The organism is Faecalibacterium sp. Marseille-Q4164, assembly GCF_017377545.1.
Lineage (GTDB): Bacteria > Bacillota > Clostridia > Oscillospirales > Ruminococcaceae > Faecalibacterium > Faecalibacterium duncaniae.
Genome location: NZ_JAFREJ010000005.1, coordinates 57,672 through 112,444 on the forward strand (window position 1 = coordinate 57,672; position 54,773 = coordinate 112,444).

General features: G+C 60.1%; 56 protein-coding genes and 2 tRNA genes (2 of these 58 cut by a window edge). 37 read left to right on the top strand and 21 right to left on the bottom strand.

Annotated features, from left to right (window positions below; genetic code table 11):
* Positions 1-1,244 carry the 3' portion of a DEAD/DEAH box helicase gene (locus J3352_RS07260; protein WP_156066707.1) on the top strand. It extends 691 nt beyond the left edge of the window, so 1,244 of the gene's 1,935 nt are visible here — the last part of the coding sequence; the start codon falls outside the window, past its left edge; its stop codon occupies positions 1,242-1,244.
* The gene (locus J3352_RS07265; RefSeq protein WP_156066705.1) at positions 1,234-2,079 is read left to right on the top strand and encodes a putative RNA methyltransferase; all 846 of its coding nucleotides are present in this window, start codon (positions 1,234-1,236) and stop codon (positions 2,077-2,079) included. Before J3352_RS07260 ends, J3352_RS07265 begins: the two co-directional genes overlap by 11 nt.
* 61 nt (positions 2,080-2,140) lie before the next feature.
* Here J3352_RS07265 and J3352_RS07270 read toward each other — a convergent pair whose 3' ends face one another.
* The 3 genes from J3352_RS07270 to J3352_RS07280 form a co-directional block, all read right to left on the bottom strand.
* Entirely contained in the window at positions 2,141-3,511 is a 1,371-nt protein-coding gene (locus J3352_RS07270; protein ID WP_156066703.1) for a sodium-dependent transporter, read from the bottom strand.
* A gap of 119 nt (positions 3,512-3,630) precedes the next feature.
* A complete protein-coding gene (locus J3352_RS07275; RefSeq protein WP_156066701.1) occupies positions 3,631-5,178 on the bottom strand; it encodes a lipase in 1,548 nt (515 codons plus the stop codon).
* A 135-nt stretch (positions 5,179-5,313) separates the two neighbouring features.
* A complete protein-coding gene (locus J3352_RS07280; protein ID WP_097773180.1) occupies positions 5,314-6,189 on the bottom strand; it encodes a LysR family transcriptional regulator in 876 nt (291 codons plus the stop codon).
* Positions 6,190-6,438: 249 nt separating this feature from the next.
* Here J3352_RS07280 and J3352_RS07285 point away from each other — a divergent pair, with 249 nt between their 5' ends.
* Positions 6,439-7,185: a TraX family protein gene (locus J3352_RS07285; RefSeq protein ID WP_156066697.1), complete on the top strand. Its 747-nt coding sequence runs from the start codon at positions 6,439-6,441 to the stop codon at positions 7,183-7,185.
* Between the two features lie 101 nt (positions 7,186-7,286).
* Here J3352_RS07285 and J3352_RS07290 read toward each other — a convergent pair.
* Together J3352_RS07290 and J3352_RS07295 are read right to left on the bottom strand one after the other, a co-directional pair.
* Positions 7,287-7,380 (bottom strand) — tRNA-Ser (locus J3352_RS07290).
* A 33-nt stretch (positions 7,381-7,413) separates the two neighbouring features.
* Positions 7,414-7,501: transfer RNA gene (locus J3352_RS07295), tRNA-Ser, on the bottom strand.
* Between the two features lie 230 nt (positions 7,502-7,731).
* Here J3352_RS07295 and J3352_RS07300 point away from each other — a divergent pair.
* The 5 genes from J3352_RS07300 (at position 7,732) to J3352_RS07320 (ending at position 12,272) form a co-directional block, all read left to right on the top strand.
* Positions 7,732-8,361, top strand: a complete 630-nt coding sequence (locus J3352_RS07300) for a LexA family transcriptional regulator (RefSeq protein WP_005934683.1) — start codon at positions 7,732-7,734, stop codon at positions 8,359-8,361.
* Between the two features lie 79 nt (positions 8,362-8,440).
* On the top strand, positions 8,441-9,799 hold the full coding sequence (locus tag J3352_RS07305) for a putative DNA modification/repair radical SAM protein (protein WP_156066695.1): 1,359 nt from the start codon (positions 8,441-8,443) through the stop codon (positions 9,797-9,799).
* Positions 9,778-10,572 (top strand): TIGR03915 family putative DNA repair protein, encoded by a 795-nt coding sequence (locus J3352_RS07310; protein ID WP_156066693.1) that lies wholly within the window; start codon positions 9,778-9,780, stop codon positions 10,570-10,572. The genes J3352_RS07305 and J3352_RS07310 overlap by 22 nt, the downstream gene beginning before the upstream one ends.
* Positions 10,569-11,633: a hypothetical protein gene (locus tag J3352_RS07315; protein ID WP_156066691.1), complete on the top strand. Its 1,065-nt coding sequence runs from the start codon at positions 10,569-10,571 to the stop codon at positions 11,631-11,633. Before J3352_RS07310 ends, J3352_RS07315 begins: the two co-directional genes overlap by 4 nt.
* Positions 11,634-11,795: 162 nt before the next feature.
* A complete protein-coding gene (locus J3352_RS07320) occupies positions 11,796-12,272 on the top strand; it encodes a peptidylprolyl isomerase (protein WP_156066689.1) in 477 nt (158 codons plus the stop codon).
* Between the two features lie 344 nt (positions 12,273-12,616).
* Here J3352_RS07320 and J3352_RS07325 read toward each other — a convergent pair whose 3' ends face one another.
* Positions 12,617-13,270 (bottom strand): ECF transporter S component, encoded by a 654-nt coding sequence (locus J3352_RS07325; RefSeq protein WP_156066687.1) that lies wholly within the window; start codon positions 13,268-13,270, stop codon positions 12,617-12,619.
* A gap of 218 nt (positions 13,271-13,488) precedes the next feature.
* On the opposite strand from J3352_RS07325, the gene J3352_RS07330 reads away from it, so the two are divergent.
* Positions 13,489-14,925: a PLP-dependent aminotransferase family protein gene (locus tag J3352_RS07330; protein ID WP_156066685.1), complete on the top strand. Its 1,437-nt coding sequence runs from the start codon at positions 13,489-13,491 to the stop codon at positions 14,923-14,925.
* On the opposite strand, the gene J3352_RS07335 is transcribed toward J3352_RS07330, so the two are convergent.
* Positions 14,832-15,743, bottom strand: a complete 912-nt coding sequence (locus J3352_RS07335; RefSeq protein WP_156068760.1) for a hypothetical protein — start codon at positions 15,741-15,743, stop codon at positions 14,832-14,834. The genes J3352_RS07330 and J3352_RS07335 overlap by 94 nt on opposite strands.
* A 124-nt stretch (positions 15,744-15,867) precedes the next feature.
* Between J3352_RS07335 and J3352_RS07340 the strand changes: the two genes are divergently transcribed.
* On the top strand, positions 15,868-17,253 hold the full coding sequence (locus J3352_RS07340) for a sodium:alanine symporter family protein (RefSeq protein ID WP_156066681.1): 1,386 nt from the start codon (positions 15,868-15,870) through the stop codon (positions 17,251-17,253).
* Positions 17,254-17,307: 54 nt separating this feature from the next.
* Here the strand turns inward: J3352_RS07340 and J3352_RS07345 are convergent, their stop codons facing one another.
* Positions 17,308-18,591: an aminoacetone oxidase family FAD-binding enzyme gene (locus tag J3352_RS07345; RefSeq protein WP_156066679.1), complete on the bottom strand. Its 1,284-nt coding sequence runs from the start codon at positions 18,589-18,591 to the stop codon at positions 17,308-17,310.
* Between the two features lie 223 nt (positions 18,592-18,814).
* Between J3352_RS07345 and J3352_RS07350 the strand changes: the two genes are divergently transcribed.
* The 6 genes from J3352_RS07350 (at position 18,815) to dnaJ (ending at position 26,024) form a co-directional block, all read left to right on the top strand.
* Positions 18,815-20,290 carry a diguanylate cyclase domain-containing protein gene (locus J3352_RS07350; RefSeq protein WP_197036538.1) on the top strand — a complete coding sequence of 492 codons (1,476 nt, stop codon included), beginning with the start codon at positions 18,815-18,817 and terminating at the stop codon, positions 20,288-20,290.
* 89 nt (positions 20,291-20,379) lie between these two features.
* A complete protein-coding gene (locus tag J3352_RS07355) occupies positions 20,380-20,922 on the top strand; it encodes a stage V sporulation T C-terminal domain-containing protein (RefSeq protein WP_005934668.1) in 543 nt (180 codons plus the stop codon).
* Between the two features lie 184 nt (positions 20,923-21,106).
* The gene (hrcA, locus tag J3352_RS07360) at positions 21,107-22,180 is read left to right on the top strand and encodes a heat-inducible transcriptional repressor HrcA (RefSeq protein ID WP_097771359.1); all 1,074 of its coding nucleotides are present in this window, start codon (positions 21,107-21,109) and stop codon (positions 22,178-22,180) included.
* Positions 22,177-22,806: a nucleotide exchange factor GrpE gene (grpE, locus tag J3352_RS07365; protein ID WP_117477060.1), complete on the top strand. Its 630-nt coding sequence runs from the start codon at positions 22,177-22,179 to the stop codon at positions 22,804-22,806. The genes hrcA and grpE overlap by 4 nt, the downstream gene beginning before the upstream one ends.
* Before the next feature lie 102 nt (positions 22,807-22,908).
* Positions 22,909-24,738, top strand: coding sequence for a molecular chaperone DnaK (dnaK, locus tag J3352_RS07370; RefSeq protein WP_005934665.1), 1,830 nt, complete (start codon positions 22,909-22,911; stop codon positions 24,736-24,738).
* Positions 24,739-24,854: 116 nt separating this feature from the next.
* A complete protein-coding gene (gene dnaJ / locus J3352_RS07375; protein ID WP_035394621.1) occupies positions 24,855-26,024 on the top strand; it encodes a molecular chaperone DnaJ in 1,170 nt (389 codons plus the stop codon).
* Between the two features lie 68 nt (positions 26,025-26,092).
* On the opposite strand, the gene J3352_RS07380 is transcribed toward dnaJ, so the two are convergent.
* Positions 26,093-27,592: a glycoside hydrolase family 25 protein gene (locus J3352_RS07380; protein ID WP_242699910.1), complete on the bottom strand. Its 1,500-nt coding sequence runs from the start codon at positions 27,590-27,592 to the stop codon at positions 26,093-26,095.
* 363 nt (positions 27,593-27,955) lie between these two features.
* Between J3352_RS07380 and J3352_RS07385 the strand changes: the two genes are divergently transcribed.
* Entirely contained in the window at positions 27,956-29,014 is a 1,059-nt protein-coding gene (locus J3352_RS07385) for a PTS transporter subunit IIC (RefSeq protein WP_156066675.1), read from the top strand.
* 103 nt (positions 29,015-29,117) lie between these two features.
* Here the strand turns inward: J3352_RS07385 and J3352_RS07390 are convergent, their stop codons facing one another.
* From J3352_RS07390 to J3352_RS07400, 3 genes are all read right to left on the bottom strand, one after another.
* Positions 29,118-29,606, bottom strand: a complete 489-nt coding sequence (locus tag J3352_RS07390) for an 8-oxo-dGTP diphosphatase (RefSeq protein WP_156066673.1) — start codon at positions 29,604-29,606, stop codon at positions 29,118-29,120.
* 76 nt (positions 29,607-29,682) lie between these two features.
* Positions 29,683-30,270 carry an RICIN domain-containing protein gene (locus J3352_RS07395; protein WP_035394617.1) on the bottom strand — a complete coding sequence of 196 codons (588 nt, stop codon included), beginning with the start codon at positions 30,268-30,270 and terminating at the stop codon, positions 29,683-29,685.
* Between the two features lie 100 nt (positions 30,271-30,370).
* Positions 30,371-31,318 carry a hypothetical protein gene (locus J3352_RS07400; RefSeq protein ID WP_156066671.1) on the bottom strand — a complete coding sequence of 316 codons (948 nt, stop codon included), beginning with the start codon at positions 31,316-31,318 and terminating at the stop codon, positions 30,371-30,373.
* 434 nt (positions 31,319-31,752) lie between these two features.
* Here J3352_RS07400 and J3352_RS07405 point away from each other — a divergent pair, with 434 nt between their 5' ends.
* From J3352_RS07405 to J3352_RS07480, 16 genes are all read left to right on the top strand, one after another.
* Positions 31,753-31,935 carry a hypothetical protein gene (locus J3352_RS07405; protein ID WP_005934654.1) on the top strand — a complete coding sequence of 61 codons (183 nt, stop codon included), beginning with the start codon at positions 31,753-31,755 and terminating at the stop codon, positions 31,933-31,935.
* 137 nt (positions 31,936-32,072) lie between these two features.
* Positions 32,073-32,594 carry a nitroreductase gene (locus J3352_RS07410; protein ID WP_005934653.1) on the top strand — a complete coding sequence of 174 codons (522 nt, stop codon included), beginning with the start codon at positions 32,073-32,075 and terminating at the stop codon, positions 32,592-32,594.
* Between the two features lie 8 nt (positions 32,595-32,602).
* Positions 32,603-33,094, top strand: coding sequence for a GNAT family N-acetyltransferase (locus J3352_RS07415; protein WP_097773195.1), 492 nt, complete (start codon positions 32,603-32,605; stop codon positions 33,092-33,094).
* A gap of 103 nt (positions 33,095-33,197) precedes the next feature.
* Positions 33,198-33,497 (top strand): YerC/YecD family TrpR-related protein, encoded by a 300-nt coding sequence (locus J3352_RS07420; protein ID WP_005934651.1) that lies wholly within the window; start codon positions 33,198-33,200, stop codon positions 33,495-33,497.
* 72 nt (positions 33,498-33,569) lie between these two features.
* Entirely contained in the window at positions 33,570-34,121 is a 552-nt protein-coding gene (locus J3352_RS07425) for a DJ-1 family glyoxalase III (RefSeq protein ID WP_005934650.1), read from the top strand.
* A 15-nt stretch (positions 34,122-34,136) separates the two neighbouring features.
* Positions 34,137-35,021 (top strand): fumarylacetoacetate hydrolase family protein, encoded by an 885-nt coding sequence (locus J3352_RS07430; RefSeq protein WP_156068758.1) that lies wholly within the window; start codon positions 34,137-34,139, stop codon positions 35,019-35,021.
* A gap of 223 nt (positions 35,022-35,244) precedes the next feature.
* Positions 35,245-35,775: a twin-arginine translocase TatA/TatE family subunit gene (locus J3352_RS07435; protein WP_156066667.1), complete on the top strand. Its 531-nt coding sequence runs from the start codon at positions 35,245-35,247 to the stop codon at positions 35,773-35,775.
* A 94-nt stretch (positions 35,776-35,869) separates the two neighbouring features.
* Positions 35,870-36,076 carry a twin-arginine translocase TatA/TatE family subunit gene (tatA, locus tag J3352_RS07440; RefSeq protein WP_005934643.1) on the top strand — a complete coding sequence of 69 codons (207 nt, stop codon included), beginning with the start codon at positions 35,870-35,872 and terminating at the stop codon, positions 36,074-36,076.
* A 3-nt stretch (positions 36,077-36,079) separates the two neighbouring features.
* Positions 36,080-36,889 (top strand): twin-arginine translocase subunit TatC, encoded by an 810-nt coding sequence (gene tatC, locus J3352_RS07445; RefSeq protein ID WP_156066665.1) that lies wholly within the window; start codon positions 36,080-36,082, stop codon positions 36,887-36,889.
* A 185-nt stretch (positions 36,890-37,074) separates the two neighbouring features.
* Entirely contained in the window at positions 37,075-38,025 is a 951-nt protein-coding gene (locus tag J3352_RS07450; protein ID WP_156066663.1) for an ROK family glucokinase, read from the top strand.
* A gap of 1 nt (position 38,026) precedes the next feature.
* Positions 38,027-38,554, top strand: a complete 528-nt coding sequence (locus J3352_RS07455; protein WP_097773199.1) for a hypothetical protein — start codon at positions 38,027-38,029, stop codon at positions 38,552-38,554.
* The gene (locus tag J3352_RS07460; RefSeq protein WP_154277129.1) at positions 38,547-38,732 is read left to right on the top strand and encodes a hypothetical protein; all 186 of its coding nucleotides are present in this window, start codon (positions 38,547-38,549) and stop codon (positions 38,730-38,732) included. Before J3352_RS07455 ends, J3352_RS07460 begins: the two co-directional genes overlap by 8 nt.
* Positions 38,733-38,813: 81 nt before the next feature.
* Entirely contained in the window at positions 38,814-39,251 is a 438-nt protein-coding gene (locus tag J3352_RS07465; protein WP_154277130.1) for a GNAT family N-acetyltransferase, read from the top strand.
* Positions 39,252-39,431: 180 nt separating this feature from the next.
* On the top strand, positions 39,432-39,677 hold the full coding sequence (locus J3352_RS07470; RefSeq protein WP_005934633.1) for a hypothetical protein: 246 nt from the start codon (positions 39,432-39,434) through the stop codon (positions 39,675-39,677).
* 224 nt (positions 39,678-39,901) lie between these two features.
* Entirely contained in the window at positions 39,902-40,099 is a 198-nt protein-coding gene (locus J3352_RS07475) for a helix-turn-helix transcriptional regulator (protein ID WP_005934630.1), read from the top strand.
* A gap of 3 nt (positions 40,100-40,102) precedes the next feature.
* Positions 40,103-40,546, top strand: coding sequence for a DUF6773 family protein (locus J3352_RS07480; protein ID WP_156066661.1), 444 nt, complete (start codon positions 40,103-40,105; stop codon positions 40,544-40,546).
* Positions 40,547-40,614: 68 nt separating this feature from the next.
* Here the strand turns inward: J3352_RS07480 and J3352_RS07485 are convergent, their stop codons facing one another.
* The 5 genes from J3352_RS07485 to J3352_RS07505 all read right to left on the bottom strand — a co-directional run bounded on the left by J3352_RS07485 (position 40,615) and on the right by J3352_RS07505 (position 45,799).
* Positions 40,615-41,199 (bottom strand): sugar O-acetyltransferase, encoded by a 585-nt coding sequence (locus J3352_RS07485; protein ID WP_098924203.1) that lies wholly within the window; start codon positions 41,197-41,199, stop codon positions 40,615-40,617.
* 13 nt (positions 41,200-41,212) lie between these two features.
* Positions 41,213-43,003: an ABC transporter ATP-binding protein gene (locus tag J3352_RS07490; protein ID WP_005934623.1), complete on the bottom strand. Its 1,791-nt coding sequence runs from the start codon at positions 43,001-43,003 to the stop codon at positions 41,213-41,215.
* 54 nt (positions 43,004-43,057) lie between these two features.
* Complete coding sequence (locus tag J3352_RS07495; RefSeq protein WP_156066659.1) at positions 43,058-43,777, bottom strand: YggS family pyridoxal phosphate-dependent enzyme; 720 nt, start codon at positions 43,775-43,777, stop codon at positions 43,058-43,060.
* A gap of 6 nt (positions 43,778-43,783) precedes the next feature.
* Entirely contained in the window at positions 43,784-44,344 is a 561-nt protein-coding gene (locus J3352_RS07500; RefSeq protein ID WP_156066657.1) for a TIGR01440 family protein, read from the bottom strand.
* 141 nt (positions 44,345-44,485) lie between these two features.
* On the bottom strand, positions 44,486-45,799 hold the full coding sequence (locus J3352_RS07505) for an SMP-30/gluconolactonase/LRE family protein (protein ID WP_156066655.1): 1,314 nt from the start codon (positions 45,797-45,799) through the stop codon (positions 44,486-44,488).
* A 239-nt stretch (positions 45,800-46,038) separates the two neighbouring features.
* On the opposite strand from J3352_RS07505, the gene J3352_RS07510 reads away from it, so the two are divergent.
* Complete coding sequence (locus J3352_RS07510) at positions 46,039-46,725, top strand: response regulator transcription factor (RefSeq protein ID WP_035394613.1); 687 nt, start codon at positions 46,039-46,041, stop codon at positions 46,723-46,725.
* An 18-nt stretch (positions 46,726-46,743) separates the two neighbouring features.
* Positions 46,744-48,255 carry a cell wall metabolism sensor histidine kinase WalK gene (locus J3352_RS07515; protein WP_005934608.1) on the top strand — a complete coding sequence of 504 codons (1,512 nt, stop codon included), beginning with the start codon at positions 46,744-46,746 and terminating at the stop codon, positions 48,253-48,255.
* A gap of 49 nt (positions 48,256-48,304) precedes the next feature.
* Here the strand turns inward: J3352_RS07515 and J3352_RS07520 are convergent, their stop codons facing one another.
* The 4 genes from J3352_RS07520 to gltX form a co-directional block, all read right to left on the bottom strand.
* Entirely contained in the window at positions 48,305-48,460 is a 156-nt protein-coding gene (locus J3352_RS07520) for a hypothetical protein (protein ID WP_166444380.1), read from the bottom strand.
* A 24-nt stretch (positions 48,461-48,484) separates the two neighbouring features.
* Positions 48,485-49,426 (bottom strand): pectinesterase family protein, encoded by a 942-nt coding sequence (locus J3352_RS07525; protein WP_156062233.1) that lies wholly within the window; start codon positions 49,424-49,426, stop codon positions 48,485-48,487.
* A 55-nt stretch (positions 49,427-49,481) separates the two neighbouring features.
* The gene (locus J3352_RS07530; protein WP_156066634.1) at positions 49,482-51,764 is read right to left on the bottom strand and encodes a SpoIIE family protein phosphatase; all 2,283 of its coding nucleotides are present in this window, start codon (positions 51,762-51,764) and stop codon (positions 49,482-49,484) included.
* A gap of 120 nt (positions 51,765-51,884) precedes the next feature.
* On the bottom strand, positions 51,885-53,354 hold the full coding sequence (gene gltX, locus J3352_RS07535) for a glutamate--tRNA ligase (RefSeq protein WP_097773209.1): 1,470 nt from the start codon (positions 53,352-53,354) through the stop codon (positions 51,885-51,887).
* A gap of 302 nt (positions 53,355-53,656) precedes the next feature.
* On the opposite strand from gltX, the gene J3352_RS07540 reads away from it, so the two are divergent.
* Both J3352_RS07540 and J3352_RS07545 read left to right on the top strand, forming a co-directional pair.
* A complete protein-coding gene (locus J3352_RS07540; RefSeq protein ID WP_005934583.1) occupies positions 53,657-53,914 on the top strand; it encodes an AbrB/MazE/SpoVT family DNA-binding domain-containing protein in 258 nt (85 codons plus the stop codon).
* 21 nt (positions 53,915-53,935) lie between these two features.
* Positions 53,936-54,773, top strand: the 5' portion of a protein-coding gene (locus J3352_RS07545) for an alpha/beta fold hydrolase (RefSeq protein ID WP_156066631.1). Its footprint extends 89 nt past the window's final position; only the first 838 of its 927 coding nucleotides appear in the window; it begins with the start codon at positions 53,936-53,938; the stop codon falls past the right edge of the window.

Below are 54,773 nucleotides of genomic sequence, written 5' to 3' on the forward strand. Positions count from 1 at the left end.
AGTTCCTGCTGCCCTGGCTCATCAAAAACCTGAAGCCTGAGGTGGTGAACGCGCTGGTGTTCAGCCGCACCAAGCACGGAGCCGATAAAATTGCAAAAGATCTGAACAAACAGGGCATCCCCGCTGCCGCCATCCACGGCAACAAGAGCCAGACCGCCCGCGTGACGGCGCTGGAGGATTTCAAGGCGGGCAAGACCCGGGTGCTGGTGGCGACCGATATCGCCGCCCGCGGCATTGACATCAGCGAGCTGTCTCATGTGTTCAACTACGACTTGCCCGAGGTGCCCGAGACCTACGTCCACCGCATTGGCCGCACGGCCCGTGCCGGTGCCGACGGCACTGCCGTCAGCTTCTGCGCCCCGGAGGAAAAGGAATATCTGGCCGGGATCGAAAAGCTGAACCGCCGCCAGATCCCGGTTATCTCCGGCCATCCCTGGGACGGTGTGCCTGCCCCTGTCAAGGCTGCGCCCCCGGTGCGGGGCAAAAAGCCCAAGGCAGAAGCAGAGCAGCCGGAAAAGCCTGTGAAGGCAGAGAAGCCTGCCAAAGCAGAAAAGGCAGCCAAGGCCGAAAAGCCCGCTGCCCCCAAGAAGGAAAAAGCGGCTGCAAAACAGCCCAGTCCCAAGAATACCGAACCGAAAGAAGGAACATCCATGGAGGAAAACCAGAAGCGCACTTCCGGCGGTCGCAATGAGAACCGCCGCTCCAATAACAGCCGCCCCCGCCGCGAGGGCAATGCCCCGCAGCCGGCCAACCGCGGCAGCAACGCCCAGCCCAAATTCGACCCCCACTTTGTGAGCGCCCCGGAGGCTACCCCCCTGCGCCCGGTCAAAAAGGCTCCGGCTGCGCAGCCTGCCGCAAAGCAGCCTGCTCCGGCCCAGAACGGCCAGCGTCAGCGCGGCGGTCAGCCTGCCCGTGCCGAGCAGCGCACCGACCGCAATGATCCGCGCACCGAGCAGCGGGCAGAGCGGAATGCGCGCAATGCCCGCCCGGCCCAGAACGGCCAGAGCCAGCAGGGCAGCCGCAATAATCGCAATGCAGTGCAGAGCAGCCGCCCGGACCGCCCCGCCAAGAGCGAGGCACCCCGCGGCCGCAGCCGGAACACCGCCCCCGCACGGGACGAGGACCCGGGCCTGATGCTGATCAGCCGCCGCCCGCCCCAGCAGAAGTTCACCAACTTTGAAGAGTATATGACCGCCCACGGCGGTGCCACCGCACCCATTGAGGATCACACCGATGAAACCTGAGCCGTTTGCCCCCTGGCAGTGCCCGCTCTGCGGCGAACCCCTGACCGGGGACACTGCCCTGAAATGCGGCAGGAACCACTGCTTTGACCGGGCGAAAGAGGGGTACTGGCACTTGCTGCCGGTGCAGAGTATGCGCACCAAGGCCCCGGGTGACAGCAAAGAGATGGTCGCCGCCCGCCGTGCTTTCCTGAACGCCGGGTATTACGGCATCTTCGGCCGGGCGCTGGGGGAACTGTGCCTTGCGTATGGTGTTCCCACCGGGGCAGATGCACCGCTCCACCTGCTGGATGCGGGCTGCGGCGAGGGCTGGTACGACCGCTGCATTGCACAGGCCTTTGCGCAGGCGGGCCGGCCGGTGCAGCTGGCGGGCTTTGATATCGCAAAGCCTGCGGTGCGTCTGGCCGCAAAGGCACTGCCTGCCGCAAAATACGCGGTGGCATCCAGCTTTGCCCAGCCTGTCCGCACCGGATGGGCCGACCTGCTGCTCAACTGCTTCTCGCCCTTTGCGCAGGAAGAGTTCCGGCGTGTGCTGCGCCCGGGCGGACGGATGATCTATGTTGTGCCCGGTGCAGAGCACCTCTACCAGATGAAGGCTGTCCTCTACGACACGCCTTATAAAAATCCGGTGCAGGAGGTGGCCTATGAGGGCTTCCGTCCCATCGGGGAGCGGGAAGTCTCGGGCAGCATCACGGTGCCTGCCGGGCAGCTGGAGGCGCTGTTCGCCATGACCCCCTATTACTGGAAAACGCCGCGGGATGGCGCGGCCCGCCTGGCCGCCCTGCCCGAGCTGACCACGGACATCGCGTTCCGCTTCCTCGTGTTTGAAAAAGAATGATCGAAAAGCCCCCGGCCTGTGAGGATACAGGCCGGGGGCTTTTTGCGCGCAGAAAACAGGGTCACATCGCGATCCAGCCCAGTGCGTTGGCGACCGAGCTGGCCAGGATGATAGCCGCGAAGATGGGGCAGAGATACCGGAGCATAAAGTTGAACACCGGTTTGCGGCGGAAGGGCTGACCTTCCTGCGTGACCTCTTCCTCGATCTTTTCCACACCGACGATCCGGGAGACCAGCAGGCAGGTGGCAATGGCCGCAATGGGCATCATCACCGAGTTGGTCAGGAAGTCGAAGAAATCGAGGAACTGCATCCCGAACACGGTCACACTGGCAAGGGGGCCGTAGCCCAGCGCGGAAAGGCTGCCCAGTGTGATCATAATGCAGCCGATGAGGATGGTGGAACGGGTGCGGTCCCAGCCCAGCTCGTCCTCAAAGGTAGAAACGGCACTCTCGGTCAGGGCAATGGAGCTGGTGAGGGCCGCAAACAGCACCAGCACAAAGAAGAGCACGCCTACGGCAGTGCCCATGCCCATGCTGGCAAAGACCTTGGGGATGGTAATGAACATCAGGGCCGGGCCCGCCTGCAGGGTGTCAGGGTCGCCGCCCGAAAAAGCGAACACGGCGGGAATGATCATCAGGCCCGCCATGATGGCAATGGCGGTGTCGAAGATCTCCACGTTTTCCGTGGACTGCTCAATGGATACGTTCTTTTTCATGTAGGAGCCAAAGGTCACCAGGATGCCCATGGCAATGGAGAGGGAGTAGAACATCTGCCCCATGGCGGAAACCACGGTCATCCACGAGAAGTTGGCTGGGTTGGGTACCAGAAAATACTTTACGCCTGCCAGTGCGCCGGGCCGTGTGACCGAGTAGACGGCAATGACTACCGAGAGCACCACCAGCACCGGCATCATCACCTTGGAAACGCGCTCCACGCCGTTGCGCACACCCGCAAAGATGATGCCCAGCGTGATAAAGGTGAACAGCAGGAACGCGATCTCGGCCAGCAGACCGTTGGAGATGAAGCCGGAGAAATACCCGTCCGATGCCAGCGCGCTGCCGTGGCCGGTGAGATACTGGGCCAGATAGTGGATGACCCATCCGCCGATGACCGAATAATAGGGAACGATCAGGATGGGGATGACGGCGTTGATCCAGCCGCCGAACGCCAGCCCCTTCCCCTTGCCAAAATGGCTGTAAGCGCCCACCGGGCTTTTGCGGGTCATCCGGCCCAGCGCCGTTTCGGCAATGATCATGGTGTAGCCAAAGGTGACAGCCAGCAGGATGTAGATGAGCAGAAAAATGCCGCCGCCGTATTTTGCGGCCAGATACGGGAAGCGCCAGATGTTTCCCAACCCGACCGACGCACCGGCGGCGGACAGCACGAATCCGAGTTTGCCGGAAAACGCACTGCGCTTGTGTTGAGTTTCCATGTTTTTTTCCTCTTTTCCAGTTGATAAAATCAAGTGTAACATAGAGAAAACGGGATTTCAACGAATCGCAGGCGTTTCACCGTTGGAGAGATTTCAGGTGGAAGGTGAAGAAAAGTGAATCACTTTCGGGTAAAGGGCTCCATACCGTGCTCCTCGGGGGTGTAGTATTCCATCAGGGAAATGTAGTTTTCCGGGTGGTGGCAGAACGCCGCGCGCAAAACGCTGTCCAGCTCGCCCCGGGCGGTGAGCAGGCGGATGATGTACTGGGCCACCATCTGCACCACATCGGTCTCGATGCCGTAGCACAGGCCGACCGCCAGCACCGGGATCAGGATCTGCCGGGCCAGCAGGGGCACGTTCTGGCCGTACCGCTCAAGGATGGGGCGGCTCATGGTGGAGGCGGCCCAGACGCTGCCCACGATCTGCCAGTAATCGATCTCTTTCATGTGGGAAAGGGTCTGCAGCCGCTCCACGATCTCACCGTCGCTGAGGATGTAGCCATCGACCACCTCTTTTTCGGAGCGGAGAAAGGCACACTGGATCATGTCCATGATGGCGGCTTCGTATTTCTGGTGGAAATTTTCCCGGGAAACGCAGAACTTGGCCACGATGTCGATGAGGGCACTGGTGTCCTCGGCGGTGGCAAGACTGCTGATCACCAGCGGCGTTGGGCCGAATTCCGCCCCCAGTGCATCCAAATCAGCCAGCTCTTCGGCATTCCGGGTGGCGGGCAGAAAGCGGTCACAGCCGTTGCGGTGGTAGCCCCAGGCAGCGGGCAGCACCCGGGCCACCGCGTCGCCGCTGGAAATGATGCTGAAGATGTTGCTCTCGGGCCAGCTTTCCAGCAGGGTGCCGTCCGGGGCGTGATTGGCATCGAAATCCTGCTGCAGGTCAGGCCGGTCGGCGGCAGTCAGGGCTGCAGGCACCGCAAAGCCGTAGGCATAGATGTTCTCCCGCCCCAGCTGGGGGAGCTCCCGGGCGATCTTTGCCGCCAACAGATTTGCAATGATGGAACCGCGGCTGTAGCCGCCCAGCCAGAGCTTGAAGGCACCGCTCTGCCCTGCCCGGGCCAGATAGGCCTTGAGGGACGCAAACACCGCCGCCACAGGTGTGACAAAGCCGGTGTGCGCGCTGGTATCACCTATGTGGAAGTTGCTGGCCCACTCGCCGCCATAGCCGCCGCCCCGCAGGACAAGCGCCACAAGGGTGGTACGCTGGCCGTTCAGGGTCAGGGTCTTGCGGGCCAGCGAGTAGCCCACAAAGTCCCCGGCCCGGCCGGTGTCGAGGTCGTAATTGTAGAACAGCGCGTCCTCAAAGCCCAGGGTCTCGTAGGCGGCGGCAATGTGGGCTTCCCGCCCCACAGAGCCGTTGACCCAGTATTCCGCATCGCTGGCCACGGTGTTGGCCGCAGCGCAGACCAGACCCAGCGTTGCCAGCGCCAGCTGGTGGTCATATTGGGTGGCCGGGTGGGTGAAAAAGCTGTCGGAGTAATAGAACGCGTGGGTCAGGTCACAGCCGCTCAGGTCGCTGCGGATGCCGATGGTGTAGCGGCCATCCGGCACTGCATGGCCCACGGAGCCCTGCCCGGCGGCCTGGACCATCAGCCCGGGCAGCAGAGTGCTGCCGGCCGCAAACCCCAGCACCTTGCAAAAACTTCTTCGATCCATAATTTTCCCCTCAAAAACCAGAATGGATTTTTTCTTAGTATACCGTATCCCGGGTGGGGATACAATCCAAAGTTTTCCGGGCGGCAAAAAACGGGCCGGTGTTGCGCACACCGGCCCGTTATGTTACACTGTTGTTCAGTCCAGATCCTTGCAGCACTCCACGATGTGGTGGAACATCTGCTCCACGGCGGGAGCCATGGCGGTGGGACGCTGGACGGCCAGACCCACCACGCGGTCCTCTTCGGGCTCGATGGGGTAGATCTTGACCGCTGCCGTGCAGTTGCGCAGCAGCATCCGGGGCATGATGGAAATACCCAGGCCTGCCTCGACCATGGCAATGTTGGACTGGTCGTCGATGACATGGCAGCGGCGCTCTGTTGAGAGGGAATACTTCTTGAGGAACTGACGCATCTCCGCGTCGGTGGCATCCCACTGCACCACAAAGTTCTGCCCGTTCATCAGGGCGGGGGTCATCACGCCGTTGGGCGGCTCGGGCCAGTCCATGGGGGTGATGCAGAGCAGCGGCTCGTGGAACAGCTCGGTCAGAACAAACTCCTCCCGGCAGTTGTTGGAGAGGAAGGCAATGTCCACCTGACCGGTGCGCAGCCACTCCTTGACATCGTCGTAGGTGCCCTGATAGACCTCGACTTCGATCTGGGGGTAGTGGGCCATAAAGCCCTTGAGGATGCTGGGCAGCAGCCCGGAGCAGATCGAGTTGAAGGCACCCAGCTTGACCTTGCCCTTTTCCAGGCCGTTCAGGCGGGCAATGCTCTGCTGCAGGGCCTCGTCGCTGTTCAGCACCGCACGGATGGAGGGGTACAGCGAAGCGCCGTAGCTGGTCATGGTAACGCCGTTTTTGCCGCGATTGAATAAGGTAAAGCCCAGCTCAGCCTCCATCACGGCGATGGCGTGGCTGATGGCCGAGGGGGTCAGATGCAACTGCTGAGCCGCTTTGTTAAAGCTGCCCTGCCGTGCAACTGCGTCGAAAATCTCATAAGAAAACAGCGTCATTCCCAATGCCTCCTTCCGGTCTGATCTGGTTCGGAGACGCTCGATCCTCTGTGAATCTTTTTCATCTTTGGTTTGAGATAGTTCAATTATCTTCTTGATTTTACTATCCTGCGCCCGTCCTGTCAAGCATTTTGGGCGGATTTGTGCACGCTCTGTGTAGATTTTGCCGCAGCAGACGCAGGAAATGCCACCTTTCCTCCGTTATAGTTCTTATAACGATTTTTTACAAACTGACCGAGGTGTTTTTTTATGACCGCACTTTCCCCGCGCTGCAGTTTCAGTGGCACCGCTCTTAAAACCATTGCCTGCATCACCATGCTGGTGGACCACATCGGCGCGTCCTGCATCGAGGCAGGGATCCTTACGCCCGGGCTGGACATCGGCACCCTCTCGCGGGACACCCTTTCCACCTATCCGCTGTACCGGCTGGACATGGTGCTGCGCTTCACCGGGCGGCTGGCCTTTCCTATCTTCTGCTTCCTGCTGGTGGAGGGCTTTGTACATACCCGCGATGTGAAAAAATACGTCCGTAGGCTGTTCCTGTTTGCCCTCATCAGTGAGGTGCCCTTTGACCTTGCGTTTTTCCGCACCCCCTTTGACCCCAGTGCACAGAACGTTTACTGGACGCTGGCGCTGGGCGTGCTGGCCATGGCAGGGCTCAAGCATTTTGAAAAGCCGGACGGCTCTGCCAGCTGGAAAGGACTCTTGTGTGCGGCAGGCTGCACGCTTGCGGCGCTTCTGGCTTGTACGGACTACAACGGCATCGGTGTGTTCATCATCTGTGCGCTGTACCTAACCCGTGGCGACCGCAAGCGGCAGTGCATCGTGGGCGCGCTGCTGTTTTTGTTCGAGCTCACCGCCCCGCTGGCCTTTGTGCTGGTCTGGTTCTATAACGGGCAGCGGGGCGCGTGCAGTCCGCTGCATAAGAAGGCCTTTTACTGGTTCTACCCGGTGCACCTGAGCGTGCTGGCTGTGGTGACGAATCTGATCTTGTAACAGAAAGGCCGCTTTCACGGAACGAATTCCGAGGAGGCGGCCTTTTGGTTTCTGAAAATGGAAAAAGCCCGGTGATTTCAAAGAATCATCGAGCTTTTTCTTGGCGGAGTAGGAGGGATTTGAACCCTCGCGCCGTTGTTTAGACGACCTACGCCCTTAGCAGGGGCGCCTCTTCGGCCTCTTGAGTACTACTCCAGAGCAAAGTGTGTTGCACTTATTCAATAAAAATGGCGGAGAGAGTGGGATTCGAACCCACGGTACGTTGCCGTACGGCAGTTTTCAAGACTGCTTCCTTAAACCACTCGGACATCTCTCCTCGTGGGCACCCGCACACGCCGTACCGAATGCCTATTTAATTTACCAGATTTCAGCGGCGCTGTCAAGCCCAAAATCAAAATTTCCGCTCGTTGTGCGCATTTTTGTGCGGAGCGACAACTTTTCTTCGAGAAAAAGCGGGATTTCCTCTTTACTGAAACATCTTTTTGTTGTATAATAAATACAGATAAAACCTTACCGGACCCGGTACAAGCAGAGGAGTGTTGAACAATGTCGTTTCCGGAGCTGTTACGGCAATGCCGAAAGCAAAAGCACATGAGCCAGGCGGAGCTTGCTTCCCTGTTGGGCGTGACTCAGCAGGCCGTGGGCAAATGGGAGAGCGGAAAGAGCTCCCCGGACCCCACCACCGTGGCAAAGCTGGCGGAGATCCTGGACACGACCGCGGACTATCTGTTGGGTTTGTTCGATCCCACCGCGGAGGGGCAGACCGAAGAGCGCTTCTTCGGCAGCTATGTGTACAGCCTGATCCCTGTCATCGGCACGGTCAAGGCGGGCTACGGCGCGCTGGCCTATGAGGAAGACTACGGCAAGGAGTATGCCCGGGTCAAGGACCCTTCCAGCTACTTCTATCTCGTTGTGCGCGGCGACAGCATGGAACCCCGCATCCACGATGGTGACCTTGCCCTGGTGCACCGTCAGGACACGCTGGAAAACGGCGACTTGGGCGTGCTGATCTACGGTGACGAGGGCGAGGGTACCCTCAAGCGCTACCTCCAGCGCGGCAACTGCGTGGTGCTGCAGCCCTTCAACCCGGCCTATAAGGAAATGGTCATCAAGGGCGAGGAGCTCAACCACCTGCACATTGCAGGCCGTGTGGTGGAGACCAAGGCAAAGTGGTAAAAACGCCCCACCAGCGCCTGAAAAAGAAAAGCCATCCAGTATGGCTTTCTTTTTTATACCCATTTTTCGGAGGTGTCCCATGGAACAGAGCCTGATGGATAAGCTGACGATCCTGGCGGACAGCGCAAAATATGATGTTGCCTGTACCTCCAGCGGCGCTTCCCGGGCAGCAGGAGCGGGCGGGGTCGGCAGCTGTTACGCCCCGGGCTGCTGCCACGCCTTTACTGCCGATGGCCGCTGTGTCAGCCTGCTGAAGGTGCTGATGACCAACTGCTGCTCCTTCGATTGCAGCTACTGCGTCAACCGCAAGTCCAACGATGTGCCCCGGGCCACCTTCACCCCCCGGGAGCTGGCAGAGCTGACCATTGAATTCTACCGCCGCAACTACATCGAGGGGCTGTTCCTTTCCAGTGCTGTGCTGGTGAGCCCGGATTATACCACCGAGCGGATGCTGGCGGTTCTGCGCCTGCTGCGGGGGGAGTACCGTTTCGGCGGCTACATCCACGCCAAGGCCATTCCCGGCACCAGCCCGGAGCTGCTGGAACAGCTGGGCTTTCTGGCCGACCGCCTGAGCGTGAACATCGAGCTGCCCAGTGAGCGTAGCCTGAACCTGCTGGCTCCGGACAAAGGGCGGCACTCCATTTTCCGGCCCATGAAGCAGATCGCGGTGGAGGGAGCCGCCAACCGGGAAGAGGTGGCGCTCTACCGCAAGGCCCCCAGATTTGCCCCGGCGGGCCAGAGCACCCAGATGATCGTGGGTGCTTCCCCGGAAACGGATTATCACATCCTGCAATTAACGGAAGGATTATACAATAAGTATCACCTGAAACGGGTGTTTTACTCCGCCTACATCCCTGTGACCGAGGACACCCGCCTGCCCGCGCTGGATACCAAGCCGCCGCTGCTGCGGGAGCATCGGCTCTATCAGGCAGACTGGCTGCTCCGCTTTTACGAGTTCAAGGCAGAGGAACTTCTGGACAGGGACAACCCCAACTTCAACCCCTATCTGGACCCCAAGTGCAACTGGGCGGTGCAGCATTACGGGCTGTTCCCGGTGGACGTGAACCACGCCCCTTTTGAGATGCTGCTGCGGGTGCCGGGCATCGGCCCCAAGAGCGCCCGGCGCATCTGGCACGCCCGCAAACAGGCCGCGCTGGGGCTGGACGAGCTCAAGCGGATGGGCGTGGTGCTCAAGCGGGCGCAGTATTTCATCACCTGCCGGGGCTTTGCGGGGGCGCACCCGGGCCGCGGCAGCGTCGGGCGGGAGCGCATCACCCGGGCGCTCATCGACCCCAACGTATTCAGCGGCGGGGTGGAGCAGCTGAGCATGTTCAGCCCGCCCGCCGTGGATCGGCTGGTGGAGCAGGGTGTGCCGCCCCGCACAGCCCAGAAAATGGTGCGGGAGGAGGCAGTGCAATGTCTGGCCAGAGCCCTGTAAGCCCTGCCCGGAAGCTCCACGATGCCGATGTGGTCTACCTCTATGATGGCAGCTTCGAGGGCTTTCTCTGCTGTGTGTTTGAGAGCTTTGCCCAGCATGAGCTGCCCTTCGCGGTCTGGACCCCGGAGCGGGAGACGGCTACCCTCTACCCTGTGAAGGAGATCCCCACTGACCACGCAAAGGCCCGGCGGGTCTTTGCCAGCTTCCGCGCCAAGCTGGGCGAAGAGACGGAATCCCTTGTCACCCGGGATTTCCTCTCGGGCTGGGAGGATAAGGAGCTGCGGCTCATCCGATTTCTGCATCTGGCCTTTGCGCTGGGGCCAGGCACCGTCAAGCGGCGGGGCCACCCGGAGGTGGCTCCGCTCTACCAGATGAAGCAGAGCCTGGACTGGGAAGTGGACAAGTTTCAGGGCTTTGTCCGTTTTCAGGAGCACGATGGGATGCTGGGTGCAGTCATCCACCCCAAAAACTATATTCTGCCCCTCCTGCGCGGGCATTTCTGTGCCCGCTTCCCGGAGGAGAACTTCCTGATCTATGATGCTGTCCATCAGGCGGTGCTGCTGTACCAGAACCACAAGGCTCAGCTCATGGAGCTGGCCGAACCCCTCACCCTGCCCCCACCTGATGAAAAGGAGCAGCAGTTTCAGGAGCTCTGGCGGCAGTTCTACAAAACGCTGGAGATCAAGGCCCGCCACAACGAAAAGGGCCGTATGACCCACTGCCCCAAGCGATTCTGGGCAGATATGACCGAAATGAAAGAGGAATTGAAATGAAAACGGAAACAAAGACCGGACGCTGGAAATATGCGGCCATCGTGCTAATTGTGACCCTGCTGGTGGGGCTGTTCTGGAGTTATGTAAAAAATGGGCCGAAGGGCGAAATCTATCTTTACGGAGAAGAACACAGCAAGCAGAGCATTCTCGACAAGGAACTTTCCATCTGGGGCGAGTATTACGAAAAAGGAATGCGGGATCTGTTTGTGGAATTCCCGTATACGGATGCACAATTTCTGAACCTGTGGATGCAGGCCGACGATGATGAATTGCTGGATCTGCAGTTCAAGGACTGGGAAGGTACAGCAGGCGGCACCGAGGTCGAGAAGAATTTTCTGAAACAGATCAAGGAGCAGTATCCTGAGACCGTGTTCCACGGCACCGACGTGGGCCATACCTGGGAAAGCACCGGGCCGCGGTATCTGGCCTATCTGGAAGCCAATGGGCAGAAGGACAGCGAAGAGTACCGGCGTGCGCAGGAAAACATGGAACAGGGCAAACGGTACTATGAGATCAAGGCGACGGATGAAGCTTCTTCGGTCCGATACCGGGAGGATCGGATGGTGGAGAACTTCCGGCGCAGCTATCAGGAGCTGGAAGCGGTACGCCGCACCGATATCATGGGTATCTATGGAAGTACACATATTGTGGAGTCGGAGTATCGGAACTCGGATTTTCGCATGGCAAAACAGTTGAGCGAGAACTATGGGAAACATCTCCATACCAAAGATCTGACGCAGGAACCGGAACGGATCGACGCGCTGGAAGTCAACGGAAAGACCTACACAGCATCCTATTTCGGTGAGCAGGATATTTCGATGGTAAAGGGCTACAAGACCCGAAAGTTCTGGCGGTTGGAAGACGCATACGAGGACTTCAAGGAGCTGCCGACACCCCGTGAGATTCTGCCAGCCGACAACTACCCTGTAAAAATCCAGGCTGGGCAGGTGTTTGCTGTGGAGTACCTGATGTCGGATGGATCGACCGAGTGGAAGTATTATATCTCGGACGGCACAGTACAGAACGGCCAACTCATCACAAAGCGGATGAAGATGGAATAAGCAGGCTCCCGGCCCCGGAACTTTGACGAATTTACAAAAAGGTTGCATCTGCGTGGTTGAAACCCGCAAAACCTATGGTATACTATAAGAGATATCCGGGCAGGCATTTCTGCCCCACACACCCCCGCTGCGGGGTCAACACAAAAGGAGTATTGTAGCGTTATGGTTCGCATTACTATGGAAGACGGCGGCATCATCGACATTGAGCTGAATGAGGAAGTCGCCCCCATCACCTGTGAGAATTTCAAGAAGCTGGTCAGCGAGGGCTTCTATAACGGCCTGACCTTCCACCGTGTCATCCCCGGTTTTATGATCCAGGGCGGCTGCCCGCTGGGCAACGGCACCGGCGGCCCGGGCTGGAACATCAAGGGCGAGTTCGCTGCAAACGGTGTGAACAACCCCATCAAGCACACCCGCGGCGTGATCAGCATGGCCCGCAGCATGAACCCCAACAGCGCCGGCAGCCAGTTCTTCATCATGCACAAGGACGCTCCCCATCTGGACGGCCAGTATGCCGCTTTCGGCAAGGTCGTTTCCGGAATGGAGGTCGTGGATAAGATCGCTTCCGTCCGCACCGACTGGAACGATAAGCCCACCACCCCCGTCAAGATGAAGACCGTTGAGCTCATCGAGGGCTGATCTTCTGCGCTTCTGTCCCGCCTGCCCGTGAAGTGCCCCGTCAGGTAGACAAAAAAATAATATAAGATTTTTGTTCGCCGTTTCCACAAGGGAACGGCGAATTTTTTGTGCAAATCGGTGTTAGGCCGCTCGATTCACGGCACGGACGTGAGCTTGCAGCGTCCAACACGGGACATTTTTTGATATTTTGCTTCCGCTGTATCGTGATTGTTTTTGCTTGACATGAAAATACCCCCAGAGTACGCAGAGTTTTCTTTTTACTCTGTCTACTCTAGGGGCAGCATATCATGTTGAGGATACAGGCCGGGGGCTTTCCACCTATGCGTCAGAAAGAGATGAGAGGCTTACTTTTTTTCGCCCTTGGGCAGCAGACCGGCGCGCTCCAGAGCCGGGCGCAGGGCCAGATACAGGATGACCACGCAGATGGTGGAGGCTGCGCTGTTGACAAAGGTGACACCACCGGCAATCTTGGACAGGGCCTGTGCCACGGTGTACTCCTGGCCAAAGATGTAAATGTTGCGGAAATAGCCCAGGAACGGGTCGGTGATGACGTTCAGCAGCAGGCCGGAGCCGCCTGCCACGATGACCTTGAGCAGGTAGCCCTTGCTGTGGCGGTCAAGATCGCGCAGCTTGAACACCTTGTGGGCCACGGCACCGCAGGTGATGCCGATGATGAACTTCAGCACAAAGGTGGTCACGGCATAGCCCGGGTCACCGGCCAGGATATCGGCCAGAGCCAGACCGATCGCACCGGCCAGGCCGCCGGAAACGCCGTCCAGCAGCAGGGCGGTCAGGGCGGTGAAGGTGTTGCCCAGATGGAACGAGGAGCCGCCGTAGAACGGCACGCGGAAGAACAGGTATGCCACCAGGCTCAGCGCGGCCATAACGCCGGTCAGGGCCAGCTCCTTGGTGGTAAAGGTGCGTTTGTACAGCACACTGCCGAACAGGATGACGACGATCACCACAGCCAGCAGCAGCCACATTGCAGTTGTAGACATGATTTTTCCCTCCAAATTTTTCGGGGCGAACCCCCCTCCATCCTGTTTTGCAGGATCGTTCGCCCGTTTCAAAGCCACTTACCCATAAAACTACTTGACATTTGGGTGTGTGGTTGGTATGCTCCTATTATACGCGAAACTGGCACCATGAAAATACCCAGAATAAAGTTTTTTTATGGGGTCAGTTTGGCAAAGCATCCAAAAAGGGGAGAGGTCTTATGTTTCATCTGACAACAGCACTGGATGCTGCCAGCGGGGTGCCGCTGTACGAGCAGCTCTACGAGAGCCTTGCCGCCGAGATGCGCAGCGGGGCCATTCCGGCGGGCACCCGGATGCCCGGCAAGCGGCGGCTGGCGGCAGAGCTGTCGGTGTCTGTCAACACGGTGGACGCGGCATATCAGATCCTGGCGACCGAGGGCTACATGGAGCCGCGGGAGCGCAGCGGCTTTTATGTACAGGAATATCTTGCCCTGCCCACCCGGCCCGAGGAAGTGCCGCCCCCGGTGTCTGCCGCTCCGCCGGAAGCAGCCGAGCCGCCCATCCGGTTCGATCTGTCCACCCGGGGCGTGGACCCGGGGCTGTTCCCGTTCCGCACCTGGGCCCGACTGCAGAAAGAGCTGCTCTATTCCTCGCCCCAGCTGCTGACCCATGGCGATGCGCAGGGGGATGTGGAGCTGCGGCAGGCGCTGGCGGACTATCTGGAGGAATACCGGGGCGTGCGGTGCACCGCCGAGCAGGTGGTGGTGGGTGCCGGTATGGAGTATCTGCTGAGCCTGCTGGCCCCGCTCCTGCCCGGCAAAACGGCGGTGGAGAATCCCGGCTACCAGCGCGCGAAGCAGGTGCTGGAAAACAACGGCGTGGCGTGCTGCTGCCTGCCTGTGGATGCGGACGGCCTTTCTGTTGAGGCATTGTCCGGCTCGGGCGCGGCGGTGTGCTATGTCACGCCCAGCCACCAGTTCCCCACGGGCGTGACCATGCCGGCGGGCCGCCGCACGGAACTGCTCCACTGGGCCTCCCGCTGCCCGGGCCAGCGGTATATCATAGAGGACGATTACGATTCGGAGTTCCGCTTTGATACCCGCCCCCTGCCCAGTCTGCAGGGCATGGCCGGGGCCGACGGCCCGGTGGTCTACCTCTCCACCTGCTCCCGCAGTCTGGCCCCCGGCATCCGCATCGCTTACATGGTGCTGCCCCGGCAGCTGCTGCCCGCCTGGCGGGCAAAGTACCGGATCTATTCCTGCACCGTCAGCCGGTTTGAGCAGCAGACCCTGGCCCGCTTCATCCGCGAGGGCTACTTCACCCGGCATCTTGCCCGGGAGCGCGTGGCCTACAAGGCCCGGCGGGATGCGCTGGCTGCCTCTCTGCGCACTGCTTTTGCGCCGGACAAGCTGACCCTGACCGGCCTGCACACCGGCCTGCATCTGTTGGCAAGGCTGAAAAATGCCCCGCCGGATGCCGCCCTTCACGCCGCCGCAAAGGCGCAGGGCGTGGCCCTGAGCCTGCTGAGCGATTATGACCTGACCGGCGGGGAACAGGATTTTTCCGGAACGTTTGTGCTGGGCTATGGCTCCCTGAGCGAGGCATCGTTCCCCGAGGCGGGCGAAACGCTGAGGAAGGTCTGCACCGCCGCCCGGGAAGCGTCTGTGACCGTGTAAGTGCCCGCTTTTGCATCCCACGCCCCGGGCAGGGCCTCGGCGTGGGGGAGGGCGCTGTTGTTGGCCAGAAACTCCAGGACCGTGCCCAGCAGGGTATAATCCTGCGCCGCAAAGTCGGTGAGCAGGGCCGCGCTGCTGGCCCGCAGGGCATCCGGCAGGGTGGCGGGCAGCAGGGCGAGGTCCTGCCGGAAAAAGGATTCCCACACTGCCGCCCGGGCAGCGGCCCGGCGGGCAGGCGGCAGGGTGCCGTCCGCATCCCAGCCGGAGAGCAGAGCGTGGGCCTCCTTGGCCGAAATGCTCTGCACAGCGGCGGAAAGCCCGGTTTCGGCCAGCTCATCGGCAGTCAGTGCCCCCGAAAACCCCACCCGCACCGGCCCGTAACGGGAAGCAGTCTTTTCCAGCACGGCGGGGGACAGCGCCAGATAAAGCATATCCTCCGGCAGGCCCAGCACCTCCAGAAGCGCCTGACGGCACCGGGCGGGCCCCGCCGCTCCGTAGCAGTGGGCAAGGCTGGCAGTCTCTCCGTTGAAGGGAACCGTCAGCTCCTCCGGCACGGCCAGCAGGTTCAGACTGTTCTGAGCGGCGTTCAGGTAGACCAGCAAAAAGCCCGGCTGCTCCCCGGCGGTGCAGAGAAGCAGGGTCATCCGGTGCTCGGCCCGGGGCAGCTGGATGGGCACCCCGCTCTGGGGCTGGGCGGTCTGGATGCGGGTGCGCACCATCTGCCGGGTGAGCAGGACTGTGCCGCCCACCAGCGGCAGCAGCACCAGAAGTGCCGCCCCCAAAGCAGCCCAGAAGGGCCTCCAACCGTTCTTGTGCATCCCGTGTTCCTCCGTTCTGTTTTGGAACAGGGTGGGCCGGGATGCGCTTTTTTATACAGAAACCGCTGCCCGGGCATGAAAACGCCCCCTGTGCCATACAGTAGAGCACAGGGGGCGTTTGTGTATGTGGGAGAGCTTGGCGCGGGTGAATGCGGTGGTCGGCGGTGTGGTATGGGGGCCGGTGGGGCTGGCACTGCTGTTTGGCACCGGCTGCCTGCTGACAGTGCGCACCGGTTTTTTCCAGCTGCGGTATTTCGGGTACTGGATGCGGCACACCATCGGGGCCATCTTCCTGGACCGGAATGTGACCGCCCACACGGACGATGAAGCCATCAGCCAGTTTCAGAGCCTTTGCACAGCGCTGGCGGCGACCATCGGCACCGGCAACATCGTGGGTGTGGCGGCAGCCATTCTGGCAGGCGGGCCGGGGGCTGTGTTCTGGATGTGGGTCATGGCCCTGCTGGGGATGATGACCAGCTATGCCGAGAACGTGCTGGGCATCTGCTACCGCCGCCGGGATGCCGCCGGAAGATGGTGCGGCGGGCCCATGTACTATCTGGCCGAGGGGCTGGGCGGCGGCTTTGGCCGGGCACTGGCGGTGCTGTTTGCCTGCTTTTGCGTGCTGGCCAGCTTCGGCATGGGGAACATGAGCCAGATCAACTCCATTGCGGGCAATCTGCAGGCGGTGTTCCGGGTGCCGCCGGTGGCAACGGGCATTGTACTGGCCCTGCTCACCGGGCGGGTCATACTGGGCGGGCTGAAGCGGGTGGCCGCAGTCACGGAGGCCATCGTCCCGCTCATGGCCCTGTTCTACCTGTTCGGGGCGCTGACCGTGGTCTGTGTCCATTGGGCGGCTGTCCCAGCGGCATTCGCGGCCATCTTCCGGGGGGCGTTTGGCTTGCAGGCCGCCGGGGGCGGGGTGCTGGGTTACGGCATGGCCCGGGCCATCAGCTGGGGATTCAAGCGGGGAGCCTTTTCCAACGAAGCAGGACTGGGCGCGTCGGTGCTGGTGCACTGCGCGGCCAACGTGGAGGAGCCTGTCCAGCAGGGAATGTGGGGCATGTTCGAGGTGTTTGCAGATACCATGGTGGTCTGCACCCTCACGGCCCTTGTGGTACTCACCAGCGGCCTTGTGGATCTGGACACCGGTGCGGCCCTGACCGGCGTGGAAGGCTCCGCACTGGTGGGGCAGGCCTTTTCCACGGTGTTTGGGGCGTTCGGGCCGCAGTTCATCGCGGTGTCGGTCCTGTTGTTCGCCTATTCCACTACGCTGGGGTGGAGCCATTACGGCACCCGGGCAGTGGTGTATTTGCTGGGGGAGTGTGCCGCCGCAGGATATAAACTGGTGTTTGCGGCTATGGTGCTGGTGGGTGCTGTGATGAAGCTGGATCTGGCCTGGGCGCTCTCCGATACCTTCAACGGCCTGATGATGCTGCCCAATCTTGTGGGCGTGGTGGGGCTTTCGGGAGTGGTGGTCCGGGAGACACAAGCGTACCTGAAACGAAAATGACCCTCTCCGTCCCTGCAGTCTGTCTGTCAGATGCGGGATGGAGAGGGTCATTCTTTATCGCTTCTTTTTATTCGGCTTCGGGGCAGGCCGCTTCAGGCTCCGCACCGCGTCACGCCCGGCGGCGATGCCGCTGCCAAAGGCCCAGTGCAGGTTGAAGCCGCCGCAGCTGCCGGCGCAGTCCAGCGTTTCACCCACAAAGTAAAGGCCGGGGCAGCCCTTGAACTGGAAGCTGGGGGTCACTTCGGTCAGGCTCAGGCCGCCGCCGGTGGTCTGGGCCTGCTTCCAGCCGCAGGGGGTCAGGCCCTCGAACAGCCAGTGCTTGGCCGCGTTGGCCAGCACCTGCCAGGCGGCATCCGGCAGGGTGTCCACCGGTTTTTCAGGCAGCTTTGCCGCTGCCCACAGGGCGCGGCCCAGCTTGGGATTGAGCAGACCTGTCCAGAAATCCGCAGGTGCCTTGCCCGGCAGCAGGGGCACCCGGGCCGCAAACAGGGCGGTCAGGGCAGTCTCGTCCAGCATGGGGAAGAGGTCCAGCTCCACAGCCGGGCGCTTTGGCCCCCGCCCCGGGGCCAGATGGCCGGACAGCTGCATGATGCAGATGCCCGAAAGCCCGTAGTCCGTGAACTGCACCTCGCCGTTTTCCACAGCCACGGTGCAGTGGCGGTCGAGGTCCAGCAGGGTGGCAGCGGCCTTGGCCCGGATGCCGGCCAGAGATCGGTTGGGCTTTGCTGTCTGCAGGGCGGTCAGGCAGGGGTACAGCGGCTCCAGCTTTCCGCCGCACTGGGCGGCGAATCGGGTGCCGAAGCCGTCGGTGCCGAACTGCGGCCCGGCATTGCCGCCCATGGCGCAGATGACGGCATCGGCCCGCAGGGTCTGGTCCTGACCCTCGGCATTCTCACACAGGATGGTATAGCCGCTGCGGTTCTGGCTCAGGGTCTGCACAGTGCAGCCGGTGCGCACCTCCACGCCCAGCCGGGCAAGGTGGCCTTCCAGCAGGGCCAGCACGTCTGCGGCCTGGTTGGAGTAGGGGTACACCCGCCCGGCCTCATCGGTGCGGGTGTACAGGCCCAGCGCCGCGAACCATTCCAGCGGTGCGGCGGCATCCACCGCGGCCAGCAGGGGCCGCAGGGCGGCGGGGTCAGCGGTGAAATACTGCTCCGGTGCAATGCCGGTGTTGTCCAAATTGCAGCGGCCGTTGCCGGTGGCCAACAGCTTTTTGCCGCACCTGGGGTTGCGGTCCAGCACCGTCACCCGCACTGCCCCTGCCGGGGCAGACTGGGCGGCGGCCAATGCGGCGGCAAGGCCCGCTGCACCGCCGCCCAATATCACGATCTGCTGCATAAGAGCACCCCCTCAGAAATCCATACATTTTATTATAACATACACAGCAGCAAAAGGATAGAAGAATGCCCCAAATTTGCAGCGAATAATCTTTGGCGAAAGCCTTGACAGAAAAAGCAGAATTTGGTAGTGTTGATTCGACGGAATTGCGTGGTTTCGCAGGCTGTGGAAATGCAGCCGGAAAAGGGCAGAGAGTTGGGACTCTGCTGAGGAGAAGCTGAATATGTGGAAGAAAAAAGAAAGATGGACGGCAGCTGCGCTGCTGCTGGCGATGGTCGTGGTGACAGGTCTGTGCTGGTACATCCTGTACATCCGGCAGCAGTTCTATGACGAAGGCACCCGCAACCTGCTGGAGACCTATGAGCAGGTGGATAAGGCGTTTACCATCTTCAGCCGGAGCAACTGGAACATGCTGAACGAGTGGGGCAAGAGCCTGCAGGCTGCCAATGAGGAGGGCCTGGCGGAGGAACGCCTGCGCAGCTATGAGGCCGAGCGGGAGATCTGGCGGTACAGCAGCGTGTATCTGTTCAATGAAAACTGCGAATATTGGAGCATCCGGGGCAAGCATGAAAAAGTGGATCACCTCTGGACGGCCTTTGAGGAGATGTACCGCACCGGCAAGCCTACGGTGTCCAGCTACATCATGCGGAGCGGGGAGCGCCGGGTGGTATACTCTGCGCCCATTGCGCCGGTGGAGATCGACGGCACCACCTACACCAGCCTTGCCGTGAGCTATCGGAATAAGACCATAGAGGAATTGATCGGCGGCAGTGCTTACGGCGGCCAGAGCGACTGCTACATCATCCATCCCGATGGCGATGTGATGCTCTCGGAGGAGCCCAAGAGCGAGATCGAGGACTGGATGGACAACCTGTTCGACTACCTGCAGAAGCATGCGCAGGTGGATGCGGGCACACTGACCCGGGCCCGGCAGGACGTGGCAGAGGGCCGCAGCGGCAGCCTTTCCTACTGGCTTGAGGGCAAGAGCTATTATCTGGTCTACCAGCCTGTGGGCTTTCAGGATCTGTCTATTGTGGGCATCGTCGGCCGTGACGTGGTGGACAGTGGAATGCGGAAGATCCAGAACGCCACCATCCTGCTGCTGGCTGGGCTGTTCTTCTGCGCAGGCATCGTGCTGGTGCACGGTGTCCGCATCGATGCCCGCCTGCGCGTGGAGGAAAAGGAGCGCGCCCTCCGGCAGGAAGGGGAGGCCCGCCAGCAGATGGAGGACCTGGCCAACACCGACGGCCTGACCGGACTGTATAATGAACGCTATTTTGACGCATTGTTGAAAGAAAACGAGCTGAACAGGACACCGTTTGTCCTGTTCTACCTCGACCTTGACCGTTTCAAGCCTGTGAACGACCGTTACGGCCACGATGTGGGCGACCAGCTGCTCAAGGAGGTGGCCAGCCGCCTGCGGGGCTGCGTGCGGGAGAGCGATGCGGTGTTCCGCATCGGCGGGGATGAGTTCGCCCTCATCGTCAACGGAGCCGTAACGGAGGGGTTCTGCAAGAGCCGGGTGGAAAAGATCAAGGCAGCCATCCGGGAGCCTTACCGCCTGAAGGATGCAGAGGTGCAGGTCGGCACCAGCTGCGGCTGTGCGGTCTACCCCTGCGACAGCGACGATGTGCGTGCCATCCGCATCCTGGCCGACCACCGGATGTATGAGGATAAGCAGCGCTCCGGCCGGAGCTGAATGAATAATTCCCTTCCTGTTTCCACAGAATAACCATACTTCACAGAAATCTGGAAGCAAAACCGGAACATGGAAAGGAAGGGAACCTTATGAAAGCAACCGGCATCGTGCGCCGCATCGACGAGCTGGGGCGGGTGGTCATCCCCAAGGAGATCCGCCGCACCCAGCGCATCCGCAGGGGAGACCCGCTGGAGATCTTCACAACAGGGGATGGCGAGGTCATCTTCAAAAAGTATTCGCCCATGGGGGAACTGAGCGGGGTGACGGCCCAGTATGTGGATGTGCTGAGCAAGTGCTTTGCCCTGACGGCCTTTGTCTCAGACCGGGACCGCATTCTGGCGGCATCCGGTGCGGGCAGGCGGGATCTGGCAGACCGCAGCGTGAGCCAGCCGCTGGAAAAGCTGATGGACAGCCGCAAGCCCTACCAGAGCGATGGCAGCCCCGAAAAGGCATTGCTGCCCTGTGAGGGCTCACCCCGGGCGCTGCTGTGCGCTGTGCCCATCATTGCGGCGGGGGATGTCACCGGCAGTGTGGGCCTGCTTACGGAGGACCGCACTGCCCAGCCCGATGCCGCCCAGCTCAAGGCGGTGAACGTGGCGGCGGCATTTCTGGCAAAGCAGATGGAGGAATGATCTATTATATAGGAGAGCCGCCGCAGGGCGGCTCTTTTTTGTGCGGCCTTTATGACAGAATTATGAATCTTTCAAAACTTTTCTGAGAAGCTATTGACAGCGCCGCAAAATTGGATATAATGGTCTTAGCACTCAGGAAGAAGGAGTGCTAAAGAACAAAAAGCGAACGAAGGAGGCAGGCGCTATGACGATGGATGCACGCAAACAGCGTGTCTTGCAGGCGATCGTTGCGCTGTATGGCCTCGAGGGCGAGCCCGTGGGCAGCAGTGTGCTGGCAAACTACTTTGATATGGCAGTTTCCAGTGCCACGCTGCGCAACGAGATGGCCGCGCTGACCAAGCTGGGTCTGCTGGAGCAGCCCCACACCAGCGCAGGCCGTGTCCCCAGTGCCAAGGGCTACCGTTATTATCTGGATCATCTTCTCACCGATGACCAGCCGCTGGACCGTGTGACCCGCGCCCGTGTGGACGCGGTGTTCGCAAGCCTTGACCACGAGCCGGAAAAGCTGGCACAGGGTGCCGCCAAGGCGCTGGCCGCCATCAGCGGCTGCACCGCCGCCGTCAGCACCCCCTGTGCTGAGGATCTCTGCATCGCCCACTACGAGGTGGTGCAGGTGGGCCGCAGCGCCGCAGCGGTGCTGGCTGTGACCACTGCCGGTTATGTCCGCACCCGTGTGGCGCGGGTCCGCACCGGTCTTTCCCGGGAAAATGCAGCGGCGCTTGCCGCCCTGCTCAACCGGAACCTGACCTTTGTGGCTCCTGTTGATCTGTCGCCCCGGCTCCTTGCAGAGCTGTGCAGCCAGATCAGCCCGGAGCTGGTGCCGGTGATCAGCGCCGCCGCCGCCATCCTGCAGGATTCCACCCAGCCCCATGTGTATCTGGGTGGTGAGCAGTACCTGCTGGACTGGCCCCAGCTGGACGGCAAGGTGGGCAGCATCCTGAGCCTGCTGAACGACGAAGAGCAGGCCGCCGCCCTCATTGCACCCCCGGCAGAGCAGAGCGAAAGCATCCTGCTGGGCGAGGATCTGGAACCTCAGATCCCCGGCCTGTGCATCGTGAGTGACCGGTATCTGGTGGGCGGAGGCCTCTGGGGCTCCGTGGCCCTCATCGGCCCCACCCGGATGCCCTTCCAGAAGCTGATGCCGCTGCTCCACACCTTTGCCGATCAGCTTGGCGAAGGAATGAGCGGCAAACGAAAAGATACCCCGCAGGCAGCCGCACCCCGGCGGACTGTGATCTATAAGGAGGACCTGGAATGAGCGAAGAAACAAAAAAGACCCCGCAGGCAGAAGAACCTGCCGTGGAGCCCAACACCGCCGAGCAGGCCGCCCCGGAAACTGCACCTGAGCAGGCAGCGGCTCCCGAGACGAACGCTGAAGCGGCAGACCCCAAGAAAAAGGATGGCTTCTTCAACAAGAAGGCCCGGGAGCTGGAGGCTGTGAAGGCAAAGCTGGACGCGGCTGAGAAGAATGCCAATCAGGCCAAGGATCAGCTGCTGCGGATGGCCGCTGAGTATGAGAACTACCGCAAGCGCTCCACCCGTGAGGCTGACCAGAAGTTCAACGACGGCGTGTCCTTTGCCGTGAACCAGATCATCCCCATTCTGGATACGCTGGAGATGGCGGCCAACGCCCCCACCACCGACGAGAATTACAAGAAGGGCGTGACCATGACGCTGGACAAAGCCGCCAAGGCGCTGAATGCTCTCCATGTGGAGGAGATCGAGGCGCTGGGCAAGCCCTTTGATCCCAACTTTATGAATGCCGTGCAGCAGATCCCCGCCCCCGATGGGCAGGAGAGCGGCACCGTGATCACGGTTTACCAGAAGGGCTACAAGCTGGGCGATAAGATCGTCCGCCATGCCACCGTTGTTGTGGCAGAGTGATTTTGCAAGACCCCGCAAGGGTTTTCAAATATAACATCCGCTTGGTAACATTTGAGCATCATATAAACAAAAAACGTTCTGAATTTGAGAGGAGCTTTCATTATGAGTAAGATCATTGGTATCGACCTTGGTACTACCAACAGCTGCGTGGCTGTTATGGAGGGCGGCGAGCCCGTTGTTATCGCAAACTCTGAGGGTGCACGCACCACCCCGTCTGTTGTCGGCTTCACCAAGACCGGCGACCGTCTGGTGGGTCAGGTCGCAAAGCGCCAGGCCATCACCAACCCTGAGAACACGGTGGCTTCCATCAAGCGTTATATGGGCACCGACCACAAGGTGACCCTGAACGGCAAGGAGTACACTCCCCAGCAGGTCAGCGCTATGATCCTGCAGAAGCTGAAGGCAGATGCTGAGGCTTATCTGGGCGAGACTGTCACCGATGCAGTCATCACCGTTCCTGCATACTTCAACGACAGCCAGCGTCAGGCAACCAAGGACGCAGGCACCATTGCCGGCCTGAACGTCAAGCGTATCATCAACGAGCCCACTGCCGCATCTCTGGCATACGGCATCGATAAGGAAGAGGACCAGAAGATCATGGTCTACGACCTGGGCGGCGGCACCTTTGATGTCTCCATCATCGAGATGGGCGACGGCGTGACCGAGGTTCTGGCCACCAACGGTGATACCCACCTGGGCGGCGATGACTTCGACCAGCGCATCATCGACTGGATGGCAGATGCGTTCCAGAACGAGAACGGCATCGACCTGCGCAAGGATAAGATGGCCGCACAGCGCTTGAAGGAAGCTGCTGAAAAGGCAAAGATCGAGCTGTCCAGCGCAATGAGCAGCCAGATCAACCTGCCCTTCATCACTGCCGACGCTACCGGCCCCAAGCATCTGGATATGACCCTGACCCGCGCAAAGTTCAATGAGCTGACCGCTGATCTGGTTGACCGCACCATGACCCCTGTCCGCAAGGCTCTGCAGGATGCAGGCCTGCGTCCCTCTGACCTGAAGAAGGTCCTGATGGTCGGTGGTTCCACCCGTATCCCCGCTGTCTACGATGCAGTCAAGAAGGAACTGAACTGCGAGCCCTTCAAGGGCATCAACCCCGATGAGTGCGTGGCTGTGGGCGCTGCCATCCAGGGCGGCGTTCTGCAGGGCGATGTCAAGGGCCTGCTGCTGCTGGATGTCACCCCGCTGAGCTTGGGCATTGAGACCCTGGGCGGCGTGTGCACCAAGATCATCGACCGCAACACCACCATCCCCACTCACAAGAGCCAGGTGTTCTCCACTGCCGCTGATAACCAGCCCTCTGTTGAGATCAACGTTCTGCAGGGCGAGCGTGAGTTTGCCCGCGACAACAAGAGCCTGGGTGTGTTCCACCTGGATGGCATTGCTCCGGCTCCCCGTGGTGTGCCTCAGATCGAAGTCACCTTCGATATCGATGCAAACGGCATCGTGAAGGTCAGCGCGAAGGATCTGGGCACCGGCAAGGAGCAGAACATCACCATCACCGCTTCCACCAATATGTCCAAGGAAGATATCGACAAGGCTGTGAAGGAAGCTGAGCAGTTTGCTGCCGATGATAAGAAGAAGCGTGAAGAGGTCGATATCCGCAACGGCGCTGATCAGATGGTGTTCCAGACTGAGAAGATGCTGAAGGAGAACGGCGACAAGATGCCCGCTGACGTGAAGAGCGAAGCTGAGGCAAAGCTGGCCGACCTCAAGACCGCTGTTCAGTCTGGCTCCATCGATGAGATCAAGGCAAAGCAGGATGAGCTGAGCCATGTCTTTGAGAAGATGTATCAGGCTGCCGCTGCTGCCCAGCAGGCTGCAGGCGCACAGCCCGGCCCCGATGCTGGCGCAAACAACCAGCAGAAGCCCAACGATGACGGCGTTGTGGACGCTGACTTCAAGGAAGTCTAAGTTCTGACACAAACGGCAGATGCCCGGCCAAACCGGCGGGCAGGCGTGCCGGATAAAAGCAAAAGCCGCTCCGGTTTTGCCGGGGCGGCCTTTGCTGGTTTTATAGAGGTATGGTTATGGCACAGGAAAAGCGCGATTACTACGAAGTGCTGGGAGTATCCAAAACGGCCACCGATGCGGAGATCAAAAAGGCTTACCGCAAGCTGGCCATGAAGTACCACCCGGACTACAACCCCGGCGATAAGGATGCCGAGGAAAAGTTCAAGGAAGTCAATGAAGCCAACGAGGTGCTTTCGGACCCGAAGAAGCGCCAGCTGTACGATCAGTACGGCTTTGCCGGTGTTGATCCCAGCTATGCAGCCCAGAATGGCGGCGGCGCGGGCGGCTTCAGCGGCTTTGGCGGCGATGGGGTCGATCTGGGCGATATCTTCGGTGATATCTTTGGCGGCGGTTTCGGCGGCTTTGGCGGCTCTGCCCGTCAGGCAAACCCCAACGCCCCCCGCAAGGGTCAGGATATCCGTGTGCGGATCACCCTGAGCTTTGATGAGGCCGTGCATGGCTGCAAGAAGAACATCACCATCACCCGCCAGCAGGAGTGCACGGAGTGCCATGGCAGCGGCTGCGCCGCCGGCAGCAGCCCCGAGACCTGCCCGGACTGCGGCGGCCGCGGCTATGTCATCCGGCAGCAGCGCACCCCCTTTGGCGTGATGCAGACCCAGCAGCCCTGCTCCCGCTGCGGCGGCAAGGGCAAGCTGGTCAAGAACCCCTGCAAGGTCTGCCACGGCAGCGGAAAAACTGCCGCCAGGAAGACGCTGGAGGTGTCCATCCCCATGGGCATCGACGACGATCAGAGCTTTGCACTGCGCGGCATGGGCGATGCCGGTGCCAACGGCGGCCCTGCCGGTGATGTGATCGTGATGGTCACGGTCCGGCCCAGCGAGGTGTTCCAGCGTGACGGCTATGATGTCTGGGTCACGGTGCCCATTACCTACAGCCAGGCGGTTCTGGGCGACAGCATCACCGTGCCTTCCATTGACGGCAAGGTGGAGTACACCGTGCCCGAAGGCACCCAGAGCGGCACCACCTTCCGTCTGCGCGGCAAGGGCATCCAGTATCTGAACGGCCGCGGCCGGGGCGATATGTACGTCAAGTGCGAGGTGGAGATCCCCAAGAAGCTGAACAAGGCCCAGCGGGATGCCCTGAAGAAGTTTGAGGGCACCCTGAAAGAGGAGAACTACGAAAAGCGCAAGGGCTTCTTCAAGAAGCTGAAGGATATGTTTGCTTAAAAACATAAGTCGCATCAAAAAAGAGCGAAGATTCGGTTGAATCTTCGCTCTTTTTGTTTGCCGTCAGATCAGCCCATATAGCTGATGTTGACATCCAGCTGGCCGCCGTAGCCGGGGATGCGGGCGGTGCAGGTGCCCTGCCACATGTTGCAGGCAATGGGGCTGGAGGCCACGTTGTAGTGGGCGTTCCAGATGTAGTAGTTGGACAGCTGGCTCATATCCAGCCGCTTGCGGAACCAGGTGGTGGAGGCGTACACGCCGGGTTTGTAGCCCAGTGCCTTGACCTCTTCGCAGAAAGCTACAGCACACTTGGTACGGTCTTCCACGCCCAGACCATCGGCACGGCCATTGCCTGCACCGGAAGCCTCGGTATCAAAGTAGATGGGGTAATCGAGCTGGCGGCCATTCAGCACATAGACGCAGGCCTGTGCCTCCTCGCGGGCCTCGTTCTCGTTGACAGCCTGGCTGAAGCAGTAGATGCCTACCCGCAGCCCGGCGTTGCGGGCGTTGGTGAAGTGCTCCTCAAACTTGGGGTCCTGCACCAGCGCACCGGAGCCGTAGCCGCGGTAGCCGATACGGATGATGGCAAACTCCACACCTGCCGTTTTCACCTTGTCCCAATCGATGCTGCTCTGGTACTTGGAAACATCGATGCCGAAGGTGGCAGGCTGCTGCACGCCGGAGGCATCAAAATAATAGAGCTTGTTGTCGATGCTCTGGATGCCGGTGACGGGCTGGTGGGTGTTCTGATCGTAATAATAGGTCTTGCCGTTTTCGGTGCGCCAACCGGAATACTGGGGCGTTTCTTCCTCATCCTTGCCGAAGAAGAATTCCCACAGCCACTGCAGCAGGCCGTTTTCACCGGTCAGGCAGGTGGGGTCGATGCTCTCTTCGTCCAGCGTGCCGCTGTCCAGTGCCTCCCGGATCTCCTCGGGGGTCAGCAGAACGGTGCCGTTGATATCCTTGATCTGGGCCTCGGCCAGCACATCCGCGCCGTTCTCGGAAGCGGCAGGCGCTTCCTCGGCTACAGGGGCGGTCTCCTCCGTTTCGGGCAGGATGGCGGTCTCTTCAGGAGCGGCCATCGGGTCCTCGGCGGCCAGCGCCTCGGTCTCTGTCAGGAAGTGGGGGAAGGAGTTTTCGTTCTCGATCTCTGAAGCATCCCCGGCCATGGGGTCGGCGGGGACAGCCTCCGGCTGCACAGCGGGCTCCGCAGCGGGGGCGGTGCTCTCTGCCGGGGCGGCGGCGGTGTTCTCCGCCTTGGTCACGGGTGCTGCAGGGGTGCTGGCTGCGGCCTGCTCCTGAGAAGAAGCGCTCTCCTCCGGCTGGGTGCTCTCGGCCTTTGTCTCGCTCCTGTCACTCTTATGATCGAATTTGGGCAGGGTGACTCTGCCCTCAGTCTGCAGGGCGGCGGGCTCGACCGTCAGGCCCGCAGGCTGGGATGCCAGCAGGAAGGTGGTGCCCGCACCGCCAATGGTGATGGCTGCCGCCATCACAAGGCACGCAACAGCCTGGCCGATGCTGCGGCCGGTGCCGTTCTTGCTTGATTTTTTGAAAGATGTTGGTTTCATGCCGCTTGCTCTGCCTCCAAGCTGGACCGGGCAGGATACACGAACTGCACCGGCCCGCCAATATAGTCTCGCATAATTGCGGATAAAGCTATTTTTACTCTCCCAGTATACACCCAAACCCGTGTCGCCGTCAATCAGTTCGCTGTGCTCCGGCATCGCGTCAGGCAGAAAAAACGGAAAGAAAAACACGCTCCACAGTAAAAACGAGCAGGAAGGCAGAATCATTGCATCCAAAGCTGTGAAATTTGTCGCTTTGGACGAAAAACGCGGCCTCCTCTTGCTGTCTTGACAGGTGTATGGTATGATACTTGACACGGAAAGCTCCCGCGCAATGGGCCGGGAGAGAAAGGTTAGGAAGAGTCTATGTCAAGTGTAAAGGACTTTTTGAAGCGGAAGGATATCGTTATCACTCCGCAGCGTTATCTCATCGAGGCTCTGGGCGCCATGGCACAGGGCCTGTTCGCCAGCCTGCTGATCGGCACCATCATCAAAACGCTGGGCCAGCAGACCGGGCTGGAGGTGCTGGTCGATCTGGGCGGCTATGCCTCGGCCATGAGCGGTCCGGCCATGGCCTGCGCCATCGGCTGGGCACTGCACTGCCCCCCGCTGGTGCTGTTCAGCCTGATCACCGTGGGCTACTCGGCCAATGCGCTGGGCGGTGCAGGCGGCCCGCTGGCTGTCCTGATCATTGCCATTGTGGCTGCTGAGATGGGCAAGGCCGTGAGCAAAGAGACCAAGATCGATATCCTTGTCACCCCGCTGGTGACCATTTTTGTGGGCGTGGGCCTTTCCATGCTCATCGCGGCTCCCATCGGTGCTGCCGCCAGCCAGGTGGGCACCCTGATCATGTGGGCCACTGAGCAGGCCCCGCTGGTCATGGGCATTCTGGTGTCTGTCATCGTGGGTGTGGCGCTGACTCTGCCCATCTCCTCTGCCGCCATCTGCGCGGCTCTGGGCCTGACTGGTCTGGCGGGCGGCGCTGCTGTGGCAGGCTGCTGCGCCCAGATGGTCGGCTTTGCCGTGATGAGCTATAAGGAGAACGGTGTGGGCGGCCTGGTCAGCCAGGGCCTGGGCACCAGTATGCTCCAGATGGGCAATATCATCAGGAACCCACGCATCTGGATCGCCCCCACGCTGGCCTCGGCCATCACCGGCCCGCTGGCGACCTGCCTGTTCCACTTTGAGATGAACGGCGCGGCGGTCTCCTCCGGCATGGGCACCTGCGGTCTGGTGGGCCAGATCGGCGTGTACACCGGCTGGGTGAACGATATCGCCGCCGGCACCAAGGCCGCCATCACCCCCATGGACTGGGCTGCCATGGCCCTGATCTGCTTTGTTCTGCCCGCTGTCCTGAGCGTTCTCTTCTGCGAGATCGAGCGCAAGCTGGGCTGGATCAAAGACGGCGATCTGAAGCTGAATTAAACTCCCTCCGTCATCGCTTACGCGATGCCACCTCCCTCAATGAGGGAGGCTAAAAGGCTCCCTCTCCGAGGGAGCTGGCACGGCAAAGCCGTGACTGAGGGAGTTATAAAGGTTTCCCGTCCAACACGGCTTCAGCCAGCGTATCATCTTCATATCGGAGTTTGAGCGAGAAAAAGGGTCTGTCCTCCTCGAGCAGGCGGAAGAAGATCTTGTCGCCCTCCCAGATGGGAAGCTGCTCCACCTGCTCCTTGGGCACCCATTCCAGAATGCCCTCGTTCCGGGCGGCATCCTTTACCAGTGTGCCCGTCCAGGCATCGGCGGTGTAAAGGAACATGTATTCGGTCAGCTCGCCCAGAAGAAAGGTCACTACGCCCCGGCAGCGGTAGGAGGTCAGGGTGAGGCCGGTCTCCTCCTGCACTTCCCGCAGCAGGCAGTCCTCCGGGCTTTCAAACGGCTCAAACTTGCCGCCCACACCGATCCATTTGTCGTGGTTCAGGTCGTTGTTCTTGGTCACGCGGTGGAGCATCAGGTAGGCATTATCCTGTTCCAGATAGCACAGGGTGGTGTTGCGCATGGGAAATTTGGGATCCATCAGCAATTCTCCGTTTCTGTCAGCATTACAAAAAGCGTCCCACAGGGAGCCCCCTGTGGGACGCTTTTATCGTTTCTTATTTCCGTGCGGCCCGGCCTTTTCCGGCGTTGTTCAGCTTCCGCACCAGATCATTCTGGTGCTTGCGCTGGGAGGGCGTGGGCTCCGGGTCCCGCTTTTCCTCGGCACGGGCGTTGGTCTGCGCGGTGTCGGGGTCAACGCGCACCAGATTCCATTCCTGATTGCCGCCCGAGACGTAATTCCAGATCTGGGCCTGTGCACCGTTGGAGGTGTTCATGCCCACAAGGTCGATGTACTTGTCGGCCAGCACGTTGCGGATGCGGGTGCGGCCGTTCCGGGTGGACTCCAGCTCCCAGCACTGGCTCAGCCCGCTGGTGCGGCCCCACTGGTGCAGCCAGGTGCCCTCGACCACACCACCCAGGGCCAGATCGATGAACTTGCCTGTAAAGCGGTTCCTGATCCGCCAGCGTCCCTCGCCAGCGTCCACGAACTGCCACTGCTGCCACGGATGCCCGGCGTAGTCCCACAGACGGATGGCCGCGCCGTTCTCCGTGTTGAAGTTCTTGATCTCCAACACCTTCCCATTGGGTGCCTTGATGAGGTAAAACTCATTTTCCAGTAAAACGACCTGAGATGCTTTTGCCATACGTCCGTGTCTCCTTTCCGGTAAAATCTGGTTTGACGCTTCTATTATAGCGGATTTCCCGGTGCGCAACAAGATTGATTCTTGACGAATATTTTTCTTTTTATTGTGCATTTTGCACTTTCTGCAGCTTTCGACAGAGCCACGGCCCGGCGTACCACAGCACCAGACAGACAAGCCCGATCAGCCGGATCTGCGTGTTGGTGCAGTGGGTGTTCAATTCCAGCCCGATGCCGAAGGAAAGGAGATTGGCGGTCAGCGCATAGAGGATGGGGTGAGGCTTTTTGCCCTCCGGCCAGGGCAGATACCGGTTGTAGACAAAGGCTTCCACGGAGAACACCAGCACCTCCAGTGCAAAATAAAGGAAATTGCCCCACATCGGCCCGAGATAGAGCGTGCCATAGCACAGCCCGAGGTTCAGGATGATCTGCGTGGCAAGGTTGACCTTGCCGATGAGAGTGCGCTGGGCAGGGCCGCGCAGCCCGAAAAGCAGGATGCCCCACGTCAGCTCTAAAATCAGGGTGATGAGCACCCGGGCGGCAAAGGAGGAAAGGATGTCGGAATCGTTGCGGTTGTGGTAGACCCGCAGGCCGTCTTGGGAATCGAGAAGCACCTGCCACTCGCTGGAAAAGGCATAGCGCTCCACCGGCTCCTCGCTGCGGTAGAATGTACAGGTCTCTATATTATAGAGCAGAACATAGAACTTGTTGGGCGGGTAGTAGCTCCAGACGAACTCTGCATCGGCATCGCCGGGGTATTCCTGAAAATAGCCCAGAAAGTAGTAGCCCTCCGGAGCGGGGTAGTTCCGGAAGGCCTCCCAGGCCTCGCGGGAACCCATCCGCTCCCGGTAGTCTGCCGGGGCGGTCCAGGGGCCGTTGAGGGCCGTATTGCCCAGCAGGGTGACCGCATAGCGCTGGCCCGGTGTGTAATAGAGCTTGAGCGTGACCGAGGGCTTGGGGCCCATGTCCGCAAAAACGGGCAGGGAAAGGGCCAGCACCAGCAGGGCCGAGAGGAAAAAAGCAAAAATTTTTTTGCGAAAAATTTTCTTCATGGCGGTGTCCTCACTTCAAAAAACAAAAAATTCTGACACGTCTTTCCTTAACCTGTAAACGTATGAAAAACAGCTGTTATTGCAGGGCGCTCTGCACAAAATTGCAGATGGAGCTTTGTGCACCATTTCCTGTTTTTCTTACAAGTACAAAACGACCGTTTTCGGCCTCTTTCAGGGCAGAATATGAATAATTTGTTTCCGGCTCACGGCCAATTCAGGACACTGACTTTACATTTATAAAGCAAAGCGAACTTCACCACTTTATTTACATGAGCAAAACACCTTTCAAAAGAAGCTTTAATTTGTTTCACGTTTTTGGATATTGACTTTATATCAAAACTGCGGTATAGTAAGAATGCGGAGAGCGGAAAGCGCCCCGCCGACACTTGAGCTTCAGGCGTAAGCCTGTGAGAAAAATATAGGAGGTTTGACTTATGTACTATTACATTCTGGGTTGCGGCATTGCTTGTCTGGTTCTGTTCGGCATCAACAGCATGGATACGGTGGATGTCAAGCCGGCCGAGATCCTGGGTAAGGTCATTCTGTGGCCCGTTGCCCTGATGGAAGCAGTTGTTCGTTACAGCTCCACGCATCACAACATCAAGACCGCGCTGTAAAACATCTCGTTCCAAACCAACGAAGAGCAATCAGGCGGCTGCGCTTTCAAAAAGGAAGGCGCAGCCGCCTTTTTGTTTTGCACTTTACGGCGTTGTATGGTACAATAACACCAGAACTTTTAGGGAGGGAAATTGCTATGACCAATGAGACCTTACATACCCTTGAGACCCGCCGCAGCTGCCGCGCCTACAAGCCGGAGCAGATCACGAAAGAGGAGCTGGAAGCCGTTCTGCGTGCAGGCACCTTTGCCCCCAGCGCTATGAACCGCCAGAGCGCAAAGATCGTGGTGGTGCAGGATGCTGAGACCCGCGCCCAGCTCACCCGGATGAATGCTGCCGTGATGGGCAACACGGGCGACCCCATGTACGGTGCCCCCACCATTCTGGTGGTGCTGGCCGATGCCAACGCCCGCTGTGGCGTGCAGGACGGCAGCCTTGTGATGGGCAACCTGATGAACGCTGCTGCCGCCATCGGGCTGGGCAGCTGCTGGATCAACCGCGCAAAGGAAGAGTTCGAGACCGAAGAGGGCAAGGCCCTGCTGAAAAAGTGGGGCATTGAGGGGGACTATATCGGCGTGGGCCACTGCATTCTGGGCTACCCGGCAGAGGAACCCCGCCCAGCCGCCCCCCGCAAGCCGGATTATATCGTATACGCATAAGGAGCACTATGAAACCCGATTACAAGCTGGTCGCAAAGGCCAAATACATTCACGCCAACGCTGACCTTGCCAGTGAGATCTGGCACGAGGTCTACAAGCGCTATTACCCTGCAAAGCAGCTGGACACGCTGGTGGAAACGCTGCAGAGCGCCGATGCCATTGAGGCGGATATCGACAACGATGTGAACTATTTCCTCGTGGTGCTGGGCGGCAAGACCATCGGCTACTTTGCCTGGAAGATGGAGAACACGGCCCTGCACCTGCTCCACCTCTACCTCAAGCCCGAGTACCGGGGCAAGGCACTGGGCCGGGATATCCTGGCTACCTGCGAGCGTCTGGCCCGGGGTGAGGGCCGGGGCCGCCTGTACTGCGAGGTGCACACCAAGTGCCTGCCGGTGCTGCAGTTCTTCAAGACCAAGGGCTACCGCGTGCTGGGCCCCGCCGAGGCAGAAGCTGCGGGCATTTCCATGCAGCTGACCACGCTGGAAAAAATGCTGTAAATTTCCCGTTGATTTTTTGCCGCGTTTGCACTACAATAAAGTAGTGTATTGAAGTGCCCCGCGCGGGCCAGACCCAACCTGAACGATAGGGGAGGAACAAGCCATGGCAAAAGATCATCCCACCGGAGAGTCCGGCCTGTATTCTGCATTGCTGGAGCTGAAAACGCCTGAGGAGTGCTACCGCTTTTTACAGGATGTGTGCAGCTACGCCGAGCTCAGTGCAATGGAGCAGCGGTATAACATCGCGGAAAAGCTGGTCAACAAGCAGAGCTATACCAGCATCATGGGCAACATTGGTGCGTCCAGCGCCATCATCAGCCGGGTGAGCCGGGTCATCAGCAAGGATGACAGTGTGCTGCGCCGCCTGCTGGAAGAAAAGGCGGAACAGCCCGCCGAAGAATAACACGGACCGCGCGCCGCGGGGCAGGGGAGCACCCGCCCTGCGGTGCGCTTTTTTAGAAGGGAGTCTGTAAAGATGAGTAAGGCAGTTGTATTTTTTGCCGATGGCACCGAGGAGTGTGAAGCCCTGCTGGTGGTAGACCTGCTGCGCCGCGCCAAGGTGGAGGTCATCGTGGCCTCTGCCATGGGCCGCAGGGAGCTGGTGAGCAGCCATAAGATCCACCTGACCGCCGATGCGCTGGCCGAGGAAGTGGATTATTCCGATGTGGACATGGTCGTTTTGCCCGGCGGGATCCCGGGCACACCCAACCTTGCCGCCAACAAGACGGTCACCGAGACCTGTGCCGCCTTTGCCAAGGCGGGCCGGAAGGTGGCCGCCATCTGTGCCGCCCCCAGCATCCTGGCCTCTCTTGGCCTGCTGGAGGGCAGGAACGCCACCGCCCACGCTGGCTTCCAGGATCAGCTGGCCGGTGCCATCGTCCACGATGAAGAGGTCGTGGTGGATGGCAACATCACCACCAGCTATGGGCTGGGCGGTGCCATCCCCTTTGCACTGGAACTGGTGCGCCAGCTGGCCGGTCAGGCAGAGGCGGAGCGTATCCGGAACGCCATTGCGTATCGGCACTGAGAAAGGGGATGCGGTATGCGCTTTATTACCTGTCGTTTGCCGGACGGCGTGGAAGACCCGGCGATTTTATCGGAGGATGGGCGGCAGGTCTGGCCGCTGAGCTGGCTGGGCCTGAGTTATGAGACCCTGAGCGAGGCCATCCCGTTTCTGACCCCGCAGGTGCGGTATGGGCTGTCGCTGGCCATTGCGGGCATTCCCGCTCTGCCTGTGGAGGCCGTCACGCTGGAAAGCCCCATCCCGGCCCCGGCGCAGGATATTATCTGCCTGGGCATCAATTATATGGCCCACTCCGATGAGGCGGAGAAATACTCTGCCGCTGCCTTTGCCACCAAGCACGAGGATGCCATCTACTTTTCCAAGCGCGTGACCCGCGCCGTGCCGGACGGCGGCCCCATCGAGGCCCACACCGATCTGGTGAAAAAGCTGGATTATGAGTGTGAGCTGGCTGTGGTGCTGGGCAGGGATGCCAGGGATGTGCCCGCCGGTCAGACCCGGGACTACATCTTCGGCTATACCATCCTGAACGATGTCTCGGCCCGGGATGTGCAGACGGCGCATAAACAGTGGTACTTTGGCAAGAGTCTGGACGGCTTTACCCCAATCGGGCCCTGCATCGTCACGGCAGATGCCTTTGCCGACTACCCGCCCAGGCTGGGCATTCGCAGCTTTGTCAACGGCGAAAAGCGGCAGGATTCCAATACGGCCCTGCAGATCTTTGACATCGACCATGTCATTGCCGGGCTTTCGCAGGGCATGACCCTGAAAGCGGGCACCATCATTGCCACCGGTACCCCGGCGGGTGTGGGCATGGGCATGGACCCGCCGCAGTTCCTCAAGCCCGGAGATGTGGTGCGGTGCGAGATCGAGGGTATTGGTACGCTGACCAATCCGGTCAAGTGATTCCAAAATGTAATATCTTTGGAAGAGTATATGAACTGTTATATAAATGAACATGAAATTGCTCTTGTTCATATACTGTTCAAAATAAGTTCATTTGAAGTTCACACACTTCCGGTATACATAGGGCAACAAAGGCGCACACCGCGCCGCATCCCCTGTGCAGTAACAGCACGGCAGGCCGCAAAGGATGCCTGTTGTGTGAGAGGAAAGGAATTGGAACACTATGAAAATTGGTTTTACAGAGCTGATCCTGGTGGCCATCGTGGCCTTCGTGGTCATCGGCCCCGATAAGCTGCCCGAGTACGCCCGCAAGCTCGGCAAGATGCTGCGGGAGCTGAAGAAGTACACCGGTGCCGCTTCCGAGGAGATCCAGAAGAATGTGGTGGAGCCCCTGAACGAGATCCAGGCCCCCATCAAGGAAGCCGTTGCTCCCCTGACCGACATCAAGAAGGACATCGACGACAGCATGAAGGATGTCACCAAGAGCTTTACCAACATTGGTAAGACCAGCAAGGAAGAAGCCAAGAAGGCCGAAGAGGTCGAGGAAGTGGCCGAGCTGGAGGAACCCGTGGAGGAGCTGCCCGAAGAGCCCGTCAAGGCTGAGGAGCCTGCCGCTGAGCCTGTGAAGGCAGAGGAAAAGGCAGAAGAGCCTGCTGCAGAGGAAAAGCCCGAGGAGGCCCCCGCTGCAAACGAAGCCCCTGCCGAGGCTGTTCCCGCTGAGGAAGCTGCCCCTGCCGAAGAGGCAAAGGTCTAAGTACATGGATACACCCGCGCCCGCGGTTGTAGGATAAAAACTGGAATCCAGCCCGCCAGAGCGGCGCGGCAAGAGTAAAAAGGAGATTATTATTATGAGAATCGGACCTCAGGAGCTTATCATTGTTCTGATCATCGTTCTGGTCATCTTTGGACCCAAGAACCTGCCGAAGCTGGGCAAGATGTTCGGCAAGACCATGAAGAACTTTAAGGAAGGTATGGAAGACGTGGATGAGAACGGCGACGCCAAGCCTGCCGAGACCAAGACCGAGGAAAAGGCTGAGAAGAAGGACGAGGAGTAATTTGTGGCTACCAACGTGAAGCGCAAAAAGAAAGCCGAAGTCATGTCGGACGACGGCAGCATGACGCTGACCGGACATCTGAAAGAGCTGCGGAACCGGCTGATCATCTGCGCGGCGGTGTTTGTAGTGGGCGTGATCGGCTTCCTGGCAATTTCGGATAAGCTGATCGACCTGCTGACGGCCATGGCAATGAATGCGAACTACACCTTCGTGTTCCTGGCCCCGCAGGAAAAGCTGATGCAGTATTTCCGGGTGTCCCTGATCGCTGCGGTGATCGTGACCATTCCGGTGGCGCTGTATCAGGTCTACGCCTTTGCAAAACCCGGCCTGAAACGGAGCGAGAGATTCTTCTTCCGGCTGGTGCTGCTGTTCGGTCTGGCTCTGTTCTGCGTAGGTGTGCTGTTCGCCTACAAGGTCACCCTGCCGTTCATGCTGAACTTCCTCGTCACGCTGGAGGGTACCGATTACATCACGGCATCCATCAGCATCGAGAGCTACATCAACCTCTGCCTGACCATGTTCATCATCTTCGGCTGTGTGTTTGAAATGCCTCTGGTCACCATCATTCTGGCCAAGATGGGCATTGCAAACCCCGAGATCATGAAGAAGGGCCGCGGCGTTGCCATTGTCCTGATCTTCCTGGTCGCAGCCATCATCACCCCGCCCGATATCGTGTCGCAGTGCTTCGTGGCAGTTCCCATGTGCCTGCTGTACTTTATCAGCATCTTCCTCAGCGGCATTTTCTATAAGCCCAAGACGGATGATGACGACGAGGATGAGGATGACGAAGAGGAATCCTCTGACGAGGAGTAAGTTCTCCCAAGGCTTTCCGGCCCTCCCACTGCGGGAGGGCCTTTTGCTTTGCCAAAAATCGAAACGAATTTTCGGCTTTTTGCATAAATCCTGTTTCAGCCTCTGTCTTTTGCAAATGGATATGTTATAATGATAACGATGAGAAAACCGGCGGTCTGACCGCCGCAAAGAAGGGGTAAATGAATATGAAAGAGTACGCATTCGGCATCGACCTGGGCGGCACCACGGCCAAGGTGGGCCTGTTCACCACGGCGGGCGCTCTGCTGGAAAAGTGGGAGGTGCCCACCGACACCTCCAATGCAGGTGAACACATCCTTGGAAACCTGGCCAAGGCTGTGAAGGACAAGATGCAGGAAAACGGCATCACTGCCGAGCAGGTGGAGGGCGTGGGTGTCGGTGTGCCCGGCCCTGTGCTGGACAGCCGTATCGTGCCCATTGTCTGCGCCAACCTCGGCGGCTGGGGTGAGCGGAACGTCTCCATCCAGCTGTCCGGCCTGCTGGACGGCATCAAGGTGCTGGTGGGCAACGATGCCGATGTGGCCGCGCTGGGCGAGATCTGGATGGGCTGTGCCAAGGGCTGCCGCAGCACGGTGATGGTCACGCTGGGCACCGGTGTCGGCGGCGGTGTCATCGTCAACGGCAGGATCATCGAAGGTGCACACGGTGCAGGCGGCGAGATCGGCCACATCACCGTCAACCCCCACGAGACGGCGGTCTGCGGCTGCGGCAAACACGGCTGTCTGGAGCAGTATTCCAGCGCCACCGGCGTGGTCCGCTGCATGAAGAAGCTGCTGGACGAGAACCCGGACACCCCCTGCACCCTGCGCGGCACCGACTTTGCCGCCAAGGATGTCTTTGATGCCGCCCGTGCAGGCGATGCACTGGCCGCCCGTGAGGTGGATGAGATGACCGACATCCTGGGCATGGCGCTGGCCTCCATTGCCTCCACCACCGACCCCGAGATGTTCATGGTGGGCGGCGGTGTCGCCCGTGCCGGAGATGTCCTCTTCAACCCCCTGCGGGAGCATTTCAAGACCTATGCCTTCAGCTCCTGCCGCGAGACCCCCATCGTTGCCGCTACCCTCGGCAATGATGCCGGCATCTATGGTGCCGTGCGGCTCATCGTGGGAGAATAAGATGAAGCTGAATCTGCAAGTTACCCGGTTGCAGGATGGTGCAAAAGTGCCAGTACATGTTGTGGCGGCGGGAAAGCTGGATTTTCAGCAGACTGCCAGCATGGGATGGCAGACGAATTGGAAAACGATGGACACTGCATATTTCCCGAATCGTGTTGCACTGAAAACAGAAGAACAGGAATTGCTGGGTTTGATGTCTTACTTCTGCGATGATCGATTTCTGGCAGTAGAACTTGTCTATCTGGAAAGTCAGCCGGAAAGCAATGCAAATCTTCTGCATCAGAATGGACAGGAAAAGAAGTATCAGGGAATTGCAAAGGCATTATTTGCATATGCAGTACAGGAATCTATCAATCATGGCTATGATGGCGTGGTACTGTTCAAAGCAAAAACGGATACTCTTCTGGAATACTATCTTCACGAATTTGGAGCACGTCCGGTAGGGAGATATGACCCATTCCGGTTAGTACTCTGGGAAGATGCTGCACAAAGATTGATTGCAGAATACGAGGTGAATGCAGATGAATGAACCGATGGAAAGAAGCTGGGTCACACCGCTGAATGAGGAAGATCGGGAATATTTTTCCTATTTCCGCACAGTTTGTAAGAGGTACAATATCAATCCATCCAGAGCGACCCGTCTGGAATACGACTTTGTGACCCGTGTGGCAGAAAGTGAGTTTTACTTGCAGAAAACTGCGACCTGATGAAATGGTTGAGCCCCATGCCCGCATCTCAATCGTGTGGGCATGGGGATTTTTATTTTATAAGAAGAAGGTGCTGAATCAATGAATTATACCCCTATTACAGAGGAAAATGTTGAAAAAGCAGCAACGCTTTATATGAACCACTACAACCAGCATTCTGGCGGGTGCTGGACCTATGAAAAGGCATATAAGCGAATCCATCAAATGGTAACGATGGAGGATTCCCTCTGCCTGATGCAAGAAGATGACAACGATATTCCAACAGGGCTTGTTATCGGTTTTTTGGAAAGCTACGATGAATTTACATTCTATTATCTCGACGAGATCCTGATTTTTGGGGAGTATCAGAACAAGGGGTATGGCAGACAGCTTCTCCAAGAAGTGGAACAGCGTGTGTGGGAACGTGGTGCACAGATGATTGAACTGGTCTGTCCGGATGATGCGCACCACATGCACTTTTACGGCGGCTTCGGGATGGCGGAAGCAACGAACCTGAAGCTGATGAAAAAACGATTGTAAATCTGCCGTGGTTATTTTTGAGGCAAAAACGGACGAACTGGAACAGCACTATCTCCGGGATTTTGGAGCGCGTCCGGTTGCATCCTTACATCCTGGCGGGCCGAGAACATTTATGATTGCAGATCAGGCAGCCAAGGATATATTTTCATCGTATCTTTTTGAAGAATAGGGGGAAAGCAAATGAAACCATATGATAAGGATATCGACATTGTTTTTTCTCCAATGTCTGATGAAACCATGTCGTGGTTGGATGAACTGCTTACAACCTGTAAGCGGTTCGGTGTGGATTACTACAATGCCTCTGAAAAAGACCGTGCATTTGTGGAAGCAGTGGCGCGGAAAAATTATGGAATAAAGCAGGCGAAAATGAATGGAGTATCTGTCTCCACAGTAGAGCCCTTCTTTGGGATTCATCGAGCAGTATAAAAAGAGAACAAAGGAAGCGTGACCTCTTCAGGCCGGGAACGTTTTTCTGAAATCATTGCAAAGCCCCGTGCCGGTGCGATATGCCGGACACGGGGCTTTTTCTATTTTTGAAATATAAAATACAAGACAAAAAGTAAATTATACTTGACATAATGTCTGATGAGTGCTATTCTGTATCCAGAGGGAATGAGCTTACCCTCACAGGAAAGAGACGAGGTGACAGGATGCCGAAGAATCTGAAACTGAAAGCTGCCCGCGCGGAAAAAGATATGACGCAGGGGGCATTGGCAGAAGCGGCTGGGGTCTCGCGCCAGACCATCAACGCGATCGAAAAGGGCGAGTACAACCCCACCATCAATCTCTGCCGCAGCATCTGCAAAATTCTGGGAAAAACACTGGATGAACTGTTCTGGGAGGAATGAGAAATGAAATTTTCACTGTACAGCAAGAAAAATGTTCTGGATGAGATGCAGGAGCAGACCATGTCCAAAATTGAGAGGCGTGGCTTCTGGCTGATGTGGGGCGGTCTGCTGGCCGCAATGGTGATTCAGCAGCTGACGGGCAATGCAGATAAAGCGACCGGAGAAGGGGTCGTTTTTATGGCCGGATGTGTTTACACCGTTGCAGAGTGCGTCCGGAATGGCCTGTGGGACCGCCATCTTTCTTCCAGTATGGGTGCCAATGCGGTTTGTTCTCTGCTGGCGGCTGTGGCGGTTACGGTACTTCATGGCCTGACCTATGGCTATTGGATGGGCGCTGCGTTTACTGGTGTTTCGACAGGTCTGCTCTGCTTTGCGCTGCTCCAATTCTGTGCACATCTGACGCAGAAGAATCGGAAAAAGCTGGATGATGAGCCAGAAGAAAAATAACACCTGATTTTCCACAACAAAAAGCGGAACCGTTGAAAATTCAGCGGTTCCGCTTTTTGTTGTTGCAATTATTTCTGATACCGGATGCTGTCTTTTTCGGTGATAGGCCGCAGCACCTTACAGGGGTTGCCCACGGCCACCACGCCGGAGGGAATATCCTTTGTGACCACGCTGCCTGCACCGATGACCGTGTTGGAGCCGATGGTGACCCCGGGCAGGATGGTGACATCACCGCCCAGCCAGACGTTGTCCCCCAGTGTGATGGGGGCTGTGGTCTCAAGGCCGCTGTTGCGCTCTTCCGGCAGCATGGGGTGGATGGCAGTGTACATGCCGCAGTTGGGGCCGATGAAGCAGTGCCTGCCCAGTGTGATTTTTGCGCAGTCCATCAGGTAAGCACCGTGGTTGATGTAGGTGCCCGCACCGATGAAGCAGTGATAGCCGTAATCCACATACAGGTGCGGCAGAATGACCACATGTTCTTCCATGTGGGGCAGCAGCTGACGCAGAAGCTCTGCCCGCTTTGCTTTTTCAGAGGGGCGGGTCTGGTTGAACTCGGTGTAGAGCTCCTCGGCTTTCTCTCGTTCGGCACAGAGCTCCGGGGTGTAGTTTGCGTCGTACCAGAGACCTGCTTCCCATTTTTCACGTTCTGTCATAAACGTTCTCCTGTTATAAGGTGTCCTCGCCGGGCAGCTGGTTCCACAGGCGGTAGTACACGCCCTGCTTTGCCAGCAGCTCTTCGTGAGTGCCGGATTCCACAATGCCCTCGGAGCCAAGCACCAGAATACGGTCGTAGTTCTTGATGGTGGTCAGGCGGTGGGCGATGGTCAGGGTGGTGCGGCCATGGGCCAGCTTTTCCAGGCTCTGCCCCACAAGGATCTCGCTCTCGTTGTCCAGTGCACTGGTGGCTTCGTCCAGGATCAGGATGGGCGGGTTCTTCAGGAACACCCGGGCAATGGCGATGCGCTGCTTCTGGCCGCCCGAGAGCTTGACACCGCGCTCGCCGACATAAGTGTCGAAGCCGTCCTTCAGGGCCATGATAAAGCGCTCTGCACCGGCCAGACGGGCAGCTTCGATGATCTCCTCCCGGGTGGCATCGGGCTTGCCGTAGGCGATGTTATCCGCCACAGAGCCGCTGAACAGATACACGTCCTGCTGGACGATGCCGATGTCCTCGCGCAGGCTCTTGAGGGTGACCTGCTGGATGTCCTGCCCATCGATGTAGATGTGGCCGCTGGTCACATCGTAGAAGCGGGGGATGAGGTTGCACAGGGTGGTCTTGCCGCCGCCGGAGGGTCCGACCAGAGCCAGCCGCTCGCCTGCCTTGATGTCCAGACTGACATGGTGGAGCACCTTGTTGTGGTCGTCCGGGTACTCAAAGCTGACATCGTCAAAGCGGATGGCACCGGGGCCGGGCTGCAGGGGCCGGGCATCTGGAGCATCGTGGATGGGCACGGGGGTGTCCATGATCTCGGCAAAGCGCTCGATGCCGGTCATGCCGCGCTGGAACTGCTCGGCAAACTCGACGATGCGGCGGATGGTAGCGATGAGGGTGGTGACATAGAGCATGTAGGCCACCAGGTCACCGGCGGTGATCTTGCCGTTGACCAGCGACAGGCCGCCCGCCAGAATGACCACCAGATACATCAGGCCGTCGAACAGGCGGGTGGAGGTGTTGAAGGCAGCCATGGCGTAGTAGCCCAGCGTTTTGATGTGCTCAAAGTCCTTGTTGCCCTGCTCGAACTTGGCGCGCTCCTGCTCCTCGGCGGCAAAGGCTTTTACCACGCCCTGCCCCAGCAGGCTGTCCTCGATGGTGGCGTTCAGCTCACCGATCTGGATGCGCTGCTGCCGGAACCGGGCACGCAGACGACCGTTCAGGTAAACGGAAACCACGCCCATCAGGGGCACGCAGGCGAACACCGCCAGCGTCAGCGGGATGCTGGCCTGGCACAGGATGATGAAGGAGGCCAGGATCTTGATAAAGGCGATGAAAAATTCCTCGGGGCAGTGGTGGGCAAACTCGGTCACATCGAACAGATCGTTGGTGATGCGGCCCATGATGGTGCCGACCTTGGTGTTATTGTAATAGGTGTGGTCGAGCAGCAGCAGGTGGTCGAAGGCATCCCGGCGCATGTCGGTCTCGATGTGCACGCCCATGATGTGGCCGATGCCGGACATGAAATACTGGGCCGCACCGTCGATGATGCGGAGCACAAAGTAGATGCCCGCCAGCTTGAGCACGATGCCGGTGGTCAGGGTGATGCCCACGCCCATGGCCGAGTTGGTGATGGTGCTCATGATCTTGGGCAGGAAGATGTCACACAGGGTGGTCAGTGCGGCGCAGAACAGGTCGAGAAAGAGCACTGCCTTGTGCTTTGCCAGATAGGGTAAAAAGCGGCGGATGAGCGCGCCGCTGCTGTTGTGATGCGCACCGGGGTCTTTGATGTTTTGCTTTGCCATGGTTCCTCCTTGATTTGAACTTCTCAGTCTGCGCGTCAGCGATGACGGAGAGGCTTATTTTTTGCTGTAATCCCGTTCGCCGTAGATCGCGGTGCCAATGCGCACCAGCGTCGCGCCTTCGCGGATGGCGTTCTCATAATCGCCGCTCATGCCCATGGAGAGGGTCTGCATCTCCACGTTGGAATAGCCGCGCTCCCCGGCCTTTACGAACAGGTCGTGGACGGCGGCGAGATACCGGCGGTTCTGTGCATCGTCATCATTGACCGGGGGAATGGCCATCAGGCCCTTGACCCGGATGTGCTCCTGCGCGGCAGCGGCATCCAGCAGGGGCCAGAGCGCTTCCGGCGAAACGCCGCTCTTGCTCTCCTCCCCGCCGATGTTCACCTCCAGCAGGACGTTCTGCACGATGTCCGCCTTGGCGGCTTCCTTCTCGATGGCGGTCAGAAGGTGTTCACTGCCCACGCTCTGGATCAGGCTGGCCCGGCCCAGGACTTTTTTGATCTTGTTTGTCTGCAGGTGCCCGATGAAATGGCTGGGCTTGCCGCAGTAAGCGCCTGCGTCAAAGTTTGCGCAGAGCTCCTGCACATGGTTTTCGCCAAACACGTCAATGGGCAGGGCGGCACTTGCGGCCACGGTTTCAGCGGTGCGGGTCTTGCAGGCGGCGCACAGCTGGACCTCGGCAGGGTCGCGGCCTGCCTCCCGGGCAGCGGCGGCCATCTTTTCACGGATGGCCAGCACGGCCTCCCGCATCTCTTCCGGTGTTTTTTCTGCCATAAGGCATCAGTCCTCCTCGGTATATTTTGCGCGCTCTCCGCCGATGAGCTTCGGACGGGTGCGGGCGCAGAGAATGTTTGCTTCACCGATCCGGTTCAGGCTCAGCCGCACCGGCACGGCCACCCGGCGCAGGTGCATCCCGATCAGGGTGCCGCCAATGTCGATACCGGCGTGGGCGCGGATCTCCTCCACAGCAATGGGGTCTTTGCACTGCTTCCAGCAGGTGGTGGCCCAGCTGCCGCCCGCATGGGGCCGGGGCACGACACACACTTCCTCCCAACCGTATTGTTCGGCGGCTTCCCGCTCAATGATAATGGCCCGGTTCAGGTGCTCACAGCACTGTGCCGCCAACCAGATGCCGCGCTGGGCCAGCACCGGCGCAATGCCTGCGTAGACGGCCTGCGCGGCCTCCAGACTGCTGTCCTTGCCGATGTGCCCGCCCACAATCTCGCTGGACGAGCAGCCCACCACGAACACGTCGCCTTTTTTCAACTTTGCCTGTTCCAGCAGCTCTTCCACTGCCTGCCGGGCTTCCGCCTGGATCTGCTGTTTGAATGCGTCTGTCATATCAATTACCTCGTATCGATCGGTTGCCGCGATGACCCGATGTTTTGTATTCTGTTGGGCCCAAGCGTTTACAACAATTTTTCCGGGATGTCCAGGGCTCCCCTGGCAGGGGAGCTGGCACGCGAAGCGTGACGGAGCGGTTCAGACCCGTACAGAATAAAGCGCTTTTTCTCCCGTGATGCCAAAATACACCCGGTTCTCCACCGGGCAGAGGGCAGAGCTGCTGCCCTGAGGCTTGCCGGAAAAGCTCCACAGCCAGCTTCCGCTGGCGGTGGAAACGGCCTCGGCGCGGATGCCGTCGGCGGGCAGGGAGAACAGGTTCTCCTGCATCGATTCGCTCAGCCGCAGGGCCACACCGCGCAGGAAGGTGCTGCCTGCATGGCGCTCTAGCCAGCTGGAGCTGGCCCAGCGGTAGCTGATGTAGAGGGTGCTGTCCTCATCCAGCGCCAACGCGCCGGGATAGCCCGGCAGCCCGCTGAAGCTGCTCTGACAGCCCTTGCCCCCTGCAGTCAGGCCGCGGGCAGAGGCCGCCGCGCTCCAGATGCAGCGGCTGCCGAGGTCGGAGATGTAGAGGGTCTGGGTGCGCTCGTCCAGCGCAAGGCCGGACGCTCCGGCAATGCCGCCCACCACCTGCTCCACGGTGCGGGCAGCAGGATCATAAACGTATACCGCACCTGTTCCGGTGTGGGCCAGCAGCTCGGTGCGCAGGGCGCTTTCCAGCCCCTGTTCCGCGCTCTCCTGCCCGACCACGGCAAAGTAGACCTTGCCGTCCGCACCGACCTCCACGGCAGAAAGGGCTCCCAGCGGGGCACCGTCGATCTGCGTGACCACCTGTTCCACCGAAGCGCCCCAGCTGTCGTGCCGGGCGCGGCAGAGGGTGCCCCCGGCAGGGGTGAGAACTGTGAGCCACAGGTCTCCCGCAGCATCAAACGCAAAGCCGGTCAGCTCGCCCTCTACGCTCAGGATGACCGCAGCGTTGCCGCCGTCGGTGCGCACCAGATCGCTGGTGCGTTTCTTCAGAGAGGAGCCGTTCCATGCCGCCGCATAGACAAGGCCATCCCGGGTGCGGATGCAGTCCACACCCTGATACCCGCCCAGATCCCAGATCTCCCTGCGGTCGGTGGAAAGCGCTGCCTGCGCCGCGCCGGAGGCCTGCCGGTGATCCGGGGCGGTGTAGGTTTTAGGCGGGGCCTCAATGGGCCGGAGCACCAGCACCCAGACCAGCGCAGCAACCGCGGCCAGCGTAAACACGATGCTCAATTTCTGGAATCTCTGGAGCACTTCCTCCCGCTCGGCGGCACGCTGGGCCTCCTGCACGGCCCGGCGGCGGGCAGCGGCGGCGCTGGCCCGGTTGGCGCGGCGAAGCCAGCGGTCTACCCACAGGGCCGCACTGGGCCCGATGGTCAGTGACGCGATGAGCAGGATGAGAAGCAGTTCAACGAATCCGATGCGCATAGGCAGATTTCCTTTGTTCTGATGGTTGTTTTTATCAAATCAGTATAGCACACTTTATAGCAGAGAAGCAAGCGGGCGGCAGGCTCCTGCTGTTTCTTGCAGGGCTTTTGTGGTATACTAAGAAAAATGGGGCGGCGGTTTTCCAAACCATTCACTTAAACTTCACAAAATTTTCCAATAATTATATTATGATACCCCTAGAAACTGGAGCTATTTTGATAACGAGGAGGAAACCTCAGATGGCAAAGATACTGATCGTTGATGATGAACCCCGCATCCGGGAACTGATCCGGGAGCATTTACAATATGCAGGCTATGTCTGCGAGGAAGCGGGCGACGGCTCTGCCGCCCTTTCGCTGCTGAGCGGCGGCGGTTTTGATCTGGTGATCCTGGATGTGATGATGCCCTTTATGGACGGCATGACCTGCCTGCGCGAGATGCGCGCCCGCCACATCAACACGCCGGTGATCATCCTGACCGCGCGCGGCGAGGAGTATGACAAGCTGGCCGGTCTGGAAGGCGGCGCGGATGACTATGTGGTCAAGCCCTTCTCCCCACGGGAGCTGGTGGCCCGTGTCAAGGCAGTGCTCAACCGCACCATGCCCCGCTCCGAGGCATCGGACGGCACCATGACCTTTGGCGAACTGACCATCGATACGGCCAGCCACACCGTGCGGGTGGCGGGCGAGGATGTGAGCCTGACCCCCAAGGAGTTTGACCTGCTGGTGTTCCTGGCCTCCAACAAGGGCATTGCCCTGAGCCGGGAGAAGATCCTGCAGAAGGTGTGGAACTACGACTATTTTGGCGAGGACCGCACCGTGGATACCCATGTCAAGATGCTGCGCGGCCATCTGGGCAAATGCCGGGGCTATATTGCCACCGTATGGGGCATCGGCTATAAGTTCGACCCGGATGCAGCGCGTTAAACAGGAGGTTTGCGGTTGATGCGGCAACCCGAAAAAAAGCGGCGTACCGTGGGCATCCGCGGGCAGCTGATGTGGTTCCTCTGCTTCATCTGTCTGCTGCTGCTGGTGCTGTTCTGGTTTTTGTGCACCCAGCTGCTGGAGCCCCTGTACACCACCCATATCCAGAAGCAGCTGACCGAACAGGCGGATGCCATCGTGCAGAAGCTGGACGATGCCATTGCCGACGGCCAGACCCTCTCTTATTGGGGGTTCGGCAGTCAGCTCTATGTCAACAGCCAGTTTTTCAACCAGCTCAGCAGCGAGATCTACGAAAACGGCGGCATGAGCAGCTTCTGCGTGGATATCTCCGATGTCACGCTGCGGCAGATCTTCAAGGTGGAGAACCTCTCCTACTGCAACCTGCACCGCACCCGGCCCACCGATGAAAACAGCGAGCTGCCCTCTTACAGCACCGCCCGCGCCATGCGCCAGCTCTGCCGCGAGACCGGCAGCTGCGTGCGGAAGATCAATCCGCCCACGCCCTCGGGCACGGTGGAGCTGATGGTGGGCAGAACGACCTCCGACGGCAGCTATACCGTGCTGGTGACCACCAGCCTGATGCATGTCTCGGAGGCCGGTGAAGTGATGAGCACGGTGCTGCCGCTGGCGGCGGCGCTGATCTTTGCCTTTTCCATGAGCGCGGCGTGGCTGTTCAGCGAGTGGTTCACCAAGCCCCTGCGCCAGCTTTCGGGGGCGGCCCGGCAGGTGGCACAGGGCGATTATGCCGTGCAGGTGGAGACCAACCGCCGGGACGAACTGGGCGACCTGGCGCAGGAGTTCAACCACATGGCCAAGGAAGTCCAGCACGCGGCTCAGATGCAGCGCGACCTGCTGGCGAACGTCTCCCACGACCTGCGCACCCCGCTGACCCTCATCAAGGGCTATGCGGAGACGGTGCGGGACATCACCGGCGACGACAAGGCCCACCGGGACGAGCAGATGAACATCATCGTGGATGAGGCCGACCGGCTGACGGCGCTGGTCTCCAGCGTCATGGAGCTGAGCAAGGTGACCAGCGGCGCGGAAAAGTGCGAGAAGGTCCACTTTGATATGGGCCAGCTCTGCGATGAGGTCAGTGAGCGCTATGACGCGGTCTGTGCCCAAAATGGCTGGCAGCTCAAGCTGGAACTGCCGGAGGAAGAGCTGCCTGTCTATGCCGACCCCAACATGATGCAGCGCGCCCTCCACAACCTGCTGGGCAACGCTATGCACCACATCGGCGGGGACGGCATCTTCCTCCTGCGGGCCTCTAAGGTGCCCGAGGGAGTCCGGGTGGAGATCGAGGACCACGGCCCCGGCATCTGTGCCGAGGATCTGCCCTATATCTTTGACCGGTATTACCGCTCCCGCTCCGATGCGGGCAAGCAGGGCACCGGCCTGGGGCTTTCCATCACCAAGGCCATCTTCCAGCAGCACGGCTTCCGCTTCGGTGTGCAGAGCACGCTGGGCAAAGGCACGACCTTCTGGTTCATTGCAACGGATACAAAGTAAAACGACCCTCTTCGTCATTGTCTCAGAATGACGGAGAGGGTCTCTCTTTTTAAGCATCTGCTTTCCGGTAAATGCCCAGACTATTGTCCGGTTCCGGCATCTTCACGCGGGAGGCGCGGTCGTTCACCTTGACCAGCATCCAGCCCATCAGGGCCAGCACCACCACGATAATGAGCCATTTTACGGCGTTGGGGAGTTTTTTCATATTCGTATTCCTTTGTTTTTGATCTCAGGGGCGGCAGAGCTTCCGCGCCCGGGCCAGCAGGGCGGCGGCATCGGCGGCAGAGGGCGCTGCGACCCAGTCCGGGCGCTGGCGTGCCCCCGGGCCGCTGCTTCCGGCCTCGGCAAAGCGGGCAAGGCAGGTGTCCGTGCGGTCATTCCAACCGGAAAAGCCCTCCGGTGCAATGTGGGCTCCAAGGCGGCAGTCCAGCATGGCAGTCTTGCCGGTGGGCCGCCAGGGCCTGCCCAGATAGACCGTTCCGGCGGGGCAGTCGGAGACGAAATCGCAGTCCCAGAACACGAAGCCCAGCCCGTTGGCGCTGCCCGAGGGGGCGGTGATGTAGCTATGGGAAAGGTGGTTGTCTACCGTGCGCAGGATGCACTGCTCAAACAGGGCATCGGCCCCGCCAAAGATGAAGTCGATGTCCCCCGCGATCTCGCAGCTCTGGTAATACTGCGCCGAGGGGCGGCGGGGCGCAAACTTGCGGGGACCCAGAAAACCGTCCTTCTCCCGTTCAGCCTCGGGCAGGGGCGCGCAGAAGAGCGTGTCCTGGTTGCCCAGCAGCCTTACCCGGCGGAACACGGCCTTTTCGGCATCCACATAGGCGGCAATGGCCTGCCCCACGGCACTGCCCGGACCGGCATCGTTGGCAATGGTCAGATCCTCCACCGTTACGCTGCCGCCGCTGAAAAAAGCGGTGTAGCTGCGGAAGGTGTGGGTGGGCCGCCCATCCGGGTGGGGCAGCTTGCCGCCGTCCCCAAAGATCAGGGTGGTGGCATCAGCTCCCGCGCCCCGCAGGGTGAGCGCCCGTTTTTCACAGACCAGCTTTTCCCGGTAGATGCCGGGCCCGATGCAAATCTCTGCTTCCAGCTCGTAGGGCACCGCCAGCACGGCCTCCGAGATGCTGGCAAAATCGCCGCTGCCATCCTGGGAAACGGTGAGTTTTAACATGGGCAGTCCTCCCTTGTAAAAGATAAGGCTATTATATGCCCCTTTTGTGAAATTTTCAATGTCCGCAGGGCTCTAACCGGAGCACGGCGGCAGTGATATCATCGGGTCGGCCGGTCTGTTCGGCGCGGGCGCGGGCGGTCTCCACAAGGATCCGGGCCACCTTCTCGGGCGGGTCGCCTGCGGCGGCGGAGAGCTCCAGCTGCTTGGCCACCCAGCCGGGGCCGTCCACCAGCAGACCGTCCGAGACCAGTACGGCATAGTCCCCGGCGGCGAGATGCACCACCCGGCTCTGGCCGTTCACGCTGCCCAGAATGCCGATGGGCAGGCTGATATCGCCCACCGGACGGGCACGGCCGCCGTGCACCAGAAAGCCCGGGGCGGCCCCGGCCTTGAAGATCCGTGCCGTGCCGGTGTAAAGGTCCACGCTGATCAGGTCGAGGGTGGCTCCGCTCTCCTCATCGCTTTTCAGGGCCAGCGCCACATTGACCAGCCGTGCCGCCAGCTCAGCGGTGAAGCCGGCTTTCAACAGGCGGGCAGTGAGCTCGGCGGCAAGGCTGCCGTCCACGGCGGCCGGGCGGCCTGTGCCCATGCCGTCACACAGGATCATCTGGGCAGCGGCCGGGCTGCAGAACTGCTGGACCGCATCCCCGGAGACAGTGCCCTTTGCCGCCGTGCCTGCAGTTCCGAACACAGCCCGGAGGGCGGGCTTTTCGCAGAAGAGCAGGGTGGTCATCCCTTTGCAGGAGAGCACCTGCGGCGGGTCGAAGTCCCGGCGGCAGATGCGTCCGGTCTCCTGCGCCAGCGCGGCCAGCTCGGGGGAAGAAAAGCGGGTACGGGGCAGGGTGACCGCCGCCCGTGTCCGGCCCAGGTCGTCCAGCGTGACAGCGCATTCCAGCGGCGGCGTGCCCAGGCTGGCAAAAAACGCGGCCACCCGCCCGGATTTGTAAGGCTCCGGGTTCCCGGGGCGGCCCAGCTGCTCACTGAGTACGCTCAGGGCATCGGCCATGGCGCTGTATTGCTCGGTCAGGGCGGTGCGCATGGCCTCAGCGTGGACGTGGGCTTCCTTCCGGCTCCGGTAGAGCGCAAAGGAGCGATTTGCCGCCGCGCAGAGCGCCGCCGGGTGGATGCATCTGGACAGCTGGCCGGGCAGGTCGCTGGTCTGCAGATGGCCCTGCTGTTCCAGAATGGGCCGCAGGGCGTTCATCCCCTCCAGCGTGGCGGTGTATTCCTGCTTCCAGCAGGTTTCCCGCCGCCCGCAATTGAAGCACAGGCTGTCGTGGGTGTTGTCGATGACCCAGCGGAAGGTGTCGCATCGGCGGGGAAACGCATCGTATACAGCGTTCACCGTCTCGGCCAGCGAGGAAAGGCTCTCGGCCACTGCTTCCAGCCGGGTGGCGGCGGCAGAAAGCCGGGGCGGCTCCTCGGGCGGCGCGGGGGCTTCCGGCACCGGTGTCAGCCAATGTTTAGGGAAAAAGGCGGGGGCCGCAAGGCCCAGCCCGGCGCTGAGGAGCAGGGGCAGAGCCGTGCCGGGGGCGGGAACACAGAGCACCCCCAGCACACACCCGCCTGCACAGGCGGCAAGGGTCTCAGCCCGCCGCCCGGGGGCCAGCAGGACCGCTGCCGCCGTGCCGCAGCAGAGCCCCACCGCCGCCGGGGCAAGGGAAGGGTCTGCGGCGCAGAGCGCGGCCCCGGTGAAGGCAGCAAAGGCCAGCGCGGGCTTTTCCTGCCCACGGCAGCAGAGGGCGGCATCCACCATGGCGCAGGCTGCTGCCCCGGGGCAGAGGGGGCCGAAGCGCAGCCCGCCCAGCGCCGCCGCCACGGCAGAAGCGGCCAGCAGGGTGCCAAAACCGGGCTTTTCGGGTGGGAAGCGCTGCAGCGCATAGCCGAAGCCGCCCGCCAGCAGGGCATCTGCCCCGCAGAAGAATACCAGCGTGAAGCCTGCCCCGCCGGGCCCCAGCGCAAAGCAGACACCTCCCAGCACCAGCGCCCCGCACCCGGCCAGAAATGCCGGGCGGAGCCTGCCGGGCCAGAGCCATCGGGCGGCCACGGCCGCCCCCACGGCGCAGAGCAGGCAGAGGCTGTCCAGTGAAAATGCCCCGAACCCGTGGAACAGGATGCTCAGTGCGGCCCCGGCTGCGCAGGCGGCAAAGCAGTCCGCAGGCAGGCCCAATGTCAGCCCCAGCCCAAAGGGGAGCAAAGCCCCATAGAGAACGGCCCAGCCCCCGGCAAGCCCCAGCGCAAAGGCCCCGCCCTGCCGCAGGGCCGGGCGTACCGCCGCCCGGGAGGCCAACGCGGCGGCAACAGGCTGCTTCGGGTGCAGTTTTGTGGTTTCCGGCATGAAAAAATCCCCGCTTTCCGGCGGGGATCTTTTGCAATGTTCTGTTTCCCGCGCCCTTTGCATATACTGTAGCGCGGGCGCGCGGCGTTTTATGGGGTCATGCGGGGAAGCGGCAAAAAATTACCCGTTCAGCTTTTCAATGGCAGCCTTGACACGGGCAAGGGTCGTCTCGCGGCCCATCATGCAGGCAAGGTCGGTGCCGCCGCCGGGGGTGCGCTGCTTGCCGGAAAGGGCAATGCCCAGCGGGTAGAGCAGCCAGCCGTTCTTCTTGCCCAGCTCCTCGGCCTTGGCCTTGCAGGCGTTGAACACGGTGTCGCGGTCAGAGAAGTCCAGGCTCTCGTCGCTCAGCAGGGGCAGCAGGGCTTCCAGTGCCTCCCGGGCGGTCTCCGGGGTGGTCTTCTGCTTCTTGTTGGCGTACAGGCTCACATCGTAGTCGGGCATTGCGTCAAAGAAGTCCAGCTGCTCGGGGATCTCACCCAGCACCTCACAGCGGGGCTGCAGGTTGGCGCAGAGCAGCTTCTTGTCGATGGGGGTGTGCACGGCCTGATCGATCCAGGGCTCGGCCTTCTTCTGGAACTCCTCAGGGCTCAGGCGGCGGATATACTCCGCGTTGATGGCCCGCAGCTTGAGGGGGTCGAAGATGGCGGGGGATTTGGAGATGCCGTCCGGGCTCCAGATCTTGATGAGCTCTTCCAGGCTGAAGATCTCCTGCTCGGCGTATTCGCCCTTGGGGCTCCAGCCCAGCAGGCAGATGTAGTTCATCACGGCCTCGCTCAGGTAACCCTTGGCCACCAGATCCTGATAGCTGGCATCACCGTTGCGCTTGGACAGCTTGTTCTGCGCGTCCTTCATCACGGGCGGGCAGTGGATATAGGTGGGAATCTCCCAGCCAAAGGCCTGATACAGCAGGTTGTACTTGGGGGTGGAGGACAGATACTCGCTGCCGCGGATGACATGGGTGATGCCCATCAGGTGGTCGTCCACAACATTTGCAAAGTTGTAGGTGGGCATTCCGTCGGTCTTGATGAGGATCTGGTCGTCCATCTCGCTGTTCTCGACCTCGATGTGGCCGTAGACCACATCGTCAAAGCCGGTCACGCCCTCCTTGGGGATCTTCTGGCGGATGACGTAGGGCTCACCTGCGGCCAGACGCTGCTTGACCTCCTCCTCGGGCAGGTCGCGGCAGCAGCCGTCGTAGTGGGTCATCTCACCGTTGGCGCGCTGTTCGGCGTGCAGTGCCTCCAGCCGCTCCTCGGTGCAGAAGCAGTAGTAGGCCTTGCCCTCTGCCACCAGCTGCTCGGCATACTGCTTGAACATGCCCATCCGCTCACTCTGAACGTAGGGGCCCACAGGGCCGCCGATGTCCGGGCCCTCGTCCCACAGCAGGCCGGTCTCCCGCAGGGTGTTGTAGATGACATCCACAGCGCCCTCAACGTAACGGCCCTGGTCGGTGTCCTCAATGCGCAGGATGAAGGTGCCATCCTCGTGCTTGGCCATCAGGTAGGTGTACAGCGCGGTGCGCAGGTTGCCAACGTGCATGTAGCCGGTGGGCGAGGGGGCAAAACGGGTGCGGACTTTATTGCTCGGCATAGAAAAACGCTCCTTTATATTTACAGGCAAAAAATTGCGGATAGCTACCTTTTAGTTTAATCGCTGTGCGCTGTTTTGTCAACGAATCGGCCGCAGATTTGGCAGAATGGGCGTTTGGAAGCAAAAGAAAAATCTTTTTGTCGAAACTGCACGCAATCATTGACGAATGATTGGAAATTTTGTATACTGAGTGGGAGAGATGGCACAATTTTCCTTTGAAGGCTCTGAAGGAGAGATCAGGGCCGGGAGAAAATTGGGAAATGGCTGTCTGAGGTGTAAATGACAAAGGAGAAGAAAAAACTATGAAGAGTACCGGAATCGTCCGCGGCGTTGACGGCCTGGGCCGTATCGTCCTGCCCAAGGAGCTGCGCACCAGCATGAAGCTGGACAACGATGCCAAGCTGGAGATCTTTGTGGAGGGCGATGAGATCATCCTCAAAAAATACCGCCCCACCGGCAGCTGCGATTTCTGCGGCGAGGTTGACGACAACGCCATCCAGTATGCAGGCTACTGCATCTGCACCTCCTGCCGCAAGAAAATCGGCAACATGAAAAAATAATGCGGAGAAGGAGGGCAGCCCATGAGCCAGATGATCGACTTTACCCTGCCGTCCTGCCAGCTGGGGCGGACGCTCCACGCGTTCCGCTGTGTGCCGGAGGGAGAGGTGCGGGCGGTGCTGCAGCTCTCCCACGGGATGGTGGAGTTCATCGACCGCTATAAGCCGCTGGCCGAGAACCTGGCCGCCCGGGGCATCCTTGTCACCGGCAACGACCACCTGGGCCACGGCGGGTCCATCCGCACCAAAGAGGATTACGGCTACTTTGGCGAACCCGACGGCAACCGCGCCCTGCTGGAGGATCTGCACGCTGTGACGACCCTGACAAAGCAGCTGTATCCCGGTGTGCCCTATTTCCTGCTGGGCCACAGCATGGGCTCGTTCTACGCGCGGCAGTACCTCTGTGAGTGGGGCGATGAGCTGGACGGTGCCATCATCATGGGCACCGGCTACCAGCCCAAAGCGCTGGTGCAGCTGGCCAGGACCATCTGCCGGGTGTTGGCCGTGTTCCATGGCTGGCACTACCGCAGCAAACTGGTGGCCAGACTTTCGTTTTTGGGGTACAACAAGGGGTTGGAGGGCCGCACGGCCCACGACTGGCTCAACCGTGACCCGGTGGAGGTGGACCGCTACCGCGCCGACGAGCGCTGTACCTTTATCTTTACCCTGAACGCCTATTACAGCATGTTCAGCGGCATCCTGCGGTTGTACGACCCGGCTCTTCTGGCCCGGGTGCCCAAGGATCTGCCCCTGCTGTTCCTGGCAGGTGATGCCGACCCGGTGGGCGAACAGGGCGCAGGTGTGAAGCGGGCGGTCAAGAGCCTGCTGGATGCCGGTGTGAAGAACATCGAGGTCAAGCTGT

What these genes read in the sequence shown, in the direction of transcription:
- J3352_RS07265 (WP_156066705.1), top strand. Translation starts at nt 1,234, where the DNA reads ATGAAACCTGAGCCGTTTGCCCCCTGGCAGTGCCCGCTCTGCGGCGAA.
- J3352_RS07270 (WP_156066703.1), bottom strand. Translation starts at nt 3,511, where the DNA reads ATGGAAACTCAACACAAGCGCAGTGCGTTTTCCGGCAAACTCGGATTC.
- J3352_RS07275 (WP_156066701.1), bottom strand. Translation starts at nt 5,178, where the DNA reads ATGGATCGAAGAAGTTTTTGCAAGGTGCTGGGGTTTGCGGCCGGCAGC.
- J3352_RS07280 (WP_097773180.1), bottom strand. Translation starts at nt 6,189, where the DNA reads ATGACGCTGTTTTCTTATGAGATTTTCGACGCAGTTGCACGGCAGGGC.
- J3352_RS07285 (WP_156066697.1), top strand. Translation starts at nt 6,439, where the DNA reads ATGACCGCACTTTCCCCGCGCTGCAGTTTCAGTGGCACCGCTCTTAAA.
- J3352_RS07300 (WP_005934683.1), top strand. Translation starts at nt 7,732, where the DNA reads ATGTCGTTTCCGGAGCTGTTACGGCAATGCCGAAAGCAAAAGCACATG.
- J3352_RS07305 (WP_156066695.1), top strand. Translation starts at nt 8,441, where the DNA reads ATGGAACAGAGCCTGATGGATAAGCTGACGATCCTGGCGGACAGCGCA.
- J3352_RS07310 (WP_156066693.1), top strand. Translation starts at nt 9,778, where the DNA reads ATGTCTGGCCAGAGCCCTGTAAGCCCTGCCCGGAAGCTCCACGATGCC.
- J3352_RS07315 (WP_156066691.1), top strand. Translation starts at nt 10,569, where the DNA reads ATGAAAACGGAAACAAAGACCGGACGCTGGAAATATGCGGCCATCGTG.
- J3352_RS07320 (WP_156066689.1), top strand. Translation starts at nt 11,796, where the DNA reads ATGGTTCGCATTACTATGGAAGACGGCGGCATCATCGACATTGAGCTG.
- J3352_RS07325 (WP_156066687.1), bottom strand. Translation starts at nt 13,270, where the DNA reads ATGTCTACAACTGCAATGTGGCTGCTGCTGGCTGTGGTGATCGTCGTC.
- J3352_RS07330 (WP_156066685.1), top strand. Translation starts at nt 13,489, where the DNA reads ATGTTTCATCTGACAACAGCACTGGATGCTGCCAGCGGGGTGCCGCTG.
- J3352_RS07335 (WP_156068760.1), bottom strand. Translation starts at nt 15,743, where the DNA reads ATGCACAAGAACGGTTGGAGGCCCTTCTGGGCTGCTTTGGGGGCGGCA.
- J3352_RS07340 (WP_156066681.1), top strand. Translation starts at nt 15,868, where the DNA reads ATGTGGGAGAGCTTGGCGCGGGTGAATGCGGTGGTCGGCGGTGTGGTA.
- J3352_RS07345 (WP_156066679.1), bottom strand. Translation starts at nt 18,591, where the DNA reads ATGCAGCAGATCGTGATATTGGGCGGCGGTGCAGCGGGCCTTGCCGCC.
- J3352_RS07350 (WP_197036538.1), top strand. Translation starts at nt 18,815, where the DNA reads ATGTGGAAGAAAAAAGAAAGATGGACGGCAGCTGCGCTGCTGCTGGCG.
- J3352_RS07355 (WP_005934668.1), top strand. Translation starts at nt 20,380, where the DNA reads ATGAAAGCAACCGGCATCGTGCGCCGCATCGACGAGCTGGGGCGGGTG.
- hrcA (WP_097771359.1), top strand. Translation starts at nt 21,107, where the DNA reads ATGACGATGGATGCACGCAAACAGCGTGTCTTGCAGGCGATCGTTGCG.
- grpE (WP_117477060.1), top strand. Translation starts at nt 22,177, where the DNA reads ATGAGCGAAGAAACAAAAAAGACCCCGCAGGCAGAAGAACCTGCCGTG.
- dnaK (WP_005934665.1), top strand. Translation starts at nt 22,909, where the DNA reads ATGAGTAAGATCATTGGTATCGACCTTGGTACTACCAACAGCTGCGTG.
- dnaJ (WP_035394621.1), top strand. Translation starts at nt 24,855, where the DNA reads ATGGCACAGGAAAAGCGCGATTACTACGAAGTGCTGGGAGTATCCAAA.
- J3352_RS07380 (WP_242699910.1), bottom strand. Translation starts at nt 27,592, where the DNA reads ATGAAACCAACATCTTTCAAAAAATCAAGCAAGAACGGCACCGGCCGC.
- J3352_RS07385 (WP_156066675.1), top strand. Translation starts at nt 27,956, where the DNA reads ATGTCAAGTGTAAAGGACTTTTTGAAGCGGAAGGATATCGTTATCACT.
- J3352_RS07390 (WP_156066673.1), bottom strand. Translation starts at nt 29,606, where the DNA reads ATGGATCCCAAATTTCCCATGCGCAACACCACCCTGTGCTATCTGGAA.
- J3352_RS07395 (WP_035394617.1), bottom strand. Translation starts at nt 30,270, where the DNA reads ATGGCAAAAGCATCTCAGGTCGTTTTACTGGAAAATGAGTTTTACCTC.
- J3352_RS07400 (WP_156066671.1), bottom strand. Translation starts at nt 31,318, where the DNA reads ATGAAGAAAATTTTTCGCAAAAAAATTTTTGCTTTTTTCCTCTCGGCC.
- J3352_RS07405 (WP_005934654.1), top strand. Translation starts at nt 31,753, where the DNA reads ATGTACTATTACATTCTGGGTTGCGGCATTGCTTGTCTGGTTCTGTTC.
- J3352_RS07410 (WP_005934653.1), top strand. Translation starts at nt 32,073, where the DNA reads ATGACCAATGAGACCTTACATACCCTTGAGACCCGCCGCAGCTGCCGC.
- J3352_RS07415 (WP_097773195.1), top strand. Translation starts at nt 32,603, where the DNA reads ATGAAACCCGATTACAAGCTGGTCGCAAAGGCCAAATACATTCACGCC.
- J3352_RS07420 (WP_005934651.1), top strand. Translation starts at nt 33,198, where the DNA reads ATGGCAAAAGATCATCCCACCGGAGAGTCCGGCCTGTATTCTGCATTG.
- J3352_RS07425 (WP_005934650.1), top strand. Translation starts at nt 33,570, where the DNA reads ATGAGTAAGGCAGTTGTATTTTTTGCCGATGGCACCGAGGAGTGTGAA.
- J3352_RS07430 (WP_156068758.1), top strand. Translation starts at nt 34,137, where the DNA reads ATGCGCTTTATTACCTGTCGTTTGCCGGACGGCGTGGAAGACCCGGCG.
- J3352_RS07435 (WP_156066667.1), top strand. Translation starts at nt 35,245, where the DNA reads ATGAAAATTGGTTTTACAGAGCTGATCCTGGTGGCCATCGTGGCCTTC.
- tatA (WP_005934643.1), top strand. Translation starts at nt 35,870, where the DNA reads ATGAGAATCGGACCTCAGGAGCTTATCATTGTTCTGATCATCGTTCTG.
- J3352_RS07450 (WP_156066663.1), top strand. Translation starts at nt 37,075, where the DNA reads ATGAAAGAGTACGCATTCGGCATCGACCTGGGCGGCACCACGGCCAAG.
- J3352_RS07455 (WP_097773199.1), top strand. Translation starts at nt 38,027, where the DNA reads ATGAAGCTGAATCTGCAAGTTACCCGGTTGCAGGATGGTGCAAAAGTG.
- J3352_RS07460 (WP_154277129.1), top strand. Translation starts at nt 38,547, where the DNA reads ATGAATGAACCGATGGAAAGAAGCTGGGTCACACCGCTGAATGAGGAA.
- J3352_RS07465 (WP_154277130.1), top strand. Translation starts at nt 38,814, where the DNA reads ATGAATTATACCCCTATTACAGAGGAAAATGTTGAAAAAGCAGCAACG.
- J3352_RS07470 (WP_005934633.1), top strand. Translation starts at nt 39,432, where the DNA reads ATGAAACCATATGATAAGGATATCGACATTGTTTTTTCTCCAATGTCT.
- J3352_RS07475 (WP_005934630.1), top strand. Translation starts at nt 39,902, where the DNA reads ATGCCGAAGAATCTGAAACTGAAAGCTGCCCGCGCGGAAAAAGATATG.
- J3352_RS07480 (WP_156066661.1), top strand. Translation starts at nt 40,103, where the DNA reads ATGAAATTTTCACTGTACAGCAAGAAAAATGTTCTGGATGAGATGCAG.
- J3352_RS07485 (WP_098924203.1), bottom strand. Translation starts at nt 41,199, where the DNA reads ATGACAGAACGTGAAAAATGGGAAGCAGGTCTCTGGTACGACGCAAAC.
- J3352_RS07490 (WP_005934623.1), bottom strand. Translation starts at nt 43,003, where the DNA reads ATGGCAAAGCAAAACATCAAAGACCCCGGTGCGCATCACAACAGCAGC.
- J3352_RS07495 (WP_156066659.1), bottom strand. Translation starts at nt 43,777, where the DNA reads ATGGCAGAAAAAACACCGGAAGAGATGCGGGAGGCCGTGCTGGCCATC.
- J3352_RS07500 (WP_156066657.1), bottom strand. Translation starts at nt 44,344, where the DNA reads ATGACAGACGCATTCAAACAGCAGATCCAGGCGGAAGCCCGGCAGGCA.
- J3352_RS07505 (WP_156066655.1), bottom strand. Translation starts at nt 45,799, where the DNA reads ATGCGCATCGGATTCGTTGAACTGCTTCTCATCCTGCTCATCGCGTCA.
- J3352_RS07510 (WP_035394613.1), top strand. Translation starts at nt 46,039, where the DNA reads ATGGCAAAGATACTGATCGTTGATGATGAACCCCGCATCCGGGAACTG.
- J3352_RS07515 (WP_005934608.1), top strand. Translation starts at nt 46,744, where the DNA reads ATGCGGCAACCCGAAAAAAAGCGGCGTACCGTGGGCATCCGCGGGCAG.
- J3352_RS07520 (WP_166444380.1), bottom strand. Translation starts at nt 48,460, where the DNA reads ATGAAAAAACTCCCCAACGCCGTAAAATGGCTCATTATCGTGGTGGTG.
- J3352_RS07525 (WP_156062233.1), bottom strand. Translation starts at nt 49,426, where the DNA reads ATGTTAAAACTCACCGTTTCCCAGGATGGCAGCGGCGATTTTGCCAGC.
- J3352_RS07530 (WP_156066634.1), bottom strand. Translation starts at nt 51,764, where the DNA reads ATGCCGGAAACCACAAAACTGCACCCGAAGCAGCCTGTTGCCGCCGCG.
- gltX (WP_097773209.1), bottom strand. Translation starts at nt 53,354, where the DNA reads ATGCCGAGCAATAAAGTCCGCACCCGTTTTGCCCCCTCGCCCACCGGC.
- J3352_RS07540 (WP_005934583.1), top strand. Translation starts at nt 53,657, where the DNA reads ATGAAGAGTACCGGAATCGTCCGCGGCGTTGACGGCCTGGGCCGTATC.